General features: G+C 45.5%; 57 protein-coding genes (1 of these 57 running past the window's edge). 10 read left to right on the top strand and 47 right to left on the bottom strand.

What is annotated here, in order from left to right; genetic code table 11:
* The 16 genes from spoVM to BUB28_RS12545 all read right to left on the bottom strand — a co-directional run.
* Positions 1 to 10, bottom strand: partial view of a stage V sporulation protein SpoVM gene (gene spoVM, locus BUB28_RS17655; protein ID WP_367271389.1) — the beginning only. It extends 74 nt beyond the left edge of the window; 10 of the gene's 84 nt are visible here — the first part of the coding sequence; the start codon lies at positions 8 to 10; its stop codon lies off the left edge, out of view.
* 55 nt (positions 11 to 65) lie between these two features.
* Positions 66 to 707 carry a thiamine diphosphokinase gene (locus BUB28_RS12630; RefSeq protein ID WP_072951907.1) on the bottom strand — a complete coding sequence of 214 codons (642 nt, stop codon included), beginning with the start codon at positions 705 to 707 and terminating at the stop codon, positions 66 to 68.
* Positions 704 to 1,591: a ribosome small subunit-dependent GTPase A gene (rsgA, locus tag BUB28_RS12625; RefSeq protein ID WP_242939991.1), complete on the bottom strand. Its 888-nt coding sequence runs from the start codon at positions 1,589 to 1,591 to the stop codon at positions 704 to 706. Before rsgA ends, BUB28_RS12630 begins: the two co-directional genes overlap by 4 nt.
* Positions 1,573 to 3,990, bottom strand: a complete 2,418-nt coding sequence (gene pknB / locus BUB28_RS16555) for a Stk1 family PASTA domain-containing Ser/Thr kinase (RefSeq protein WP_081373512.1) — start codon at positions 3,988 to 3,990, stop codon at positions 1,573 to 1,575. Before pknB ends, rsgA begins: the two co-directional genes overlap by 19 nt.
* 16 nt (positions 3,991 to 4,006) lie before the next feature.
* Positions 4,007 to 4,732 (bottom strand): Stp1/IreP family PP2C-type Ser/Thr phosphatase, encoded by a 726-nt coding sequence (locus tag BUB28_RS12600; RefSeq protein ID WP_072951905.1) that lies wholly within the window; start codon positions 4,730 to 4,732, stop codon positions 4,007 to 4,009.
* Entirely contained in the window at positions 4,729 to 5,787 is a 1,059-nt protein-coding gene (rlmN, locus tag BUB28_RS12595) for a dual-specificity RNA methyltransferase RlmN (protein WP_072951904.1), read from the bottom strand. The genes BUB28_RS12600 and rlmN overlap by 4 nt, the downstream gene beginning before the upstream one ends.
* 9 nt (positions 5,788 to 5,796) lie before the next feature.
* A complete protein-coding gene (rsmB, locus tag BUB28_RS12590) occupies positions 5,797 to 7,089 on the bottom strand; it encodes a 16S rRNA (cytosine(967)-C(5))-methyltransferase RsmB (RefSeq protein ID WP_072951903.1) in 1,293 nt (430 codons plus the stop codon).
* Positions 7,089 to 7,763: a zinc metallopeptidase gene (locus BUB28_RS12585; RefSeq protein ID WP_072951902.1), complete on the bottom strand. Its 675-nt coding sequence runs from the start codon at positions 7,761 to 7,763 to the stop codon at positions 7,089 to 7,091. The genes rsmB and BUB28_RS12585 overlap by 1 nt, the downstream gene beginning before the upstream one ends.
* Positions 7,764 to 7,773: 10 nt before the next feature.
* A complete protein-coding gene (gene fmt / locus BUB28_RS12580) occupies positions 7,774 to 8,703 on the bottom strand; it encodes a methionyl-tRNA formyltransferase (RefSeq protein WP_072951901.1) in 930 nt (309 codons plus the stop codon).
* Entirely contained in the window at positions 8,700 to 9,170 is a 471-nt protein-coding gene (gene def / locus BUB28_RS12575; RefSeq protein ID WP_072951900.1) for a peptide deformylase, read from the bottom strand. Before def ends, fmt begins: the two co-directional genes overlap by 4 nt.
* A 19-nt stretch (positions 9,171 to 9,189) precedes the next feature.
* Positions 9,190 to 11,640 (bottom strand): replication restart helicase PriA, encoded by a 2,451-nt coding sequence (gene priA, locus BUB28_RS12570; RefSeq protein ID WP_072951899.1) that lies wholly within the window; start codon positions 11,638 to 11,640, stop codon positions 9,190 to 9,192.
* Complete coding sequence (gene rpoZ, locus BUB28_RS12565; protein ID WP_072951898.1) at positions 11,640 to 11,849, bottom strand: DNA-directed RNA polymerase subunit omega; 210 nt, start codon at positions 11,847 to 11,849, stop codon at positions 11,640 to 11,642. Before rpoZ ends, priA begins: the two co-directional genes overlap by 1 nt.
* A complete protein-coding gene (gene gmk, locus BUB28_RS12560; protein WP_072951897.1) occupies positions 11,842 to 12,447 on the bottom strand; it encodes a guanylate kinase in 606 nt (201 codons plus the stop codon). The genes rpoZ and gmk overlap by 8 nt, the downstream gene beginning before the upstream one ends.
* Positions 12,440 to 12,697, bottom strand: coding sequence for a DUF370 domain-containing protein (locus tag BUB28_RS12555; RefSeq protein WP_072951896.1), 258 nt, complete (start codon positions 12,695 to 12,697; stop codon positions 12,440 to 12,442). Before BUB28_RS12555 ends, gmk begins: the two co-directional genes overlap by 8 nt.
* Before the next feature lie 4 nt (positions 12,698 to 12,701).
* A complete protein-coding gene (locus BUB28_RS12550) occupies positions 12,702 to 13,580 on the bottom strand; it encodes a YicC/YloC family endoribonuclease (protein ID WP_072951895.1) in 879 nt (292 codons plus the stop codon).
* A gap of 181 nt (positions 13,581 to 13,761) precedes the next feature.
* On the bottom strand, positions 13,762 to 16,350 hold the full coding sequence (locus BUB28_RS12545; RefSeq protein ID WP_072951894.1) for a glycoside hydrolase family 48 protein: 2,589 nt from the start codon (positions 16,348 to 16,350) through the stop codon (positions 13,762 to 13,764).
* A gap of 581 nt (positions 16,351 to 16,931) precedes the next feature.
* Here BUB28_RS12545 and BUB28_RS12540 point away from each other — a divergent pair.
* From BUB28_RS12540 to BUB28_RS12525, 4 genes are read left to right on the top strand one after another with little or no spacing between them, the layout of a single operon-like run.
* Positions 16,932 to 17,969, top strand: a complete 1,038-nt coding sequence (locus tag BUB28_RS12540) for an ABC transporter ATP-binding protein (protein WP_072951893.1) — start codon at positions 16,932 to 16,934, stop codon at positions 17,967 to 17,969.
* Between the two features lies 1 nt (position 17,970).
* Positions 17,971 to 18,705 carry an ABC transporter permease gene (locus BUB28_RS12535; RefSeq protein ID WP_072951892.1) on the top strand — a complete coding sequence of 245 codons (735 nt, stop codon included), beginning with the start codon at positions 17,971 to 17,973 and terminating at the stop codon, positions 18,703 to 18,705.
* Positions 18,706 to 18,711: 6 nt separating this feature from the next.
* Positions 18,712 to 20,217, top strand: a complete 1,506-nt coding sequence (locus BUB28_RS12530) for a GldG family protein (RefSeq protein ID WP_072951891.1) — start codon at positions 18,712 to 18,714, stop codon at positions 20,215 to 20,217.
* Complete coding sequence (locus BUB28_RS12525) at positions 20,217 to 21,587, top strand: DUF4340 domain-containing protein (RefSeq protein ID WP_072951890.1); 1,371 nt, start codon at positions 20,217 to 20,219, stop codon at positions 21,585 to 21,587. The genes BUB28_RS12530 and BUB28_RS12525 overlap by 1 nt, the downstream gene beginning before the upstream one ends.
* 33 nt (positions 21,588 to 21,620) lie before the next feature.
* On the opposite strand, the gene BUB28_RS12520 is transcribed toward BUB28_RS12525, so the two are convergent.
* Entirely contained in the window at positions 21,621 to 21,899 is a 279-nt protein-coding gene (locus tag BUB28_RS12520; RefSeq protein WP_072951889.1) for a sporulation transcriptional regulator SpoIIID, read from the bottom strand.
* Between the two features lie 157 nt (positions 21,900 to 22,056).
* Here BUB28_RS12520 and BUB28_RS12515 point away from each other — a divergent pair, with 157 nt between their 5' ends.
* Together BUB28_RS12515 and nifJ are read left to right on the top strand one after the other, a co-directional pair.
* The gene (locus tag BUB28_RS12515; RefSeq protein WP_072951888.1) at positions 22,057 to 22,497 is read left to right on the top strand and encodes a SpoVA/SpoVAEb family sporulation membrane protein; all 441 of its coding nucleotides are present in this window, start codon (positions 22,057 to 22,059) and stop codon (positions 22,495 to 22,497) included.
* A 695-nt stretch (positions 22,498 to 23,192) separates the two neighbouring features.
* Positions 23,193 to 26,720, top strand: a complete 3,528-nt coding sequence (gene nifJ / locus BUB28_RS12510) for a pyruvate:ferredoxin (flavodoxin) oxidoreductase (protein WP_072951944.1) — start codon at positions 23,193 to 23,195, stop codon at positions 26,718 to 26,720.
* Between the two features lie 309 nt (positions 26,721 to 27,029).
* On the opposite strand, the gene BUB28_RS12505 is transcribed toward nifJ, so the two are convergent.
* The 6 genes from BUB28_RS12505 to malQ all read right to left on the bottom strand — a co-directional run bounded on the left by BUB28_RS12505 (position 27,030) and on the right by malQ (position 30,885).
* A complete protein-coding gene (locus BUB28_RS12505) occupies positions 27,030 to 27,455 on the bottom strand; it encodes a DUF2178 domain-containing protein (protein ID WP_072951887.1) in 426 nt (141 codons plus the stop codon).
* Between the two features lie 11 nt (positions 27,456 to 27,466).
* Positions 27,467 to 27,673, bottom strand: a complete 207-nt coding sequence (locus BUB28_RS12500; RefSeq protein ID WP_028516074.1) for a helix-turn-helix transcriptional regulator — start codon at positions 27,671 to 27,673, stop codon at positions 27,467 to 27,469.
* Positions 27,663 to 27,785, bottom strand: a complete 123-nt coding sequence (locus tag BUB28_RS17505; RefSeq protein WP_278291193.1) for a hypothetical protein — start codon at positions 27,783 to 27,785, stop codon at positions 27,663 to 27,665. Before BUB28_RS17505 ends, BUB28_RS12500 begins: the two co-directional genes overlap by 11 nt.
* Before the next feature lie 223 nt (positions 27,786 to 28,008).
* Positions 28,009 to 28,395 carry a hypothetical protein gene (locus tag BUB28_RS12495; RefSeq protein WP_072951886.1) on the bottom strand — a complete coding sequence of 129 codons (387 nt, stop codon included), beginning with the start codon at positions 28,393 to 28,395 and terminating at the stop codon, positions 28,009 to 28,011.
* 304 nt (positions 28,396 to 28,699) lie between these two features.
* Positions 28,700 to 29,194 carry a hypothetical protein gene (locus BUB28_RS12490; RefSeq protein WP_072951885.1) on the bottom strand — a complete coding sequence of 165 codons (495 nt, stop codon included), beginning with the start codon at positions 29,192 to 29,194 and terminating at the stop codon, positions 28,700 to 28,702.
* Between the two features lie 218 nt (positions 29,195 to 29,412).
* Entirely contained in the window at positions 29,413 to 30,885 is a 1,473-nt protein-coding gene (gene malQ, locus BUB28_RS12485) for a 4-alpha-glucanotransferase (RefSeq protein ID WP_072951943.1), read from the bottom strand.
* Positions 30,886 to 30,957: 72 nt separating this feature from the next.
* Here malQ and BUB28_RS12480 point away from each other — a divergent pair, with 72 nt between their 5' ends.
* Entirely contained in the window at positions 30,958 to 31,371 is a 414-nt protein-coding gene (locus BUB28_RS12480; protein ID WP_072951884.1) for a putative ABC transporter permease, read from the top strand.
* Here BUB28_RS12480 and BUB28_RS12475 read toward each other — a convergent pair whose 3' ends face one another.
* The 23 genes from BUB28_RS12475 to BUB28_RS12355 form a co-directional block, all read right to left on the bottom strand.
* On the bottom strand, positions 31,372 to 31,806 hold the full coding sequence (locus tag BUB28_RS12475) for a zinc ribbon domain-containing protein (protein WP_072951883.1): 435 nt from the start codon (positions 31,804 to 31,806) through the stop codon (positions 31,372 to 31,374).
* A 124-nt stretch (positions 31,807 to 31,930) separates the two neighbouring features.
* Positions 31,931 to 32,365 carry an amino acid-binding protein gene (locus tag BUB28_RS12470; protein ID WP_072951882.1) on the bottom strand — a complete coding sequence of 145 codons (435 nt, stop codon included), beginning with the start codon at positions 32,363 to 32,365 and terminating at the stop codon, positions 31,931 to 31,933.
* A 52-nt stretch (positions 32,366 to 32,417) separates the two neighbouring features.
* On the bottom strand, positions 32,418 to 32,642 hold the full coding sequence (locus BUB28_RS12465) for a hypothetical protein (RefSeq protein ID WP_072951881.1): 225 nt from the start codon (positions 32,640 to 32,642) through the stop codon (positions 32,418 to 32,420).
* A 67-nt stretch (positions 32,643 to 32,709) separates the two neighbouring features.
* On the bottom strand, positions 32,710 to 34,017 hold the full coding sequence (locus BUB28_RS12460) for a phenylacetate--CoA ligase family protein (RefSeq protein ID WP_072951880.1): 1,308 nt from the start codon (positions 34,015 to 34,017) through the stop codon (positions 32,710 to 32,712).
* A gap of 143 nt (positions 34,018 to 34,160) precedes the next feature.
* Positions 34,161 to 34,736: an indolepyruvate oxidoreductase subunit beta gene (locus BUB28_RS12455; RefSeq protein ID WP_072951879.1), complete on the bottom strand. Its 576-nt coding sequence runs from the start codon at positions 34,734 to 34,736 to the stop codon at positions 34,161 to 34,163.
* Between the two features lie 29 nt (positions 34,737 to 34,765).
* On the bottom strand, positions 34,766 to 35,464 hold the full coding sequence (locus tag BUB28_RS12450) for a hypothetical protein (protein ID WP_072951878.1): 699 nt from the start codon (positions 35,462 to 35,464) through the stop codon (positions 34,766 to 34,768).
* 29 nt (positions 35,465 to 35,493) lie between these two features.
* Positions 35,494 to 36,363 carry a hypothetical protein gene (locus BUB28_RS12445; RefSeq protein ID WP_072951877.1) on the bottom strand — a complete coding sequence of 290 codons (870 nt, stop codon included), beginning with the start codon at positions 36,361 to 36,363 and terminating at the stop codon, positions 35,494 to 35,496.
* Between the two features lie 28 nt (positions 36,364 to 36,391).
* Entirely contained in the window at positions 36,392 to 36,787 is a 396-nt protein-coding gene (locus BUB28_RS12440; protein ID WP_081373511.1) for a hypothetical protein, read from the bottom strand.
* 1 nt (position 36,788) lies between these two features.
* Entirely contained in the window at positions 36,789 to 36,992 is a 204-nt protein-coding gene (locus BUB28_RS12435) for a hypothetical protein (protein WP_072951876.1), read from the bottom strand.
* A 241-nt stretch (positions 36,993 to 37,233) separates the two neighbouring features.
* Positions 37,234 to 38,964 carry an indolepyruvate ferredoxin oxidoreductase subunit alpha gene (gene iorA / locus BUB28_RS12430; RefSeq protein ID WP_072951875.1) on the bottom strand — a complete coding sequence of 577 codons (1,731 nt, stop codon included), beginning with the start codon at positions 38,962 to 38,964 and terminating at the stop codon, positions 37,234 to 37,236.
* 164 nt (positions 38,965 to 39,128) lie between these two features.
* A complete protein-coding gene (locus tag BUB28_RS12425) occupies positions 39,129 to 39,953 on the bottom strand; it encodes a Cof-type HAD-IIB family hydrolase (protein ID WP_072951874.1) in 825 nt (274 codons plus the stop codon).
* 354 nt (positions 39,954 to 40,307) lie between these two features.
* Positions 40,308 to 40,733: an Hsp20/alpha crystallin family protein gene (locus BUB28_RS12420; protein ID WP_072951873.1), complete on the bottom strand. Its 426-nt coding sequence runs from the start codon at positions 40,731 to 40,733 to the stop codon at positions 40,308 to 40,310.
* Between the two features lie 227 nt (positions 40,734 to 40,960).
* A complete protein-coding gene (locus BUB28_RS12415) occupies positions 40,961 to 41,488 on the bottom strand; it encodes a hypothetical protein (RefSeq protein ID WP_072951872.1) in 528 nt (175 codons plus the stop codon).
* A 131-nt stretch (positions 41,489 to 41,619) separates the two neighbouring features.
* Entirely contained in the window at positions 41,620 to 43,404 is a 1,785-nt protein-coding gene (locus BUB28_RS12410) for a sensor domain-containing diguanylate cyclase (protein ID WP_072951871.1), read from the bottom strand.
* Between the two features lie 34 nt (positions 43,405 to 43,438).
* Positions 43,439 to 43,915 (bottom strand): Cys-tRNA(Pro) deacylase, encoded by a 477-nt coding sequence (gene ybaK, locus BUB28_RS12405; RefSeq protein WP_072951870.1) that lies wholly within the window; start codon positions 43,913 to 43,915, stop codon positions 43,439 to 43,441.
* Between the two features lie 427 nt (positions 43,916 to 44,342).
* Positions 44,343 to 44,807: a GNAT family N-acetyltransferase gene (locus BUB28_RS12395; protein ID WP_072951868.1), complete on the bottom strand. Its 465-nt coding sequence runs from the start codon at positions 44,805 to 44,807 to the stop codon at positions 44,343 to 44,345.
* A 181-nt stretch (positions 44,808 to 44,988) separates the two neighbouring features.
* A complete protein-coding gene (locus BUB28_RS12390; RefSeq protein WP_072951867.1) occupies positions 44,989 to 45,600 on the bottom strand; it encodes an epoxyqueuosine reductase QueH in 612 nt (203 codons plus the stop codon).
* Entirely contained in the window at positions 45,600 to 46,466 is an 867-nt protein-coding gene (locus BUB28_RS12385) for a PSP1 domain-containing protein (RefSeq protein WP_072951866.1), read from the bottom strand. Before BUB28_RS12385 ends, BUB28_RS12390 begins: the two co-directional genes overlap by 1 nt.
* Positions 46,467 to 46,486: 20 nt before the next feature.
* Positions 46,487 to 47,470, bottom strand: a complete 984-nt coding sequence (locus tag BUB28_RS12380) for a DNA polymerase III subunit (RefSeq protein ID WP_072951865.1) — start codon at positions 47,468 to 47,470, stop codon at positions 46,487 to 46,489.
* A complete protein-coding gene (locus tag BUB28_RS12375) occupies positions 47,467 to 48,390 on the bottom strand; it encodes a diacylglycerol/lipid kinase family protein (protein ID WP_072951864.1) in 924 nt (307 codons plus the stop codon). Before BUB28_RS12375 ends, BUB28_RS12380 begins: the two co-directional genes overlap by 4 nt.
* A gap of 56 nt (positions 48,391 to 48,446) precedes the next feature.
* Positions 48,447 to 50,096: a GDSL-type esterase/lipase family protein gene (locus BUB28_RS17430; RefSeq protein ID WP_081373509.1), complete on the bottom strand. Its 1,650-nt coding sequence runs from the start codon at positions 50,094 to 50,096 to the stop codon at positions 48,447 to 48,449.
* A 121-nt stretch (positions 50,097 to 50,217) separates the two neighbouring features.
* Positions 50,218 to 51,345: a hypothetical protein gene (locus BUB28_RS12360; protein WP_072951863.1), complete on the bottom strand. Its 1,128-nt coding sequence runs from the start codon at positions 51,343 to 51,345 to the stop codon at positions 50,218 to 50,220.
* 91 nt (positions 51,346 to 51,436) lie between these two features.
* Complete coding sequence (locus tag BUB28_RS12355) at positions 51,437 to 53,506, bottom strand: cellulase family glycosylhydrolase (protein ID WP_072951862.1); 2,070 nt, start codon at positions 53,504 to 53,506, stop codon at positions 51,437 to 51,439.
* Positions 53,507 to 53,950: 444 nt separating this feature from the next.
* Between BUB28_RS12355 and BUB28_RS12350 the strand changes: the two genes are divergently transcribed.
* A complete protein-coding gene (locus tag BUB28_RS12350) occupies positions 53,951 to 54,823 on the top strand; it encodes a hypothetical protein (protein ID WP_072951861.1) in 873 nt (290 codons plus the stop codon).
* A gap of 257 nt (positions 54,824 to 55,080) precedes the next feature.
* On the top strand, positions 55,081 to 56,007 hold the full coding sequence (gene cysK / locus BUB28_RS12345; RefSeq protein WP_072951860.1) for a cysteine synthase A: 927 nt from the start codon (positions 55,081 to 55,083) through the stop codon (positions 56,005 to 56,007).
* Positions 56,008 to 56,127: 120 nt separating this feature from the next.
* Here the strand turns inward: cysK and BUB28_RS12340 are convergent, their stop codons facing one another.
* Positions 56,128 to 56,562 (bottom strand): RrF2 family transcriptional regulator, encoded by a 435-nt coding sequence (locus BUB28_RS12340; protein WP_072951859.1) that lies wholly within the window; start codon positions 56,560 to 56,562, stop codon positions 56,128 to 56,130.
* Positions 56,563 to 56,771: 209 nt separating this feature from the next.
* Between BUB28_RS12340 and BUB28_RS12335 the strand changes: the two genes are divergently transcribed.
* Complete coding sequence (locus tag BUB28_RS12335) at positions 56,772 to 57,398, top strand: hypothetical protein (RefSeq protein ID WP_072951858.1); 627 nt, start codon at positions 56,772 to 56,774, stop codon at positions 57,396 to 57,398.
* The last annotated feature ends 273 nt before the right edge of the window (positions 57,399 to 57,671 follow it).

Genomic DNA, 57,671 nt, shown 5'->3' with positions numbered 1-57,671 from the left:
CTATCTTCAAGATGTTATCCCTCCTTTGATGATATACTATATTATATTCATCAAAGGCATTTTTGTTACTTGTTCGTGATGATTATAAGTGCAAGGCCGTTATTTATGCGGAGCTTCGCTGTTTCGCCTGTTATCTCGTTGCTTACGCCTATGGGGAAGGACTGCACCATGCAGTAATCCTCAAGAGGGTACTTTACTCCGCGGAGATAATCTATACCAACGCTTTCGCTTAGTGCGAATACTGACATATATACGCCTTTTCCTCTGTTGCGGTATATAACATCACCGTCATCTGCGCCCTGTATCATAAGGTCGCTGTCGCCGTACATATTAAGTGTACAGCCCTGCTGATAGGCGTATATCATTGTCTGGATATTGGCAAAGCTGTGCTCAAATCTTGTGCCGCCTATGCCGCCGTAAAGGTCTATATTTGAATATCCAAGCTCTATTGCGTGCTTTACAGCCATAAGAGTATCCGTATCGTCCTTATCGGGGACGCTCTGCAATATCTCTATACCCGAGGGGAGCTCATCTGTGTAAGAATCAAAATCGCCTACGATTATATTCGGCACTATTCCAAGCCTTTTGGCGTGATTGTAGCCACAGTCCGCACATATGATAAGGTCTGTCTCGTCCAGCATTCTAAGAAGCCACTCGGTATTTCTTTCAGGCACATCTCCGCCTGCAAATATTGCGCATTTTTTCATTTCAATTCCCACTCCTTCAGCTGTTTTGCCTCTTCATACATAGTCTTATAGCTTTCATGGCGGCTTCTGTGTATATCACCGTTCTCAACCGCTTCTACTACCGCACAGCCCTTTTCACATATATGTGCGCAGTCTCTGAAACGGCATTTGTCCGTAAGTCCCTCAAATTCGCGGAAGCAGCCTGCAAGCTCCTCCTTGCGAATTATATCGTATCTGTTTGTCTCGAATGTGGAGAACCCCGGTGTATCTGCTATATAACCGCCGCCTGCAAGCTTATAGAGCTCCGCATGGCGGGTAGTATGTCTGCCTCTGCCCAGCTTTTTGCTTATCTCTCCTGTTGCGATATTCAGCGTAGGGTCTACTGCATTGAGCAGTGTGGACTTTCCTGCACCCGAATTGCCCGTAAAGGCGCTTATCTTCCCTGTAAGGAGCTGCCTTACAGCTTCTACAGAGGCTTCGTCGCCGTACTTTACCTCCACTACGTCTATGCCGATGCCGCCGTATATCTCATGTATGGGACTGCTGTCACCAAGGTCTGTCTTTGTGATGACCATGACAGGAGTTATGCCCTTGTACTCCGCAATCGCTATGAACTTGTCGAGTATGAGATAATTCGGGGCAGGCTCACAGGTGGAGACTATGAATATAAGCTGGTCAAGGTTTGCAAGAGGAGGTCTTATGATACAGTTTTTTCGGTCGGCTATCTCGGTTATTACCCCGTCCTCTACGGTAACTCTGTCGCCAACACAGGGACTGATACCCCTGTTGCGGAAAACGCCTCTCGCCTTGCACTCATATATACCGTCAGGGGACTCTACACTGTAGAGTCCCCCTAAGCATTTTATAATTATTCCGTTAGTACCCATCAGCTGTTCCAATGCCATATATTAGGACCACTGTCATTGGTCTCCCAGTAGCCGTTAACACCCGGCTGATATAACGTCCATACGCCGTTTACCCATTCGCCGAGTACATGGTCAGCCTTGTCATAGTACCACCATGTTCCGTCAGGAAGAGTAAATCCGTTAACACCCTCCTGATGATCGTTCTGCTGCTCTGTAGGCTGCTGCTGATGTTCAGTTGGCTTAGGAGCTTCCGTCGGAGGCTCTGTCTCGGCTGGCTTGAAGCCGCCTACTGAATTGAATGCGCCCCATACGTCCTCTGATACTGTCGAATAGGAATTAGTCGAGAAGTCGAATTTGTAGGTTCCGAGAGGTGCCTTCTGCTGAGTTGTCATATTGTAAAGGAATGCTCTTACCTCTACGCCCTTGCCTGAACCGTCGATAGATGCAGACGCTGTTGACATACCTGGACAGATGATAAGACCTGTTGTCTCAGCCTTTGAGTGTCCCTTTTCATCTGTGAGGATAAAGTCGATGCTGAATCTTCCCTCTGCGTCGGAAGGAAGTCCGATATCAATAGTTACCTTACCGTCAGGGATAGTACCGTCGCTGACATAGAGAGTAATTGTAGAACCGCCCTCTACCTTTGTGCCCTTTTCAGGCTCCTGCTTGAATACTATATCCTTTTTCTCGTAGGAAGGCTCTGAGATAGTCTCTACCTTGAGATTCTTGTAGCCTGCCTTGATAACAGCGTCATCAATGCTCATGTGTGTGTAGTCCTCAAGCTCGAACTGCTCTGCATTTGCGCCCATACTTACGTAGAGAACAACTGTTGAGCCCTTATATACCTCCGTGCCCTCTTCCGGCTCGGATTTGATTACATAGTTTGGATTTACTTTTCCGTCCGAACGCTTGATTATCTTACATTCGAGACCTCTGTCCTTGAGCTGGAGCTTTGCAAGGTCAGCATTTATTCCTGCAACGTGAGGAACGTCTACTGTCTCCATACCCTTACTGATAGTTACCTTGCAGACATCGCCCTTCTTGAATACTGAGCCTGCTTCGATACTCTGCTTGATGATGCAGTTTTCGTCTGCTTCGTTGTACTCAGAGTCCTCGATCTGGAACTTGATGCTGTTGCCCCATTTCTGCTCTGCCTGATAGTAGTCCATACCGTAGAGCTCAGGCATCTTGTTGCCGCCCTTCAGGGAGTTGCCCTTGAGAAGGTTGCCGAGCATTGTAACTACGAAGAATACCGCAACGATGATAACTACGACTACTACAGCTGTAAGAACAGGAACTACCAGTGAAGAACGCTCTTCCTCCTCGTCGTCGTCCTCATCATCGTCATAGCCGCCGTTATTGTTATAGTTATTGGTGTATGCGTCATTATATCTCTGTGAAACGGAAGTACCGCTTCCGCCGCCTGCTGACATTGCAGCAGCTGCTCCCGCATAGGCAGGTGCTCCTGCTGATGAAGATGCAGTCTTTGCAGCGTAGGCACTTGCTACCTCCTGTCTGCTCTCTGTCTGGATATCATTCTCAACAGAGTTATCGAGAATATCCTGTTCGCCTTCATCACCCTCCTCGGTGTAATAGCCGAAGGTGATGTGAGGATCTGCCTTGAATGCTTCGATATCGCTTATCATCTCGGCAGTTGTCTGGTATCTGTCATCAGGAGCCTTTTCCATAGCTCTGAGGACGATCTCCTCAAGACCATCTGGGATATCGGGATTTATCTGTCTCGGACGCTCAGGGATATCGTGCATATGCATAACTGCGATAGCAACAGGGTTATCGCTGTCGAATGGCTTTCTGCCTGTGAGCATCTCGTACATCATTGCGCCTACAGAGTAGATATCGCTCTTAGCGTCTGTAACGTTTCCGCTTGCCTGCTCGGGGCTGATGTAGTGAACGCTTCCGATAGCCTGATCGGTTGCTGTCTTGCCCTCTTCACGGGCAAACTTTGCAATACCGAAGTCCATGACCTTTATAGTGCCGTCTGTGAACATCATAATGTTCTGAGGCTTGATATCGCGGTGGACTATACCCTTGTCGTGAGCGTGCTGGAGAGCACGGAGTATCTGTATAACGAAATGAACAGTATCCTTCCATGAAAGGACTCTTTCCTCCTCGATATACTCTTTAAGTGTGATACCGTCGATATACTCCATTACGATATACTGTATCTTTTCAGAAAAGCCTACATCGTATATCTTTACGATGTTAGGGTGAGAAAGGACTGCTATCGCTTTAGATTCGTTTCTGAAGCGGCGCAGGAATTCCTCATTCTCTGCAAATTCCTTTTTCAGTATCTTTATTGCTACCGTTTTGTTGTCGATAACATCAACGCCCTTGTATACCTCAGCCATACCTCCGACGCCGATAAGCTCGGTTATCTCGTATCTTCCGTCGAGCTTTTTGCCAATGTTTTTATCCATTTCCTTTCCTCCTGCGTTAGTCAGAAATTACCGCAACTGTTACGTTATCGCGGCCGCCCTTTGCGAGAGCTAATTTAATAAGTTCGTCTGCAACATCATCAAAATCAGAGTTTAGTATGACGCTGTATATCTCATCGTCGCTGCAATATCCCGAAAGTCCGTCCGAGCAAAGCAGCAGGCTGATCTTATCCTCATAATCAAGCATGAAGGTATCGGTCAGCACTGTCTTTTCTACGCCGACCGCTCTTACAAGCATATGCTTCTGAGGGTGTACCTCCATTTCCTCCTCGGTGATCTTTCCCTGTTCAAAAAGGAGAGCGGCTACGTTATGATCTGTTGTGACCCTTACGAGCCCCGTATCCGTTATAAGATACGCTCTGCTGTCACCGACGTTGGCTATGAAGGCTGTTTTCTTGTTGACAAAGGCAGCCACACAGGTCGTTCCCATGCCGAAATTCTTGAAATCGAACCGTGCCCGTGTATATATCACGGAATTTGCTGCCGAGATCGAGGAGATAAGGAGCTTGCGGATCTCTTCATCACTCAGACTCTCTTTGTAATCTGCCGAAAAACGCTGGAAGAATTCTTCTATTGCAAGCTCGCTGGCTTCCTTGCCTGCTCGCTCGCCTCCCATACCGTCACATACCACGGCAAGAACATTATGGCCGAAATATTCGCATCTCACAGCGTCCTGATTTTCCTCGCGCATGAGACCGATATCCGTGCCAAAGCGAAATCTCAAGTATCCGCACCCCCATTCTTTGTATTCTGCTGTGCAGCGTCACGCCTGAGCTGACCGCACGCTGCTTCGATATCGCTGCCGAGAGTTCTTCTTACGGTAGCGTTTATCCCCCGCCTGCCAAGCTGCTTTGCGAATTCCGCAACGCCTGAGCGGGCTGTATGATAATTTCGTTCCCTTACCTTATTGACGGGAATAAGGTTTACATGGCAGTTCATTCCTCTCAGCAGCTTTGCCAGCTTGTCGGCATCTGCGGGCGAGGAATTAACGTCGTCGATAACGGCATACTCAAATGTGACACGCCGTCCCGTCTTGTCGATATAATATCTGCAAGCCTCAATAAGGCTCGGAAGATCGTACTTTCTGTTGACGGGCATTATCTCGCTTCGCCCCTCGTTATCCGCACAGTGAAGGGATACCGAAAGAGTAAGCTGAAGCTTCATATCCGCCAGCTCATATATCCGCGGCACTATGCCGCAGGTAGAAAGTGAAACGTGACGAAGGCTCATATCATTGCCGTCCTTATGGGACAGCAGACGCAGGAACTTCATAACGTTGTCGAAGTTGTCAAGGGGTTCGCCGATGCCCATGAGCACCACTCCCGAGACACGCTTGCCTGAATCACGTTCAGCCTCGTAGATCTGCATTAAAATCTCCGAGGCAGTAAGACTTCTGACATAGCCTGCTATAGTCGAAGCGCAGAAGTTGCACCCCATTTTACAGCCCACCTGAGTTGACACGCAGATACTGTAACCATAGCTGTATTCCATGAGAACAGTCTCGACAAAATTGCCGTCAGAAAGCCTATAAAGATATTTTACCGTATTATCTATAGCAGATTCAAGCCTTTTCTGCACAAATAGTCCATTTATACAAAAAATTTCGTTCAAGCTGCGGCGTAATTGGACAGATATATCAGTCATTTTGTCGAAATCAAGGACTCTTTTCACGTGCAGCCACTGAAATATCTGCTTCGCACGGAATTTCTTCTCGCCGATACTTGTCAGTATTTCCGCAAGCTCGTCAAGATCAAGACTGAGAATATCGATTTTTTCCAATTTATCACCTTACTTTTTTCTGAATTTTGCTATAAAGAAGCCGCTGCCGAATTTCGGCGGCATAAGTGTTGCCATAGTGCCGAAACTCTCTCCCATAAGCTCGGGAAGCTCAACTGCTTCAAGCTCGGGGTGTTCGCGGAGAAGTCTTTCGCAGACCTCCTCGTTTTCGGCTCTGCGCACCGTACAGGTGGAGTAGACGAGAGTACCGCCCTTCTCCAGATAGTTGAGCGCATTGCACACTATTTTATATTGTATATCGGGGAGCCCCGCAAAGTCTGAGATATCCTTGTACTTTATCTCGGGCTTGCTGCCGATGACTCCCAGTCCCGAACACGGGACATCGCAGAGTATCTTAGTGAATTTCGGCAGGTCGGAGTTGAATACAGTTGCGTCCCCTGCTGCCGCTTTGATATTGGTGAGTCGGAGTCTTTCCGCGCCCTTGCGTATGAGCTCGGCACGTTTTTCGTGAAGGTCAAAGGCGTATATCTCGCCCTTGCCGTTCATAAGCTCCGCCATTGTAAAGGTCTTGCCGCCCGGAGCTGCGCATATATCAAGGACTCTGTCCTGCTCGTCAGGAGCAAGTGTTTCGCAGCAAAGCTGTGAGGCAAGTCCCTGAACATGGAAATATCCCTTTTTAAAAGCCTCTGTAGCGGTAAGGTCGCCGTTTTCAGCCGTGTAACAATATTCTCTCAGCCTTTCGGCTTTAATATTGCCGAGTGCTCCGTGAAATTCTTCCTCATTACATAATAACGCATTTCTGCGCAGATATGTGACACTCTTTTCAAGAGAATTTGCAAGAAATTTCTCCGCCCTATCTGCACCGTAGTCATCTGTGAGACTTTTCACCAGCGGTACAGGTGCGGAATACTTCACGGACATGGCTTCAATAGCTTTTTTCGGAAGCTTTATCTCCTTGCCGCCCCTTATAAAATTGCGCAGAACAGCGTTTACCATGCCCGAAGCACTTGTCTTGCGGAATTTCTTCGCAAGTGCTACGCTTTCGTTTACGGCTGCGTTATCGGGAACGCTGTCCATATACATTATCTGATAGATACCGCAGCGCAGTATATTGAGGATAATGCTGTCAAGCTTTGCAACGGGACGTGAACTGAGTCCGCCGATGATATGGTCAAGAGTCAGCTTGCGCTCTATGACTCCATAATAGATAGCAGAGCAAAGCTTCTTTCCCCTGTCGTCAAGGTCAGAGGCTTTAAGACCGCTGTCAAGCTGGAGGTTTGAATAGCTTCCGCCCGAAAAGGTCTTGTCAAGGAGCTTTACCGCAAGGTATCTGGGGTCTGTCATTATCTTCTTCTGACAGATGCAAGGAGTCTGAGAAGCTGAATGATAGATGATACGAGAGCTGCAACATATGTGAGAGCTGCTGCTGTGAGCACCTTCTTAGCCTGAGGTACCTCCTGCATCTCAAGGATATTATCCTGTTCAAGTGTCTTTAATGCTCTGTTGCTTGCGTCGAACTCACATGGAAGAGTTACTATCTGGAAAAGTACAACTGCTGCAAACATAGCGATAGATACATATATAAGAGTTGTACCGATAGTCATCTGTGCGAGTAAGCAGCCGATAATAAGCACAAAATACCATAAACGTGAGCAGATATTTGTTAAAGGAACTATCTTGCTTCTTATTACGATAGGAGTGTAGTTCTCAGCGTGCTGACAGGCATGACCGCACTCGTGTGCAGCTACGCCGATAGCAGCAACAGAAGTCTTGCCGTAGCAAGAGTCTGAAAGTCTTACTACGTTTGCTCTCGGGTCGTAGTGGTCGCTGAGCTCGCCGCTGATATGCTCGATACTTACATGAGAAAGACCGTTTGCATCGAGTATTTTTCTTGCAACTTCATCAGCAGTAAGACCTCTTGAATTTCCGACCTTGCTGTACTTGTTGAATGTGAGCTTAACGTTTATCTGCGCGATGATAGGCAGCAGAATCATTATTAAAATCAATAAGATATCCATAATTTCCTCCTTATCCGAGAAGCTCTCCCTCTGTAAGCTTTTTGCCTCTGAGGAAGTCTTCTGTGTTCATACGTTTTTTGCCCTCAGGCTGGACCTCGCGGAATATTACCGCACCGCCGTCGCCGCACTTTACTGCAAAGCTCTTTGTGTCGACGATAGCACCGTTTTCAGCATTGGGGTACTTTTTATCGGAAAGCTCTGATCTGAATACCTTCAGACGCTTGCCTTCAAGCATTGCAAATCCCGTAACACCGCGGATAGTATTGTGTATATCCGCAGCAGGCTTTGAAAAGTCAAGCGCACTCATTTCCTTGCGTATCATAGGCGAATAGCAGCTAAGGCTATCGTCCTGCACCTCGGGGTGAAGGTCGCCGCTTTCGATAGCTTTTAAAGTTTCTGCAAGGACCTCGCCGCCCATGTCGGAAAGTCTTGCGTAAAGCTCCTCATAGGTCTCGTTTGCGCCTATCTCGGTGCTTTTCTTGATGAGCATATCGCCTGTATCAAGCCCCTCGCTCATCTGCATGGAAGTAACACCTGTTTCCTTCTCGCCGTTGAGTATTACCCAGTTGATAGGAGCTGCGCCCCTGTATTTCGGCAGAAGTGAAGCGTGTATATTCACACAGCCATGCTTCGGGAGTTCCAGTACCTCCTTCGGAAGTATCTGTCCGTAGGCGGTAACTACTATAAGCTCGGGAGCTATCTCACGTAATGTCTTCATAGCCTCCTCTGCGTCCTCGCCCTTTCTCAGTGAAAGCGGCTGGTATACAGGTATATCGTACTCCTGTGCAGCAGCCTTTACAGGCGTAGGTATGAGCTTATATCCTCTTCCCTTAGGTTTATCAGGCTGAGTGAACACTGCTGCTATCTCGTGTCCGCTCTCTGCAAGAGTACGCAGGCACGGCACAGCAAAATCAGGTGTTCCCATAAATACTATTTTCATTTTTTCGGCTCCTCTGGTACAAAGAATTCTTCGACTATTTCTGTAAATATATGACCGTCAAGATGGTCGTTCTCATGGCAGGTACACTGTGCGCCAAGCTCTGTGAAATCACGCTCGAACCAGTTTCCGTTCCTGTCCTGAGCTTTAAGGTGGCAGCTCATGGGTCTTGTTACATAGCCCCATACATTCGGGCAGGAAAGGCAGCCCTCCTGCACACGCTGCTTGCCTTCTTTTTTGGTGACCTCGGGATTGATAGCCTCCACGATGTCGTTTTCATCAAGATGCATGATGAATATTCTGCGGCATAAGCCTATCTGCGGAGCAGCCAGACCAACGCCCTCGGCTTTGTTGAGAGTCTCGTGCATATCATCGAGAAGCTGTGCAAGCTTTTCGTCAAACTTCTCCACAGGCTTGCATACCTTGTGGAGCACTTCGTCCTTATCGGTTAAAATTCTTCTAAGTGCCATTTTATCCTATCCTTTTCTCTCATACGCCCACATCGCCGTTCATATCGGCGTAAAGGGCTATACCTTTCATCTCTTTCAGCTTTGCCGACTCTGTAAGGATATCACTGATATATCCCCTCATTTCGGCGTTGTTCTTGCATTTCATTATTATCCTGTAGCGGTACTTGCCGTTTATCCTGCCATATGAGCATCTTACGGGTCCAAGCACACGCACGGGTGTTTTCGGCTGAAGCTCCCTGAGCTTATGGTTCATAAGTCTCAGAACAGCGTCTGCACCGACTTTTACTGTAAAGTCCTCTCCGCCTGCAAAGCAGAAAATGCACATATCGCACAGCGGCGGAAATATCATTGCGCGGCGTATGGCTATTTCTTCATTGTAGAAGCCCTTATAGTCCTGCGCAGCCGCAAGATTCATAATGTAGTGCTCGGGAATGAAGGTCTGCAATATGGCTCTGCCCTTTCGCTCGCCGCGTCCGCCTCGTCCCACCACCTGAGTGATAAGGGAGAAGGTACGCTCATAGCTTCGGAAATCCCCTGCATAGAGAGCCTTATCCACCGAAAGTACACCTACTAGCGTAACATCGGGAAAATCCAGTCCCTTGCCTATCATCTGAGTACCTATCATTATGTCGTATTTACCCTCGCGGAAGTCCTTGAAGCTCTTCTCATAGGAATACCTCGAAAACGTGGTATCAGCGTCCATACGAAGGATACGGGCACTCGGGAAGAATGTGGAAAGCTCCTCTTCAAGCTTCTGCGTACCGAAGCCCATGTTTTTAAGATGCTTCGAGCCGCAGGAAGGACACTCCTCAACAGGGTCGCTGACATAGCCGCAGTAGTGGCACATCAGCTTGTTGTTTTTCTTGTGGTAGGTCAGCGGCACCGAGCAATTCGGGCAATACAGCGGCTGATAGCAGTCGCAGCAGCTTATGATAGTGTGATAGCCGCGCCTGTTCAGAAGCAGTATGGACTGCTCGCCGTTTTTAAGGTTAAGGCTTATCTCCTCCGCAAGTCTGCGGCTGAATTCCGTGCGGTTGCCTGCCTCGCGCTCAAGGTTCATATCAATTATACTCACCTCGGGAAGCGGTGCATTGCCGTACCTTTCCTTCATTTCAAGAAGCCTGTACGCTCCCCTTTCGGCGAGGTAATAGCTCTCGATAGAAGGCGTAGCCGAAGCAAGCAGAAGTACACAGTTATGATATGCACATCGCTGCTTGGCGATATCATGTGTCATATATCTGGGAGAGCTGTCCGATTTATAGGAGCGCTCGCCCTCCTCATCTGTTATAATGAGTCCGATATTATTCAGCGGAGCAAAAACCGCGCTTCTCGTACCAATTACGATATCCGCGTCGCCCCTTTTTATTCTCTTGTACTCGTCAAGTCTCTGACCAAGTGAAAGTCCGCTGTGTATAACAGCTACTCTCTCACCGAAAAGCGACCGAAATCGCTTCAGTATCTGCGGCGTAAGACCTATTTCGGGAATGAGCAGCATTGCCTGCCTTCCCATTTTTACAGTGTCGTCTATGAGCTTTTCAAAGACCGATGTCTTACCGCTTCCCGTTACGCCGTGAAGCAGGAACACCGCAGGTTTTCTCTCGAAAAGCTGAGCAAGCACAGCATCGTGTGCTCTCTGCTGTTCGTCTGAAAGGACGATATCCTGCGGACTTCTTTTCTCCTCCGCATCGCCCTCGACCCTTCTCAGCACTTCTGCTTCGTACTCCTCGGCTGCTCCGTTTGCGCAAAGACGCTTCACTACCGCTTCGGTGACTCCGCACATATACGCAGCCTCTCTTACCGCAGCAGATCCGAATTCACTGAGGAAATCCGCAACCTTTTTCTGCTTTGGCGTAAGCTCAAAGCTCTCGGGAGCACTCATATACTTTTCTGACAGACGCACCATTCTCACAGCCGCGTCCCCTACAGCCTGCCTGAAAACGTTGTCCGAGTCCAGAGCACCTGCATCGCAAAGCTCGTCGGGAAGATGTCTGCCCTTATCTATTATATGCTTCTCTATCAGTTCATTCAGCTCTTTACTGCCTGCCGTACCCGAAAGTATTTCCAGCAGATTTGCAGCCTCGGGACTGAGAGAAGATATATCCGTGAAATTCTTAACAAGCCTGAACGTTTCTTTCGCGCTCACGCTCATTGCAGGCGGGAGCATAGCTTTTACCGCATCAAAATAGGTGCAGAATGTATGCTCTCTCACATACAGGGCAAGTCTGAGAAGCTCCTCCGAGATAACAGGCTCATCGTCCACAAGTGACACAAGGGATTTAAGCCCCTTTTTTTCGCCCTCGGTAAGCTTCATCACCACTCCTATCCTGCGTTTGTTCCCCTTGCCGAAAGGCACAAGCACCCTGCATCCGCAGGCGATGCTCTCTCTCAGCTTATCGGGAACAGCATAGCTGAACAGCATATCAAAGGAATAGGCTGTTCCGCTGACTGCGGTCTCCGCAATAAGGGGCATTACTCGTTGTTCTGAGGAATAGTGCTTACTATCTTGCACTTTCCGCTTGCAAGCTCCTCAACAGCTGTCTTTACAGGCTTCTCCTCAAGAGTCTCGCCGTTCTCGTAAAGCTCCTCCGAGATCTGTCTTGCACGCTTTGCAACAGCGATAACGAGCGAATAACAGCTCTCATTCTTTGTGATGATCTGATTTACTGCCGGTCTAAGCATTTTTAAGCACCTCTTCTATAATATCGCCCGAAAACTCCTTTTTAAGCTGTTCTCCGCGTATGACCGCAAAGAAGTCGCTTACAGCGTCCTCAAGGGCGTCGTTGACAATGATGTAATCGTATTTTTCAGCCTGTGAGATCTCCCACGCAGCCTTTGAAATACGTTCCTCTATGACCTCATCGGTCTCTGTGCCGCGCTTTTTCAGACGGCGGCGAAGCTCCCCTATTGAAGGCGGAACTATGAATATAAACAGTGCGTCGGGACGCTTTTCGCGTATCTTCATTGCGCCCTGAGGCTCTATTTCGAGAATAACATTGAGTCCCTTTTCGAGTCTGCCGTCAACCTCGCTGGAAAGAGTTCCGTAAAGGTTCTGACAATACTCGGCGTGTTCGATGAACTTTCCGTCAGCAATACGCTGTTCAAAGTCCTCACGGGTAAGGAAGTGATAATTCACACCGTCCTTTTCACCCTCTCGCGGAGCTCTTGTAGTCGCCGAAACAGATACTGCGAAACGCTCGTCCTTCAGTATCTCCTCCAGCATTGTACCCTTTCCGCAGCCCGAGGGAGCGGAAAATACAATAAGTCTGCCTTTATTCATCGTCGTCAGTTCCTCCTGAACCGTTTATTCTTGCAGCAAGAGTTTCAGTAATGAGTGATGAAAGGATAATATGACCGCTGTCCATTATCATTACGGCTCTTGTTTTTCTTCCGTAGGTCGCGTCAACAGCTCTGCCGTCGTCGCGTGCCTCCTGTATAAGGCGTTTTATGGGGGCTGACTCGGGACTTACGATAGTAACTATCCTGTCAGCTGACACCATATTTCCATAACCTATATTTATAAGCTTCATGGTATTACTCTACATTCTGGATCTGCTCGCGTATCTTCTCGATCTCAGCCTTCATATCGACTACGACCTTTGTGATATTAAGATCCTGAGCCTTGGAACCGATAGTATTTACCTCGCGGTTCATTTCCTGCACGATGAAATCAAGCTTTCTGCCCACTGCGTCATCGCCCGACACCATATTCTCAAGCTGTGAGATATGGCTGCGGAGTCTTACAGTTTCTTCGTCAACGGCTATCTTCTCAGCGAAAACAGCTGCTTCCGTAAGGACTCTCTGTTCATCTATGTCCTTGCCTTCAAGGACTTCGCTGAGCTTCTTGTAAAGTCTGTTTCTGTAATTTTCAACAGTCTGCGGTGAAAGCTCCTCCACCTTTGAGACCATTTTAAGTATGCCCTCAGCCTTTTCGATAATATCGGCTTTAAGGCGTTCGCCCTCAGTCTGGCGCATTTCTACGAATTTGCCTATAGCCTCTGAGGCTACCTTTGAAACATCTCCCCATACCTGTTCCTCGTCGTCGGGAGTTTTCTGTATATTGAATATATCAGGGAGCTTAATAAGCTTTGAGAGTGTGATATCGTCCTCTACGCCAAGCTCATCTGCAATGCTTCTGAGTGCGTTGACATAGCCCTCAGCCGCGCCCTTGTTTATAGCGATCTCGGTATCTTTGCCTTCGATATTGTTGATAGTTACGGATACTTCAACCTTGCCGCGTGAAATGCTTGTTTTGAGCAGAGCCTTCAGCTTTTCATCTATATAGCTGTAGGTTCTGGGAACTCTTGACGAATATTCATAATATCTATGGTTAACTGAACGGATCTCCACAAGGATATCGCGTCCATTAAGTATCTGCTGCGCTCTTCCGTAGCCTGTCATACTTCTAAGCACCCTATCGCCTGCTTTCTTAGGAATATTTTTTCGCATAAAAATGCTATTATAATATTATATCATTATTTACAGTAAAATGCAAGCTTTTTTCGGAAAATATTGGGAGAGCAGAATAGTATCCGAAAATAAAAAGCTGCACGGAAAACCGTGCAGCTTTAAACATCTTATCTCTAAGTAATAATTACTTAGTAGGATCAAGTGATGTGATCTTGTTGAGGAGGAAGTTCTGAATACGAACTGCATCCTGAGTTGTGATACCCTTGCTTGATGTATCAACGTCAGCGTTAGCCTTACCCTGTGCTGTGATAGCAGACTTGTCTGAGCCGCCCTCACCGTACTTGTTCGGGTTAGCAAGGCTCTGCATGATAAGAACGATATCGGACATATCTACATCGCCGTCGCAGTTAGCGTCACCCCAAACTGTTACAGTAGGTGTAACATTAGGAGCTGTAGTTACAACTGATGTAGTTGTAACAGTTGTTGTTGTAGTTGTTGTCTCAACAGGCTGTGTAGTTGAAACAAGTGGCTTAACCTCAGGATAGAGAAGTGCCATTGTACCGTAAGCAACTACAGCGTCACCAGCGTGCCAGAATCTGTGATACCGGAACTGGTAGTCGCCACAATCAACTGTGCCGTCGCCATTGTTATCTTCGCCTTCGCCATCGTAGTACTTCTTGCACTCCTGCCACATCTTATCCTTCTCGTAGCTCTTACGGATTGATGAGAATGTAGCGTTTGGCTCAAGCTTAGAACCATCAGGCATTGTTCCCTTGTAGTAATCAGGAATATATACCTTCTCTTCGTATACTCTCTTGAGGCTTGGGTTAGAGTCAGTAAATGTGATACCGATCTCGTCACGGCCTTCCTGATACTGAGCTGTAAGGAGTCTGTTAGCAAGATAGAGAGCCTTCTGCTCAACAGTTGTACCTTCCTTTGATGCATACTCAGGATCAACATTCTTAGCCTTAGCATAGTACATAAGTGTGTTACAGAGTGAGGATACGCATCCCACGTCTCCCTGACCGTAACCGCCGATCTTACAAGTAAGCTTCTGGTTACCGTTCTCATCGTATGTACCTGTCCATGTATCAGGTGTGCAAGAATAGTCTGTATCCTTTGAACCCCAGTCAAGAGTTGATGGGATAGCATATGTATGAGTATTGCCGGCATCGTCTACATAGTCGAACTGTGTATTCTTCTCGAACCAGCCAACCCATCTTGTGAGGAGCTTGTCGAGAGCTGTCTCGAGGTCAAGACCACCGTATGTCTGGTTGGACTTGTCGCCGTTTGTTACTACATAGTAGTAAAGCTCGGCAAGACGCTGTGTTGACCATACCTGGTTACCGATCCAGTGGTTTGAACCTGGGTCAGCGTATACAGGATGTGGAACGTAAGCCATCTTATAGAATGTAGCATGGCCTGAAGGATATTCCTCGTAACGACCTCTCCAGCTGTTTGTACAACCACCAGCGAAAGGACCGTCAACAGACTGGAGCCACTGATACATTTCGATCTGTCTCTTGAGAGACTCTGTATAGTCATCTGTAGCGCCCTTAGCCTTCATACCACTGTTGATAGATGAATCATAGAGAAGACCATAAGCAGCAAGTGGGTTCTGATAGAACTGATGTGAGTGTGAGCAGCCGATCTGCCAAGCCCAGCCGTAGTTGCCGTAGCTTGCCTTGAGAGCTCCGCCCCAAGCAGTATACCAGCCCATGAGGTAGTGCTGACCGCCGTTGCCAGACTCAGCTGAGCTTGTGAGTCTTGTCTTTTCGTCGATCTTCTTGTAGTACTTATCAAACATATCGTTACGGCACTGGTCACCCATCTTACCTGCGAGAGCAGATACAGAAGAATCACCTGCGTTGTACTGGTTTGCAAAGTATACAGCGTGGATACAACGATCCTCAGCGTCAGGAGCGTTTGTGAATGAGTACTGTGAAGGAACCTTGTCCTTACCATTGAAGATAGCCTTGATACCGTTACCGTTATCCTTATCCTTGCTTTCCATACCCCAAAGGAGTTCTTCAAGACAAGGAGCAGGAACTGTCTCGAAACAAGACTCCTGTTCGCCTCTCTGGAATGTATTGATAAATGTGAACTTGCCCTCGCCGTCTGTGCCCTTGCTGAATCCATACCAGTCATCAACGTCAGCGAGCCAGTTCATGAGGTAGTAACCTTCGTCACTGCTGTAAGCAGACTTGAATGTCTCATAAAGTGGGTTAGCAGCCTTACCGCCTTCCTGCTTTGCAGGGTAGTCACTTGGCTGATCGCACTCTTCTGATGAGTCAGCCTCTACCTTTGTCTGCTCCCAGAATGAACCGTAATCGATATCAGATCTGCCGTGAGCCTTTGACCAACCAGGGATCATAGCCTCCATTGTGTTCCAAGCCTTCTTCAGGTCGCCCTTAGAACCGCTGATAACATTCTTTTCAGCAAGAACATCGTGCATAGCAGCCATCCATACGATGTATGACATAGCTTCTGATGTTGTCTCGTGACCGTAGTCAGGAGCCTCAACGATGAATGTTTCTACTGAATGATAAGGAATACCGAATCCAGAACCATTTGTCTGTTTGCTAAGGTAGCCGTTCTCTATACCGTTTGTTACAACGTCTTCATAAAGTGACGAGAACATCTCAGCATAAGTAGTTTCCTTTGCATAGCTTGAAATCTCAGCAGCTGAAGCAATTGAAGGAAGAACTGCTGTTGCGGACATTGCAGCTGCAAGAATGCCAGCTGCGAGAGCCTTATTCTTTTTGCTTATCATTTGTTTTTACCCCTCTCGTAATAATATAGTGGTTAAAAATGGATTTTACCCCCCTAAGGTTCGCACTTTCGGGGGTGCATACGAAAATACTTCGTACACTGTGTGTATTTTCACGCAGACTACACACAATTCTCAAACTATTTTCAAGATAATTATATTCTACAATTTAGTTTGTGTCAACAGTTTACATCGTTTTCACATTTGAGCAAAGTCATTTTTGGTGCAATGCACACAAAGCTAAAAGCTTTTTTGTACAATTTGTCTACCGCTGAAAAGAGCTAAAAATCGGATATGCTAACTAATTATTAATAAATCATATTTTAAAACAATCTCTTTCAACATTCATCTTACCCACAATAAACTCTCACAAAATCCTCACACTTTCGCTATAAGATTTACCTGTCACTTTACTTGCAGAGCAACCGCGCAAATACGTAACAGCGCCTTGAATTAACATTTTATTCATATTTTATTCATCTTGTGTTAATATTATTCTGCGATAATATAGCAGTATGCTATGATGAGATAATAGCACCTGTTTTTTTGATAAAATTGATTTATTGATCGGAAAGGAGCAGCTCATGATTAATATTGAAAATCTTACGAAGTATTACGGCAGCAACCGTGCTGTAAATCATATAAGCTTTACAATAAATGATAATGAGATCCTCGGTTTTCTCGGACCCAACGGCGCGGGAAAATCAACAACCATGAACATGATCGCAGGTTATCTGCCCATGTCGGACGGAACCGTGACTATCTATGGTGCAGACATAACCAAAGATCCCGTAAAGGCAAAGCGGAATATCGGATATCTCCCCGAGATACCTCCTGTTTACCCCGATATGAAGGTAAAAGAGTATCTCTCCTTCTGTGCAGGTCTGAAAAGAGTCCCCCGCGGTGAGCGCAAGAGCGAGATCGAGCGCGTTATGGGACTTCTTAAAATCAAGGACGTTTCGGGAAAGCTTATCCGCAACCTTTCAAAGGGTTATAAGCAGCGCGTGGGATTTGCTCAGGCACTTCTCGGCAATCCCAAGTTTCTTATCCTTGACGAGCCTACCGTTGGTCTCGACCCTAATCAGGTGGCAGAGGTGCGTGCCATAATCAAGGACCTGAAAAAAGAGCACTCCGTCATTTTCAGCTCACATATCCTCAGCGAGGTAAGTGCTGTATGTGACAGGGTAATAATCATCAATAAGGGTGACATAAGAGCTATCGACACCATTGAAAACCTTGAGAAGTCATTCGCTACATCTCTTGTTCTCCACATCAAAGTCAAGGGCGACAAGGATCTGGCTGCTTCTATAATAGGTATGACCAAGGGCGTAAAGGAAATAAAAAAGATCGAGGACGAGGGCAGCAGCATCTTCTCCTTCACTGTTGATCTTGAAGGTGACTCCGACGCTGTCAGAGACGCTATCATGTCCGACTGTCTCAAAAACGGCATAAGCATACTTGAAATGTTTACGGACAAGCCTAATCTCGAAAACGTATTCATCGAGCTTATCAACCGCCCCGCAAAGAAAAACGGACTTCAGGAGCTTCTCGACGAGATGCCCGACGAGTCTGAAAAAACTGCTGAAACTACTGAAACTACTGAAACAAAGGAGGAAGAGTAAGATGTTTCCTATTTATAAGAAGGAGCTGCAATCATTCTTCTACACTCCTTTCGCTTACGCTTTTGCAGCACTCTTCATGCTGCTGTTCTCTCTCAGCTTTTCGATCGGTATATCCAATCTGGAGGGAACCAACACATGGGCATTCTCTTTCACGGAGATGTTCTATTCCGTAATCATCTATTTCATATTCCTTATACCTATCCTGACTATCAGGACCTTTGCCGAGGAACGCAAGAACGGTACAGAGGTACTGCTGATGACATCACCTGTCAGCGTATTTAAAATAGTAATGGCAAAGTTCTTCGCAAACGTTACCGTTTACATTTTCATGCTTCTCGGAACAGCCTTCTTCCCTATCCTCACAGCAATGAAGGGAGAGGTCATCGTAAGCCAGCTCATTTGTGCATACATAGGTATCTTCTTCTGGGGAACCATGTATATCGCAGTCGGTATGTTCATATCATCGCTTACCGAGTCTCTCCTGCTGGCATTCATCATTGACGAGATCATAATGTTCGTGCTTCTCTTCGTTGACGACTTTTCAAACACACCTTTTATCGCACAGTACCCAAAGATACAGTCGGTAATATACGCATTCGCAGCACAGCCAAGATTTGCATACTTCTCTGAGGGCTTCATTCGTCTTTCCGACATGGTATTCTTCGGCTCTGTAATAATAGTTTTCCTCGCATGGACATACATCTCCATCGAGAAAAGACGTTGGAACAGGGGGTAAGCTGATATGAAGAAGAAAAAGAACTTTACCAATACCATAGCCTTCATAATGGCAATACTTGTACTTGTTGTATTCATACCGATAAACCTTATCGTAAGCTTTTACGACAAAGGCTATGATATGACACCTTCAAAGAAGTACACCCTCAGCGACAAGACAAAGCAGCTCATCGCTGACAATTCCGACAAGCATATAGATATCTACTATCTCTCAAAGCTTGCATACTTCCATGAAGCCGAAGCCTCGGAATTTCTTCCCCTTTATCATACTCTCACTCAGCTTGACGAGTATGACAATATCAAACTCACCTGCTTCGACCCAAATGAAAATGCTTCACTCGCAAGCAGCCTTGACCCCGAGGGCAATCTCGGTACAAAGGAATGTGATATCTTTGTAAAGTGCAACAACGTTACAAAGAAGATAAGCGCCTCAAAGGTATTCCAGAAGTCCTCAAAGGGCGAAAAGCAGTACGCAGGCGAAGAGCTCCTTGCAGCAGCTATCTCCATTTGCTCAAGCGGTTCTCTCCCTACAATATATTTCCTTACAGGTCACGGAGAAAAGTCTATAAACGACAACTTCTCAATATACGCAAACCAGCTCAAATCCAAGGACTACGATGTTCAGGAGCTTGACCTCGACAAGGCAGGCGTTATCCCAGACAACGCAAAGATAATCTATCTTGCAGGTCCTCAGAAGGATATCACAGACAAGGAAAAGGATCTCCTCAACGAGTACGCAGACAACGGCGGTTCACTTTCCTTCCTCATCGACCCATGCGACACAAAGGGACGCTTCTACAACATAGAGAACGTAATGGAAAAATTCGGACTTATCCTCGATTACAACTACGTTACCGAGTCTCTGCCAGCTAATATGCTCCACGACAGAGACGATAAGCAGGTCGAGAATTACTTCCGTGTTGAGTACCCCGCAGGTTCAAGATACAACGACGAATTCACTCAGGACATTACCTCTGACCTTAACGAGCTTATCAGTCAGGGTGCATATGTCGCAGGTATCGCAAATACACGAAGCCTTACCGAGATCCCCGAGGACAGCTTCCCCGGCGCTGCTTACACAGAGCGTTCATCTATTGTAAAGAACGTATCGGATGCAGGCAACTACACAACAGTCAGCAAGGCAATGGGCGGCGACAACATCACCGCACAGCAGGCAAATGATCTCCTCAGCGGAATGGACCTTGACTTCGGCTACTATTCATACAATAAGACTACAGGCGGCAAAATGATCGTATTCGGTACAACATCTATAATCGACAGCGATGTTATCGCGCCTTCCATAAGCGGTACCAATATGCTTGCTACCTTCAGCAACACATGGCTCTACGACAGCGATATACAGTTCGGTATAGGAAACAAGTTCAACTCCTACGACCACATTGCCTTTAAGGATAACAAGGAAGCAACAACTGTTATCGCCTTGGTTTACGTTATCCCGGCTCTCCTCGCTATCATCGGTGTAGCTGTATGGCTTAAAAGGAGACATTCCTGATGAAAAAAATAATTATCGCGCTTATCGCCCTTGTTCTCATGGCAGGTGCTTCCATCGGATTTTACCTTGCCGCAAAAGATCACAAGGACAAGACAAAACAGCAGGCAAAGGAAGAGCTTGCAGAAAATGTGCTCTTCAATTTTGACCCCTACAGCCCTACAAAGATAGTTTTCTCAAAGGGCAGCGAGTCATATACCGCCGAAAAGACCGACGATGTATGGACTCTCAGCAATAACGAGTTTGCTCTTGACCAGGACTACTGCCAGCTCGTATGCACTTATCTTTCAGACCTCAAAGCCGCTACCAATTACGGTGCTGTAACAGATGAAAAGCTCGCAATGTACGGTCTTGACGCTCCCGATAAGATAGAGTTGACAAATCCTTCGGGCACACACACCATATGCATAGGCAGCGAGAGCCCCACAGGCGAATATTACTACGTCACCGTTGACGGCAAGAAGAATGTCTATGCCGTTGACGCAAAGCACGGAAGTGTGCTGAAGCTTGACAGGCTTCTCCTCAAGGACAAGATGATCGTCCCCTATTCGCTTTACGATATCAAGCAGATAACCACCTATAAGGACGGCAAGGTGCTCTGCGACCTTACACTTGATACAGACACTCAGATGTGGTCACTCCCTAAGGAGTACTCCGATATTGAACTTGACCAGACTGCCGTAACAGCCGCTCTCAACAACCTCGTTCGTCTCGAAGCAGAGGAAATGCTTGACGAAAAGCTTGACGACCTTTCAAAATACGGCTTTGACAAGCCATACGGCGATGTAGTCGTTAAGGGAAAAGACGGCAGCGAGCATCACATTCTTATCAGTGCAAACGAAGACGATCCCACATACTGCTTCGTGCTTATAGACGATGAACAGGTCGAGCTTTATTACAAGGATGACCTTGACATCGCACAGGCTCTCCCGTATAATTACATCGTACGCAATTATGTTTCGGCAAGTTCGACCAACGTAAACAGTTTCAAGTTCAGCTATATGGGCAACACCGACACCTGCGAGGTCGATATCTCGAATATGAAGTGCAAGTACAACGGCAAGGACGTTGACTTTGGTCCCACAGAGAACTACGTTGCTTTCAACAACTTCTTCACTGCATTATCAGTACTGAAATTCACAGGCACAGACGTTAACGCAAAGCCTGAGCTCAAAGATCCGTTCATGACAGCCGAATACAGCTTCAATGACGGCAAGACCATGAAGATAGACCTTGTCAAGGGCGAGGATACAAATTATTATGTATTCCGCGACGGCAAGTACATCGGCGCTTACGTTGACGAAACTTCACTGACAGGAAGAAACTCAGTCAGCGAGTTCTATATCAAGTTCAAAAAACTTGCAGGCATATAAGTAATAAAGCAGCATCGAAAGATGCTGCTTTTTCTATCTGTATATATTATTCTTCCTGTGACAGGCTATTTCGGCATATTTCCGCTTGGTAGCCAGACCTCCGCGGATATGTCTTTCCTTCTTGTTTATTTCGAGTATGTCCTTCACTTTTTCGTACAGCTCAGGATCCTCCTGCTTCAGCCTTTCGCTTACATCTTTATGTACTGTGCTTTTTGAGATGCCGAAGTTCTTAGCAGCACCGCGTACAGTAGTCCTGTTTTCGATAATATACCTTCCGAGCATGACCGCACGCCCTTCTGGCTGTGTTTTCAAACATATCACCTCTTTCTCTTTCGTTTATTAATGTATATGCCGAAGAGAGAAATGATATGAAACTAAAAGCGCTGTAAACAACGCACCAAACGGCTTTGAACACAGTTATGAATATTACATGGTCATCAACACATAATAAAGCAAAGGAGTTGATACTATGAAAATAACACCCGAGCTTTACAGCGATATGACGCGGCAGGCTTCGCCAAAGTCCAATTCTAAAATAAATATCCCCTTTGCATTTATCGTGGGCGGAGCCATATGTGCTCTCGGTGAGATAATACTCTCATTGCTGCAAGCCTACGGACTCGACCGCACAGAAGCAGGCACATGGACCTCCATAATACTTGTGGGACTCAGCTCTGTGTGCACAGGTCTCGGCTGGTACGAAAAGCTTGCAAAGCACGCAGGCGCAGGAACTCTCGTACCTATCACAGGCTTTTCAAACGCAATAAGCTCCTGCGCTGTCGAGGCGAGATCAGAAGGTCCCATACTTGGCGTAGGAGCAAAAATATTCACTATTGCAGGTCCCGTAATACTTTTCGGCTGCTCAGCCGCAACGCTGTACGGGCTCATATATTACTTCGTAACCCTGTAGGGGCTGGCGTCCTCGACAGCCCGTCATTAAATAGTGATTACTGAATAGAGAGCAGCGAGTAGTAGGGGCGGATATTATCCGCCCGCAAGCCGTTATCCCTTAGCCGCCCGCCAATAAAAGTGCCGTAAGGTGAAGTACAATTAACTGCTTTGAAAAGAGTGAGCGAGTTTACGAGCGACAACGTGGCAAGCGCTCAAGCCGGCTCAGTTTGCGCTGACAAAAAAATAAGCAAGGTAAAAACCTTGCTTGTTTTAGATAAACAGATGAAAATAAATATGTGTAGAACAAAAGAAAGGAGACAACAAAACGAGTGTTAATAATTAAAGATTATTTAACACTGTAGTTATTATACCTTATTTCCGACTTTCCGTCAAGTATAATCGCCAACTTTTGTTATTATGCACAAGTTTACCCCAAACTTATACAACAATTTTTACAATACTTATTTTTTTATCCTGACACTTGTACAAATTAGCATTTTCCCAATTGCCAAAAGTTTGTCAAATTCATTGGAATATAGGCAAATTGCGCAAAATACGCTTGATAACTTTGTATCACAGAGCAAAAAAAGGTGTTTACAAAAAATATGTTTTGTGATATAATAGATACCGTAGTTATACATGGTTAACGCTCGTCCCGTTAAACATTCCTATAACCTAAATTTAATACTATTTTAGGAGGTCATTCCTATGGCAATCAAAAGAAAAATGAAAACAATGGACGGTAATAATGCCGCTGCATATGTTTCTTATGCCTTCACGGAAGTTGCCGGTATCTATCCGATCACACCTTCCAGCCCGATGGCAGACTATGTTGATCAGTGGTCTGCTCAGGGTGTCAAGAACATTTTCGGCACTACCGTTAAGGTTGAGGAGATGCAGTCAGAAGCCGGTGCAGCAGGTACTGTTCACGGTTCTCTGAACGCTGGTGCTCTTACCACAACTTATACTGCTTCACAGGGTCTTCTCCTCATGATCCCGAATATGTACAAGATCGCCGGTGAGCTGCTTCCTTGCGTATTCCATGTTTCTGCACGTTGCGTCGCTTCTCACGCACTGAACATTTTCGGTGACCACTCCGACGTTTACGCTTGCCGTCAGACTGGTTTTGCAATGCTCGCTGAGACAAACCCACAGGAAGTTATGGATCTCGCTGCTGTTGCTCATCTCGCATCGATCAAGAGCCGTGTTCCTTTCATCAACTTCTTCGACGGTTTCCGTACATCTCACGAGATCCAGAAGATCGCCGTATGGGATTACGAGGATCTGAAGGAAATGTGCGATATGGACGCTGTAAAGGCATTCCGTGATCGTGCTCTTAATCCTGAAAATCCAACAATGCGTGGTTCTCACGAAAACGGAGATATCTTCTTCCAGCACCGTGAGGCTTGCAACTCCTACTACAATGCTGTTCCTGCTATCGTTGAGGAATACATGGGCAAGGTAAATGCAAAGCTCGGCACAGACTACAAGCTCTTCAATTACTACGGTGCTCCTGATGCAGAGCGCGTTATCGTTGCAATGGGTTCTATCTGCGACGTTGCTGAGGAAGTTATCGACTACCTTAACAAGAAGGGTGAGAAGGTCGGTATCGTTAAGGTTCGCCTGTTCCGTCCATTCTCAGCTGAAAAGCTCGTTGAGGCAATCCCTGCAACAGCTAAGACAATCGCTGTACTCGACAGAACTAAGGAGCCAGGCTCTCTTGGTGAGCCACTTTACCTCGATGTAGTTGCTGCTCTCAATACTACAGGCAGAACTGGTATCAAGGTAATCGGCGGTCGTTACGGTCTCGGTTCCAAGGATACTCCTCCTGCATCTGTATTCGCTGTTTATGCAGAGCTCGCTAAGGCTGATCCTAAGCCACAGTTCACACTCGGTATCGTTGACGATGTTACAAACCTCTCACTCGCTGAGGAAGATGCTCCTAACACAGCAGCAGAAGGCACTATCGAGTGCAAGTTCTGGGGTCTCGGCGGCGACGGTACTGTTGGTGCAAACAAGGACTCTATCAAGATCATCGGTGACCACACTGACAAGTACGTTCAGGCATACTTCCAGTATGACTCAAAGAAGACAGGCGGTATCACTATCTCACACCTTCGTTTTGGTGACAAGCCTATCAAGAGCCCTTACTACATAAACAAGGCTGACTTTGTTGCCTGTCATAACCCATCATACATCCTCAAGGGTTACAAGATGGTCAACGACGTAAAGCCGGGCGGTGTATTCCTTATCAACTGCCAGTGGAAGCCTGAGGAGCTAGATCAGCACCTCACAGCTGATACAAAGCAGTATATCGCTAAGAACAATATCCAGCTCTATCTGGTTAACGCTATAGACCTTGCACAGGAGATCGGTCTTGGCAAGCGTACAAATACAATTCTCCAGTCTGCATTCTTCTCACTTTCAAAGGTTCTTCCTGAGGCTGAGGCAATCGGCTACATGAAGGAGAAGGCTCAGAAGTTCATGAAGAAGGGTATCGAGATCGTTCAGATGAACGAGAAGGCTATCGACGCAGGCGCAAATGCTTACGTTAAGGTAGACGTTCCTGCTGAGTGGGCAAATGCTGTTGATAATTCCGCACCTGCTAAGCTCGAGGGCCCAGAGAAGCTCGTCAAGATGGTTGACGGCATCATGAACCCTGTAGGCAAGATGCTCGGTGATACTCTCCCTGTTTCTGCATTCACAGATCACGTTGACGGTACATTCGAGCAGGGTGCTTCTGCATACGAGAAGCGTGGCGTAGCTGTTATGGTTCCTGAGTGGAATCAGGATACTTGTGCAAAGTGTAACAAGTGTTCATTTGTCTGCCCACACGCAACAATCCGTCCATTCGCTCTTACTGACGCTGAGGTTGCTGCTGCTCCTGAGAACATCAAGATCGCTCCTAAGCCGATCGTAAAGACAGAGTACAAGTACACACTTGCTGTTTCTGCTATGGACTGTATGGGTTGCGGCGTATGTATCGGTGTCTGCCCAACTAAGTCACTCAAGATGGTTCCAAGAGAGTCACAGGAGCCACAGCAGGCAGTATTCGATTACTGTGTTGCTAAGGTTACAGAGAAGACAGATGTAGCAACAGACGCTACTGTTATCTCCAGCCAGTACAAGAAGCCTCTCCTTGAATTCTCAGGTTCATGCGCAGGCTGTGCTGAGACTTCTTATGCAAGACTCATCACACAGCTCTTTGGTTCAAGAATGTACATCTCCAACGCAACAGGATGTTCTTCAATCTGGGGCGGTCCTGCTGCTACTTCACCATACACTGTTGATGCAAACGGCCACGGTCCTGCATGGGCTAACTCACTGTTCGAGGACAACGCTGAGCACGGTCTCGGTATGTATCTCGGTCAGAAGGCAATCCGTGAAAGACTCATTGAGGAAGTAAAGGAAATCGCTGCAAGCGATAAGGCATCTGCTGAGATCAAGGCAGCTGCTGATGAGTACCTCGCAACAGTTAACGACGGCGCAAAGAATACAGCTGCAACAGCTGCACTCGTTGCTGAGCTCGAAAAGTGCGACTGCAAGTGCGATAAGAAGGCAGATATCCTTGAGAACAAGAACTACCTCTCCAAGAAGTCCGTATGGATCTTCGGCGGCGACGGTTGGGCTTACGATATCGGATTCGGCGGTCTTGACCACGTTCTCGCTACAGGCGAAGATGTAAACATCATGGTATTCGATACCGAGGTTTACTCAAATACAGGCGGACAGGCTTCCAAGTCCTCTAACATCGGTCAGGTTGCACAGTTCGCAGCAGCAGGTAAGGCAATCGCAAAGAAGCGTCTTGCTGATATCGCTATGAGCTACGGTTACATCTATGTTGCACAGATCGCTATGGGTGCTGATATGAACCAGACACTCAAGGCAATCAAGGAAGCTGAGGCTTATCCGGGCCCATCACTCATCATCGGCTATGCACCTTGTGAGATGCACTCTATCAAGGGCGGTATGACTAACTGTCAGTCTGAGATGGAGAAGGCTGTTAAGTGCGGCTACTGGAACAACTTCCGTTATGATCCTCGTCTTGCTGCTGAGGGCAAGAACCCATTCCAGCTCGACTCTAAGGCTCCAACAGAGTCTTATCAGGACTTCATCATGAACGAGGCTCGTTACAGCGCACTCACACGTTCATTCCCAGACCGTGCTAAGGAGCTCTTCGAGAAGGCAGAAAAGACTGCTGCTAACCGTTACGAGTACCTCACAAAGCTCGCTGAGAAGTAATTCTTCGCAGAGAAGCTTTACGGTGAAGACTGATTTAAGCGGAATATTTCCACTTTATAATTAACGTGCACATACGAATATAAAATTACTCCCCGATACGAACAGGTATCGGGGAGTTTTTATATCATAGCAAAGTATATTGCTTTCAGTTTCGCTCTCTGAAAAAGTGCTCACAGCTGATTAATGTGTAATATGCTCAGACGAACATAAAAAACACCCGAAGTTCCGCTTCGGGTGTTTCTTTTGGCATAAATATGTTCTCTTAATTTCACCGAAATTATACATCAGATTTTGCCAATTTGTTTTGATTCACATTTTACTGTTATAATACGCACTTAAAGCACCATTGACCACGAAAATGAACGCAAGACATACCGAAAGTGTGCAGCTCACAGTTACGCTTATGAAGTTAGCTATTACGGTTGCTAACGCGATACCGATTATAATGGCATGAAATGAAGCATTTGCCGCTTCTTTGGTAATTTGGATGTTTCTTTCATCAGTATTCCTTATATATATCTGCTTTAGCATCTCATCATTTTTGAGTGCCTTTCTGATTTTTATTATATTGCAGAAAGAAATAGCAAACAACGCCCCCAATAAACCGCTTGTTGCATTAAATCCGTCATTTGCTTTGCCGAATATGGTCAGCAGCAGCACTCCCGCTGCGCAGATTCCCGAAAACAAGTAATATACCCTTATTTTCTTCTGTAATGTTATCTTGAACTCCTCCATAACTTTCCTCCTTAGAGATTTTCCTCGCCCTCGAATATGAACAGCTCCTCGATAGTAACGCCGAAGAACTGCGCCGCCTTGTGAGCGAGAGTGAGGGACGCATTGTATTTTCCGTTTTCCAGTGATATTATAGTCTGCCGCGTGACGCTGAGCGCGTCGGCAAGCTCCTGCTGCGTGACCTTTCGGGCTTTTCGCAGCTCCTGAATCTTATTCTTCATGTTTATTCTCCTTTTCAGCCCTGTCTCTGCAAACACTGAAAACTGCAATGGCTGTAGCTATTGTTATCCACGGCAAAGCCGCCTCTATAAAATTGTGTATATTTTCAATCATGATGACTCCTCCTTTTGATATAAAGCGAGCTTTACTTTTTCTGTGATTATAGTATAGCACACTTTACATTTTTTGTCAAGTCAGCTTTACATATTTTTATAATTTAACATAATAAGCCCCCGATATAAATATCGGGGGCTTTGTTCTAATATCAATGATAATACCTTCATTGTTTTTGCAGCGCCGCATCACATAATGCCGCAGCACTGAACCAAAGTCTGTTTTAAGCTTTGATCTTTTTCTTCTTTCTTGAATGTGCATAAGTCTTGAAAAGGAAATATGCTATCCAGTCATAGATAAACACCACAAACAGACCTATTCCCGTATAAAGGACAAACCATATACCTGCCCATAACATAATAAGAGCAGCAATTACAAAGAGTCCTAAAGCAAAAGCGCTTACCTCAAAACGTTTTCCGAGGTGGGTGTGGCCGTTATCAGCGACGAGATCATTCCAGAAACCTGCTGCCTTAACAGTGCAGCCAACAATAACATTGCTCAGAATAAGTATTACATTACAATGTTTTTCATTCAACAGAACAATTGAAATGATAAAGATAATATCCAGAATTGTAGCTAATAAAGCTTCTTTCATAATTTTTTTATTCATACGCTCACTCCCTAAAATAAATCATATCCATAATGTTTCAATATGATGCAAGCATCATCCCCTACATTGAAACACCTTATAAAAATATTATTTTCACCTCCGTATTTCAGATTTTGTCCATCTCTCTTAATGTTTATGCGTAAAAGTACAACTAAGATCAAACATAAAAATCATGAATGAAAAAAGCTGATACGACAATTATACACTATAAATATGAACATTTAAAGGCTTTTTTGTTATTTTGATAGTGACATTTGTCACTAATTTTCTGAAAAACATACTATAACAATACTTTTTCGGCAAATCAAATATGATTTTCCTGCTTTACTTTCCTGTTTCTCACCCATTTAACGATAAAGAGTATCTGCCAGAAAAGACAGAACGGCAATACAGGGACAATACAGAATACCGCACCCATTACAAGAAATGCATTGTAAAAGCCTTCCCAGCCGTAGGTAGTAGTAAAGAAATCAAAGCCGTACTTGCTGCAATAAAGGCAGTATGCGAGCAGAAGCACATACGGGATATATGACAGGATAAAGGATATCTTATAGCCCATAGATATAGGCTTTAAGCCTGTAGCTTTACGCTTGCCTATGCGCTTTGAGACCGCAAGACCAATGAGTCCGAGCAGTGAAAGCATGAGCACTGCTCCGAAAGCCGAAGCATAGCCCAGTCCGAGATAATCCCAGAGCGGCGCATGGAGACCGTCCTCAGCCGCAATAGTAATGCAGCGCATGAGATACACACCTATACCGCCGAAGCATACCCACTTGATATTATCGCTCTTTTTAGTCATAAAGCTCCCCTCCTTTTCTGATATTATAATACCACAGAAAAGGGACTTTTGTAAGATGTCATTTGTCATTTTCACAGTGACACTTGTCACTATTTTTATACCGTCCCACACAATAAAAAAGAGGGCAAAAACTTGCCCTCAAAAAAATTTTTCTGATAATCAATGGTTTTCCGTTGAAAAAACCGCGTTTTTTGCCCTATTATAGAAGGGCTTTTTCATCACCTGTTATAAAGCCTGTTGAGCTTGCGTATCTTTTTCGCCAACTCAGGCGTAAAATCGGACTTTCTTGTGCGGAACTGCCAGTTGCCGCCGAGAGTTGAGGGAGTATTCATTCTGCCCTCTTTAGGACTGTCGAGGAAGTCCTGTATCTGCGCAGCCGCTACCTCAGCCACACTTCCCCATGCAGCGCGGATAACTGCCATAGGTATCTCCTTTTTCTTCTTTACATTAAGGTACTGCTTGGCAAATTTCAGCGACTTCTTATCAAGGGTATCCACCCAGCCGATAAGAGTCTCGTTATCGTGAGTACCTGTATATGCAAAGTAGTTGGTACTGCTGTAATTATGTGGCAAATACTCGTTCTCGCCGTCGCTGAATCCGAATTGCAGCACCTTCATGCCGGGATAGCCGCATTTGTCCAGCATTTCTCTTACCTCAGGAGTAATAAAGCCCAAGTCCTCGGCAATGATATTCAGCTTGCCCAGCTTTTCCTCAGCCAGCCTGAAAAGCTCGTAATTCGGACCCTTCTCCCATTCGCCCACGGTAGCGTCCTCGTTGCCGAAGGGTATGCTGTAATAGCTTTCAAAGCCGCGGAAATGGTCTATCCTTACGATGTCATAAAGCTCAGATGCAGCCTTTATACGGTCTATCCACCATGCGTAGCCTGTCTTTTTGTGATAGTCCCAGTTATACAGCGGATTGCCCCAGAGCTGACCCAGAGGCGAGAAATCATCGGGCGGACAGCCTGCCACAGCAACAGGTCTGCGCTTTCTGTCAAACTGGAAAAGCTTAGGTGTCGCCCACGCCTCAACGCTGTCCAGAGCGCAGTAGATCGGGATATCACCTATTATCTCGATACCGCTGTCATTAGCGTATTTCTTCAGCTCGCTCCACTGTCTGTGGAACTCATACTGTATGAATTTATAGAAGCCGATATCCTTTTTCAGTTCCTTTTTTGCAGCCGCAACAGCCTTTGTCTTATGCATGGATATATCGCTGTCCCACTCATACCAGGGCTTGCCGTCATAGCGGAATTTCAAAGCCATGAACAGAGCATACTCGTCCAGCCATTTCTTGTTCTCATCGCAGAACTCCTTATAACCCTGAGCTTTTGCAGGTCTGAACCTGTTGAATGCTATCCTCAGCACATCATAGCAATGGTCATACAAAAGGCTGTAATCCACCTTCTCGGGGTCGTTTCCCCATTCAAAGGAAGCAAACTCGTGATGCTCAAGAAGTCCGTCACATTCAAGCACATCAAAGTCTATGAAATAAGGATTTCCAGCCTTTACCGAAAAGGACTGATATGGCGAGTCACCATAGCTTGTAGGCGAAAGGGGCAGTATCTGCCAGCACTTCACCTCAGCCGATTTGAGAAAATCCACAAACTCAAATGCAGCCTTTCCCATTTTTCCGATGCCGTATTCAGACGGCAGACTTGATATATGCATAAGTATACAGCTTTTTCTCATATTCATTCAACTCTCTTTCCTGTATAAAGCCCTGAAAAAACGCCATACTAAAACCAAAAGGAGTTGATACGTATGAAGCTTTCACAGCTTTTATTCTCATTTCTTATGGGCTATTTCTGCTACAGTCTCATAGAAATAGTCATGCGCGGATATACCCACTGGACCATGTCCCTGACGGGCGGTGCTGTACTTACCATACTCTATGCCATAAACAGCCGTCCCATGACGCTTATACGAAGCTGTATCATCGGCACCTTTCTTATAACAGCCATAGAGCTTACCGTTGGGATATTCGACAATGTTATTATGCACTGGAATGTATGGGATTACTCGGATATGCCCTTTAATTTCCTGGGACAGATATGTATCCCCTTCTCCCTTTTCTGGTTCGTGCTGTGTATCCCCGCAAACAGGCTATGCAAGCGCATACGCCGCCAGTTCGGTAACAAAAAGGCTGTTCCGATAATCTCAGAACAGCCCATGTGATCAATAGTTCTTATTAGAATCAGCATCAAAGAAATTGTTGCTGCTTTCTGTATAGTAGTCGTTTGGTTCAAGAGACATGAAATCGTCATCGTCGATATCAGGAAGTCTTGCACCGCATCGTCCACAGAACTGAAAACGCTCATTTACCTCAGCATCACACTTAGGACATATCTTATATCCTCTGATGCCGTTAAGCTCATATCTCATCTTCTTGATCCTTCTGCGTCTTGTATCTATATCGTCACAAAGCACTTTGAGAGCTGCAGGATCTTCACCCTGATTTTTGTAATACTTCTTTCCGATATCAGTAAAGATCTCAACGATGCGCTCCTCCTCATAAAGGATTTTTCTCTTGAGGTTGCTGGCTTCTGAGATATTTTTAGCCTTTTCAGATACACCCCTGCTTGCATCATTAAATTTATCGAGAATTCCCATCTTAAATCACTCCTGTTCAATATTTTCTCGTTAAATATTGCATTTTTATTATACATCAACAAGAGGAATTATGTCAAGTGTTTTCATAATAAATTTAAGTACAGGTTTACTTTTTGTGCAATACTCACATTTCAGCTATATCATTTTCGGTAAGCTGAATAATTCCTGCTCTGTTAAGAGCTTCAGAAGCCTGTGTATTGTCATCGACACGGATAACGAAGGATACAGCCCTGTCTGAGGTACCAAGGAACGAGTACATATACTCAACATTTACATTGTCCTGACCCAATACGTCCAGCACACGACTGAGCTGACCGGGAGAATCAGGTATGGATATTGCCAGCACCTCTGTTACATTTACTGCATACGAAGCCGCTCTCAGTATATCCACTGTCTTTTCGGTATCATTGGCAATGAGTCTGATTATGCCGAAATCAGCAGTATCAGCAAGGCTAAGAGCTCTGAGATTTACTCCGCTCTCCTTTATCATTCGCATGACACCTGCCGCCTGATTAGGCTTATTATCTACAAAAACCGAGATCTGTCTTACGTTTGACATATGATCTCCCTCCTTTGTGGTTGATATTTTACTGCGTCAGCAAGAGGAAGCATTATGCTTTTGGAAGATCCTCATACATTACGAGAACGGAATGTTCGTCGATATACTCATTTACATGGGTCTGTGCATCGTGGCAAAGTCCCGATGATGAACAAAACTTCATGTCTATTACCTTTACTGTAGAGATAAACTGATTAAGCTCATTCTCAAAAGCAGCAAATCGCTGATACTTCTCCTGCTCCGGCATATAATTTGTGGAAAAAATTTTGATTTTCATAAATGAAACCTCCTTAAAATAGTTGGAAATTTATATCACAGGAACGCTGTGCCCCTGCTCTAAACAATCAATCATGAAGCTTGCGCTTATCAATAACTCTTACAGCCTTGCCTTCACTTCTTGTAATAGACTTTGGTGAAACAAGATGTACCTTAGGATTGATACCCAGCATTGTCTTTATGGCAACTGCTAAGTCGCGCTCCTGCTTCTGCATATCCTTAACCTTATCTGAGAACTGATCGGGATTCATCTCTACGCTGATATCGAGAGTATCCGTATTGTTTACACGGTCTACTTCTATAAGGTAGTTTGGTGAATAGCCCTGTTCGATGAGAACTGTTTCTATCTGTGACGGGAATACATTTACTCCGCGAATTATCATCATATCATCGCTTCTGCCCATAGGCTTAGCCATTTTTATGAGAGTACGTCCGCATGAACACTTTGCTCTGCTGAGCTTGCAGAGGTCGCGTGTACGATAACGGAGAAGCGGGAATGCTTCCTTTGTGATGCTTGTGAAAACAAGCTCGCCAACCTCTCCCTCGGGGAGTACTTCTCCCGTATCAGGGTCGATTATCTCAGGTATGAAGTTGTCCTCATTTATGTGCATACCGCTCTGCTCGGAACATTCAAACGCAACACCAGGACCGCTTGACTCTGTAAGACCGAAGATATCAAAAGCCTTTATACCCAGTGATTTTTCGATACTGCGGCGCATTTCCTCAGTCCACGGCTCTGCACCGAAGATACCAGCCTTGAGCTTCAGATCCTCGGGCTTTATGCCCATTTCAGCGACAGTTTCGCCGATATAAGCCGCATAGGAAGGCGTACAGCAAAGTATCGTCGCACCCAGATCCTGCATGAACTGTATCTGTCTTTCGGTATTGCCCGAGCTCATAGGAAGAGTGAGACAGCCGACCTTGTGTGAACCGCCGTGAAGTCCCATACCGCCTGTGAAAAGTCCGTAGCCGTAAGCTACCTGAACCACGTCCTCATTTGTACCGCCTGCTGCTGTGATAGCTCTTGCACAGCAGTCCTCCCACATATCCACATCATTCTGAGTGTAGAAAGCAACTACTCTTTTACCTGTAGTGCCGCTTGTGGAATGTATCCTTACACAGTCGCTGAGCGGCTTTGCAAGGAGTCCGTAAGGATAAGCTTCTCTGAGGTCTGCCTTACTCAGGAACGGCAGCTTGTGAAGATCCTCCGTTCCCTTGATGTCCTCAGGCTTTACGCCTTTTTTGTCCATGAGATCACGGTAATACTTCACGTTTTCATATACGTGCTTAACCTGTGCAACGAGTCTTTCGTCCTGAAGCTTTTTCATTTCTTCCCGCGATGCACACTCGATCTCTTTGTTCCAATATTTTTCCATTGGACTTCTACTCCTTATTTATGGATTTATTATGTTATAATATGATGTTCTTTTGTAGTTATCTGTGGGACGGCGTCCCCTACAATCGGTCATTTATAATTATTTCATCGTCTGCGGGCGGATAATATCCGCCCCTACATAGTTTATTTAGCTGCTTTGCCAAGCTCGAAAGCCTTCTTGTTGAGTTCAAGGAACTTAGGCGGTACGCACTGTTCAAGTGCCTTCTGCCAGAGCTCGTCGGGGTAGTCCATACGTGAAGCAAGAACGCCCATGAGAACAACATTTGAAGCCTTTGCAGTACCTGCCTGCTCAGCAAGTGAAAGAGCGTCTACAGCTACAAGCTCTGCGCCTGCTGCCTTCAGCTTTTCAACGAGATTTTCGGGATACTGTGCAGCACCTGTGATAACGGGCATAGGGTCTATCTGCTGTGTTGAGGTTATGAGCTTGCCGCCCTTTTTGAGGTATGGCAGACATCTTGCAGCCTCAAGAAGCTCGAAGGAAATAACAGCATCAGCCTCGCCCTTTTCTATTACAGGGGAATAGACCTTATCACCATACTTTACGTATGTTACGACCGAGCCGCCTCTCTGCGACATTCCGTGTACCTCGCTAACCTTTACGTCATAGCCCTGTGCAAGAAGCACATTTCCTAAAAGTCTTGAAGCGAGCAGCGAACCCTGTCCGCCGACACCTACGATCATAATAGATTTTGTTTCCATTTTATATTACTCCTTATGATAATAAATTCTTAATAGCTCTTTTTTCCGAACTTTGAAAATATCCAGACTCCACCTATCGCACTGAATATGTAATTCTCTGCGAGAGATGCCATAAACAATCCCTTCTTTCCAAGTGTCGAAAGAAGATCACCGAAGCAATCCGAACAATTTGAATAGGTCGGCTTTTCATAGCCCAGCACCAGCCTTGATACATCGTTCATGCCAGATTTATAACCGTCTTCATAACTGCTGCTTTTTCCCAGATATGCGGACGTCAGGCTTTTCATCTCCAACAGTGTATCCTTCAGCTCATACACCCATGATGTGCGCACAGCCAGATATACTGCTATTATCATTACGATGATACAGGTTATGCCGCCTGCTTTGAGATTGAAGCCGCTTTTGTGGGTAGCAAGGTAATATCCGAAGAATACTCCTGCCGCCAGCAGTGCTCCGCATATGGAAGCAATGAGACCAAATCTTGCAATGATCGCTATCATAAAAAAGCCCGGTATCGCACCGATCATAGCGCCCAAAGCGCCTTTGACCAGCAGCATGAACTCTGTATCCGAGCTTGCATTGCGCTCGTTGTACATAGCATAGAAATCAGGTGCAGGCTTATAGCCTGTGTCCTTCTTCTGTCCGTAGCCTTCCGCTGCATTTCCCTGACCCGTGAAGCTGTTCTTCTGCGGATCGTAGTTATCCGAGCCTTTTATAAAATCGTCCATTTTATATTGCTCCTTAAAAGATCGTTGATTTATATTTTTACATTACCCATATTACCGAATTTAGCAAAGGTTCCGAAGCCGCCCAGTGCAGCAAAAGCAATGTTTTCAAGCAGCGTCTTGATAAACTCGCCCTTGAAATCGCATTTTTCCAGCAATGAACTGAATTCAGACGATATCTCAGAGAATGAAACATCTCTTATACCTATCAGTTCATACAGCAAATTACTTTGCTCCGTACTAAGACTGCCCGATTTTATGCCGATCTCGTTTTGCAGGTAGGACGATATTTCCAGACACCATGATGTGCGGACTGCAAAATAAATAGCAAAAATCATTACACACGCACATATTATCAGACCTGTTTTTTCGTCCAGATGGGTATTTTTTGTCATCAGGTTGTATCCGAAGAAGATACATACCGCCATAACAGCTCCGCAGATAGAAGCTATAAAACCCAGCTTTGCAACAAGTATAATGAGTATAACTCCCGGTATCGCGCCTATTACAGCACCAAGCACACCTTTGAGTATCGGCACCAGCTTCGACTCATCTGCTCCGAAATCGCTGTATACCGTATCAGATGCGGGATAACCGCTTCTTGTGTCATAGCTGTTGTAGTTTGCGGACTGCTGTCCGTAGCTGTTCTGTGCATTGCTGTAGCCTGCGGACTGCTGTCCGTAGCTGTTCTGTGCATTGCTGTAGCCTGCGGACTGCTGTCCGTAGCCATTCTGCGCATTGCTGTAGCCTGCGGACTGCTGTCCGTAGCCGCTCTGCGCATTATTGCCTGCCTGCATTGCAGCCTGTTTAGCTTCCTGCTCAGCCTGCTGTGCAAGCGCGTTCATATTACTTATATCGTCCATTCCGTCAGGACTTCCGATACCACCCATTAAATCATCCATTTTTCATATCCTCCTAATTTTAAACAACTCAGGATAACAATTCAAGTTCGCCGTCAACAAAACCTATGGCAACGCCCTTAGCCCCTTTTATTATCTCCGAGTACTTACCGTTTTTCAGGTATTCTTCAGCCATTTCCTTAAACAGCTCAAGTGCATGGCTCCAGCCCGTATCGTCCTCATCTGAGGTATCAACCGTGAAGATATTTTCCTCACTGCTCCATACCTCCTCGCAAGCCCAATCGCCGTCCTTGTCATCGGGGTCAAACTCCCCTGCGGCTATGAGCTGTGCTCCGTAGATATGTTCCTCATCGGACTCCTCATAGAGATTGAAGCAGAAAGCCTTAGTCTCCTCAGGCATATCGTTATTTTCGAGAAGGTCGTCCAGCCAACGTGCGAACTCCTCATATATTGGTAACTGTAACATTTTATTTCCTCTTTGTTTTCTTAAATCTGAACAATTCAAGCTTTCCGCACTGTGGACATTCGTAAATGCTCACAGTCATAGCTCCCGATAATATATTGCTGAGATTTTCGGTAAAAAAGCCTGATTTTCCGAGCTGCATACGCTCCGTGCCCATGTACTCCATTAAGATATTGCAGTACGGACAATAAATAGTTCTTATTTTCATGGTATTATTACTCCGATTTAATGGTAAGACTAATGGTTTGATGATATATACTTGCTTCTCTTATAGACGCACAATGTGCGCATTTATTACAGGAGAGCGGAGCTTTCAATAAAAGCCGTCCCCTACATTGCTGTCATGACATACGGGAGCCCGAGGGCGGGCTTCCCTACTAACCACTGAATAGTCATATCGGGACATCGAGGACGCCGTCCCCTACTTAGTTCTTAGCTCTTAGTTCTAATCACTGAATAGCGTTAAGTTTGCACTGTTCCTGACATATGCCGCAGCCTACGCAGAGAGTGTGGTCAACTACAGCCTTGCCGTCGCGCATTGAGATAGCAGGACATCCAAGCTTCATACACTGCTTACAGCCTACGCACTTGTCATGGTCTACCTTTACAGGCGGATTGTGCTTAACGTATTTCAGAAGTGCGCATGGACGGCGGGAAATAATTACCGAAGCCTCGTCAGCAGCAAGCTCCTCCTTGATAGCAGCCTCAGTCTCGGCAAGCTTGTATGGGTCTGTAACACGTACACGCTTGATACCGATAGCCTTGCAAAGCTCTTCAAGATTAACAGCAGCAGCAGGGTCGCCCTTGAGGTTCTTACCTGTTGTCGGGTTCTGCTGATGACCTGTCATACCTGTGATAGAGTTATCGAGAATGATAACAGTTGAATTTGAATTATTGTAAGCGATATTTACAAGACCTGTCATACCGCTGTGCATGAATGTTGAGTCACCGATAACAGCAACAGTCTTGTGCTCGGACTCTGCTCCTCTTGCCTTGTTGAAGCCGTGGAGTCCTGAGATAGAAGCACCCATGCATATAGTTGTATCAATAGCGTTGAGCGGTGCAGCAGCTCCGAGAGTGTAGCAGCCGATATCGCCAGATACTGTAACGCCCAGCTTCTTTAAGCAGTAGAACAGACCTCTGTGAGGACATCCTGCGCACATTACAGGAGGACGTACAGGGATATTCTCGTCAAGAGCAACGAAGTCCTTCTTCTCGCCGAGAAGCTTCTCTGCGATAACAGACTGCGGAAGCTCGCCGATATAGCCGAATATCTCCTTGCCCTTTACGTTGTTTACGCCGATATTGCGGCAGTGCTCCTCAATAATGCCGTCAAGCTCCTCGATAACGTAAACCTGCTCGTACTTCTTAGCGAAGTCCTGAATAAGCTTTTCAGGGAGAGGATTTACCATACCAAGCTTGAGTACGGAAGCTTTGTCGCCCAGAGCTTCCTTAACGTACTGATAAGCAGCACCGTTTGTAATAACGCCGAATTCAGCCTTGTCTGATATCTCAACTCTGTTGAGAGGAGTAGTCTCAGCGTACTCGATAAGCTTCTTTGTACGCTCCTCAACAAATACGTGTCTGCCCTTTGCGTAAGCAGGCATCATAACGAACTTGCTTGGTGTCTTTTCGTATTCCTTGAGAGGAAGGTCATTGCGCTCCTCCATTTCAACGATGCTCTGTGAGTGAGCAACTCTTGTGGACATTCTTACTATGAATGGTGCGTCAAACTGCTCAGAAAGCTCGAAAGCAAGCTTAACGAACTCCTTACATTCTGTAGAGTCGGAAGGTTCAAGCATAGGCACCTTTGAAGCGATAGCGTGATGACGGCTGTCCTGCTCATTCTGTGATGAATGCATACCCTGATCGTCTGCTACTGCGATGACCATGCCTGCGTTAACGCCTGTATAACCTGCTGTATAGAGCGGATCGGCAGCAACGTTGAGACCAACGTGCTTCATTCCGCAGAAGCTTCTTGCACCTGCTATAGAAGCTCCCAAAGCTGTCTCCATAGCGACCTTTTCATTAGGTGCCCATTCTGCGTATACCTCGTCGTACTTTGCCACCTCCTCGGTTATCTCCGTGGAAGGAGTACCGGGATAGCTTGATACTACGCGACATCCTGCCTCATATAAGCCTCTTGCGAAGGCTTCGTTTCCAAGCATTAATTTCTTCATTTTATGTATTTTCCTTTCATGTTAAAGATTATCTATTGATAAAGCCCTTAGCCTTTAGCGTTTCTTGTAGGGGGCGATGCCCACATCGCCCCATTGGTTTCATCGTTATATCGCAGGCGGATTATATCCGCCCCTACAATAAGCTAACGGCTAATGGCAAATGGCTAACGGCTAAGTTCATCAACCAGCCACCGTGCAACTCCGTCCTCATCGTTGGTACCGATGACATAGTCTGCGGCAGCCTTTATCTCTTCCCTTGCATTGCCTACAGCGATCCTTATATCAGCCTGTGCGAACATGGGAAGATCGTTAAGATTATCCCCGAAAGCCACTACCTCGTCAAAGCCGTAGCTTTCACGGAGATACCGCAGTCCGTTTGACTTTGAAGCGGCTGCCGAAAACACCTCTAAGAACCATTTTCCTGTGTAAGTATCCTCATAAAATGCGCAGTCCACACCATCTATGCCGTCAACGGCAAGCTTTACGGGCAAAAGTCTTTCATACTCTGCCAGAGCGGTATAATAAACCGTCCTTTCATTTGCAGCGTCCATAAGGTCTGCACACTGTATATACGGCTTGTTATAGCGGTTTTTGCGCACTTCCGCAAAGCTCTGCATTACCCGCGTAGTCACTCGGGTATAGTAGCAGGTCAGTACCTCCTCATTGAAGCGGTACAGAAAAACCTCCGCTTTCTCGCGCTTAAAAGCCTCAATGACTTTTTCGGAAGCCTCCGTGGATATGTACTGATTAGCAATATATCCGTCTGCTTTAAGGTCATAGATGCTCACGCCGTTCATAAGTATGCACGGCACATTGATGCCTAAAGCCGCAGTCAAAGGCTTAGCCGAGTACACCGACCTTGCAGTTGCAAAGGTGAAGTACATTCCCGACTGAGTGAGCTTGTTGATGATATCAGCAGTTTTCACCGATATACTGCCGTCAGAGCTGAGAAGCGTACCGTCAAGGTCTGTGATAAAGAGCCTTTTCAATTGCGCAGTCACCTCCGATAGATACTCATAATAGTATTATAACATATTTCAACTTAAAAGTGAAGTTTTATTTCTGTTTATTATCAGATTTGTACATTCCGACGGAATTAAGCCCCCCCGAATGTTAATCCTGCATAATCTCCCTGCCTGTATGGGACAACGTCCCGCCAAACATTGACCTGTAGGGGACGGTGACTCCCTGTAGTACAGGGAGATGTCCGAAGGACAGAGGGTCGCGGCTTCTGTTGGAAGTCCTCGACGTCCCACCAGCCTGATAACAAAAAAAGGAGCCACGAAGAGGTTATGGCTCTTCATGGCTCAATGAGGGTGTATTTTATTATGGCAGGCTTGCCATTACTTTATTTCAAGACGCTTTGCAACAGGAGCTTCTGGAGCTTTCTTAGGCAGCTCAATTGTGAGTATGCCGTTCTTGTACTCCGCGCTTACAGCATCTGTATTTACATCTCCGATGTCGAAGCTTCTCCTGTACGAGCCGAATGTGCGCTCGCGGCGGATATAGTTGCCCTTATCGTCCTTTTCATCATTGTTTGTACTGTGCTCAGCAGCTATAGTAAGCTGCGAGCCGTTGATATCAAGCTTGATATCCTCCTTCTCGAAGCCCGGGAGCTCCGACTGCATAACGTACTTGTCTCCGTCATCGCGGATATCTGTACGACAGTTGTTTACCGGCATATTACTGCCGAAAAAGTTTTTGTCAAAGTCATTGAATGCGTCCCACAGACCAAAGCCTGTGCCGCCGAAAGGTGTAAGTCCATACATAAGTCATGCCTCCAAATAATTATTTCGCTTATCACTATGACAAGCTATCATATTTATCCTATGCAGTTTTCTTCATAATATGCACTACCCATCGGTATCGCTTCCTTTCGTTTCATTGTCTATATGATACAGCCGTATTTTGAAAGGAATATCAAGGTTTTGTGACAATATAATGAAAATTAGCACTCTCAATGTGAGAGTGCTAATCATCTGTTTTCACATTCACTTCAAAGCTTATCGGAAAGCCAGTCATAAACATCATTTATGTCGTTATTTCCCGAATATACGTCAGTCATGCACTTATTCTCGTGTATGCATACCTTCTCAAGCTTATCATTTTCATTACTGCATATACCGTACCATGCCATAGACGGAGCTTCCACAGCAGGCACCTCTGTAGGCTGGATAAGTCCGATATTATCCTGCTTTGAAGCAGCATCGAACTTTGTATAAGCCTTTTCGACCTCGTCCCTGTCGCCGCTCTTTATGAGCTTTATATCCTTTCCGAGCCTGCCCTGTGCGAAACTGCGGTTAAGCTCATTTATATCCATATTCTTTACGTCCTTGGATATTATGGCGTAACAGTTGCCGTTTTTGTCGCAGAATTTGCTTACAAACGAGTCCTCCGAGCTCTGACAGTACATAAAGACTATATCGGGCATCTTTGATTTTGTTATGGTTTTGTTCCTGCCGCAGCCCGTGCAGCAGCCTATGAGAAGAATAATTGCTGAGAATGCTGTTAATGTACGTTCCATAAGATCACCCCAATAAAATAGTTTTCTACTATATAAGTCGCTTCAGAAAGCCATTTCGTTGCACTTTTGAAAAAATTTCGTATGTCTACACAAATACAGCGTTCTGTTTTAGTAAGTAATCCCCAATAAAATCATATATATGCCTGTTTTTTGAGAAGTGCGGATATAGCCCTTCCTATAACGGCAAAATAATTTATATCTGCCACAGACCATTTCTTGAACCTTCCTATATAACAGAAAGATATCATGCCCTTTATCATGCTGTCCTCGGTTATGAGGTACTGTACCGCGCCCCCTATATTCTGCTCGGTAAGCTTCGCAAAGGCATTGTCATCGCGTCCTTCAAGCTCGTTTACGTTGTCGATGACGAATATACCGTCCCCCGAAAAACGGTCGGTATAGTTATTTTCGAGAAGATATGATGCATTTTTTGATGCGGCATTTCCGCAGCTTAGCATAAGTCCCATATCGCCGCCCGAAAATACGCATATATCGTCTATGCCGAACTGTGAGCGTACCTGCTCGATAAGCACCGATATATCGGGTATCCTGCCCAGAACGAGATTTTCCGCAAGTCCGCTGACAAAGCTAAGCTTTTTCGACGCTTCGCCCTTTCCGCTGAGGAAGGCTATCTTGTTCTCCATGTCCTTTTCAACAGGACCGTGCTTGTCCACGTCGTAGATAACATAGCGGTTCTGACCCTTTTCCTTAGCGATATACAGGGCTTTGTCCGCCTGCATGAAAAGCTCGTCATAGCTTTCGCTGTCAACAGGATATGTAGCCACGCCCATTGAACAGGTCAGGTGTATCTTGTCCGACCTGTCCGCAAATGCGAACTCCGTATTCGTCCTTATAGCTCGGAGAATTCCTCGCAAGTCCTCCTCGTCACGGGTATTTTCAAGGACTATGAGGAAGCCGCTTCCGCTTATTCTTCCTGCAATACCGCGCGAACCTATTGCCGACCTTATCACAGAAGCCACCTTGTATATGACCTCATCGCCGAAAAGATGTCCATAGCCTCCGTTTATATCAGTGAAATTGTCGATATCCAGTATCACAAGATTTACTTTATAGGCAGGCTTTTCCGCAAGTATCTCCTGCGTAAAGGCAGTTACCGCACGCTTGTTGAGAAGTCCCGAAAGAGAGTCCTTGTTTGCTTCAAGCGCAAGGTTTACGTCCTTTGTCCTGCTGCGCGAATTCACCACGGAAATAATACCGCTGACCCTTTTCACATCAGGCATATCATAACGCGTCATTCCCCTGAAAAGACAGGTCTCACGGGTCTTGCCCTCTGTGAACATCGACGTTTCAAGCTCATGATCAAAGCGGTAGACTCCGCTTGTGATATCCCTGCAAAGAGCGGTGAAGGTCTCGATGTATCTTGTGAGGACATAGCCTGCTTCCACAGCGTTTCTGCGCCATTTTTCAAGCTCCTCGTCCATGAGGACTATCTCGCGGAAGCAATCGAACATATATATCCGTATGCGCTTAGTCTCAAAGCTGTACTCAAAGGCAAGATCGGAAATAAGGCTGAGTACGCTGCGGTATTCGCAAGCCTTGCTCTCGCGGCTGTACGCAAGGGACTCTAGCGACAGCACATCACTGAAGGTTATAGAGTAAAGGGGCTCGCTCTCACCTGCGCCGAAAAACCTTACCGCCGCAAGTATCCAGCGGTATTCACCGCTTACGCCCTTCATGCGTATCACAGTCCTGCGCACCTCTCCTGCCGCCGTATTCTCTATACATTCGACCAGCCGCGGAAAGTCCTCATCGTCTATGGTACGCCTTATGGAATATGTAACATCATTTCCGAAAAATGTAAAAAAAGCTTCATCTCCGCTCTGGGTATGGAAGCTTTTGTCTACGACTACTCTGCCGACACTGTATGATCTTTCGCTTATGAGATCACTGCTCATATTCCGCCTCCCTTCAGAGCAACATCACATAGGATCAGAGGATAATATCCTCGAATTTACCGCGTATAGCCTTCACCAGCTCCTGCGGTGAAAGATGTATCTGTACGCCTATGCGTCCACCGCTGATGAAGAAAAGAGGCAGGCTCTCCGCACTGTTATGCACCACCGTCATAAACTGCTTCTTCATGCCGATAGGAGTGCAGCCGCCGCGGACATAGCCTGTTATTTTCGTTATGTCCTTTACGTGGATAAGCTCCACGGACTTCTCTCCTACGCTCTTTGCAGCCTTTTTCATATCAAGCTCCAGTGCTACAGGTATAAGGAAGCAGAAATAGTTTCCGCTCTTACCCTGTGCAACTAAGGTCTTGAAGGTCTCCTCCAAAGGCTGTCCCAGCTTTTCGGCGGTGTGTATACCGTCTATGAACTCGTCGCACTCATAGGTCTGCACCGTATATTCTATCTTGCTTTTATCAAGAAAACGCATAGCGTTTGTTTTTAGTTCTTTTCCCATTATCTTCACTCCTGAAACTTTATTAATCCGGTCCGCCCCATTTAGTCAGCTCAATACCGAGCCACACAAAAAAAGAATGAATTATCAGCCATGAAACGATAAAACATATCCTTAATCTTTTTAGATCGGGTTCTTCATTGTTTTCCTCTGCTCTTCGGATATGCGCTTTCGCACAAAGGAAATATATCCCAAACCATATTATTATGTAACCTATACCGCAAAGAATAATCTGAAAAGTAAATTTATCCATCATCTGTTCACCTCTTATACAGGTGGATACTATCCGCCCTCAATAGTCAACAAATATGTGTTCTGTTTTTTGTTCAAAACATAGAATTCAAAATTAATTTTTCCAATATTCAATGTTTTTCCGTTGAAAAACAGCTCATTTCAGCCCTTTTACAAAAAGCATAATGCACGTCAGACTTTAACGGCTTATAAGCTCCTTGTTTTTTATCACAAAGCCGTTATGCGTGTATAATTCAACCGCTCTTTTATTCCATTCAGCCACATGGAGCGTTATAGGCTCGCCGGTATATTCTCTGATATGCCCTATCGCCCATATGAGCAGCTGCTTACCGTATCCCCTGCCATGATACTTCCTATTCACTATCAGGTCATCAATTTCCGCACCGAAGCAGCCTACGCTGCCGATGATAGTTTCGCCCTCCATGAGCAGAAAGATATTTTCCTTCTTTCCGTTCATCTGTCTGATATCGGAATAGAAATCATATGGCTCGATATCCAGAGCTTTCCGCATATCGTAAAAGCACTCATTGTACACTTGCTCATACTGACTGTAATAATCATCGTAAAAGGGCAGCATTTCAAGCTCGTCTGTCTCGAAACTGCTGCCTGTGTATTCCATTTCGTATATGAAAAAGCTGTTCATAATATGTACCTGTTTAATTCGGAATTCGTAATTAGGAATTGATGTATCGCCTCACGGCGATGGATTTTAAGAATATCATTTCAATTTATCGGCGAAGCCGACACCATTAATTCCGAATTCCGAATTCCTAATTCCGAATTAAAATGCTCGCCCATACACGGGACGTCGAGGACGCCGTCCCCTACTTTTTACTAAAAACGCAGCCGCAGTAATTCTGCCGATACAGATTATACTGCCTTGACAGCTCTATCGAATGTTTATAGCCCTCATGCTTCTTGAAATCGGAGAAGAGATACGGTACTCCGCACTCCTCCTGCAAACGGGCTCCGCACTCGTTGATAAAGGCGCAGTCCTTATGGGGGCTGATAGTAAGGGTAGTTGTAAAAAAGTCGCAGCCAAGCTCCTTAGCCTTTGCTCCTGCCTTGCGGAGTCGGTACTCTATGCACCTCTGACAGCGCTCACCGCGCTCGGGAAGGTCTTCAAGCCCCTTTGCAAGCTCATAAAAGGGAGTCGGGTCATAGGGCTCTTCAATGATAGGTATATCAAGCCCCATTTCCCCCACCAGCCTTTTAAGCTCCTCATACCTGAATGTGAACTCCTCCTCGGGAGCTATGTTGGGATTGCAGAAATACAGCGTTATACGAAAGTATTTCTCCAATACTGTAAGTGTATGGCTGCTGCAAGGCGCACAGCAGGCATGGAGCAGCAAAAGCGGTCTCTCGCCGCTCTTTTCGAGCTCTGCAAGCTTCTTATCCAGAAGCAGACCGTAATTGGTCTTAGGCTGTGCGTTCATTATTTATCCTCAAGGCTTTTCAGTGCCTTCATTTCCTCACGGTTTATCTTTATCTCAGCGTCCTTCAGGAGCTTTACCTCGCTCCTGTCAAGAGTTACGGGCACTTCCGATTTGTCGGTCTTTACGCGGAGCTTTCCTGTGATAAGGTTTACGTCCTCGACTCTGCCCTTGTCGCCGTCGGGAGTAACTACGATAGCGCCTATCTTAGGAGTTATCTTCAGAAGCTCCTCATAAGCGTTCTGCTCGTTTTTGAGACAGCACATAAGCCTTCCGCAGGTACCTGAAATCTTTGTAGGATTGAGGGAAAGTCCCTGCTCCTTAGCCATTTTGATAGATACAGGCTGGAAATCGCCCATATAGCCCTTACAGCAGAATTCTCTGCCGCAGATGCCCAGACCGCCAAGTATCTTGGCTTCATCTCTCACGCCTATCTGACGTAGCTCTATTCTTGTTCTGAATACAGCCGCAAGGTCCTTTACCAGTTCACGGAAGTCAACACGGTTCTCGGCTGTAAAGTAAAAGAGGAGCTTATTGTTATCGAATGTACACTCAACATCTACAAGCTTCATACTGAGCTTGCGGAATGCAATTTTCTCCTCGCATATCTTGAAAGCGTCCTTTTCACGCTGCTTGTTTTTTTCAACTATTTTCATATCGTTGCTGTCTGCAAGCCTTATAATAGGCTTCAGCGGCGACGATATCATTTCGTCCTCTATCTGACGATTAGCAATAACTACCTCTCCGCACTCAACTCCGCGGACTGTCTCGACTATTGCATGGTCTCCCACCTGTGCCTGTATATCTCCGGGTGAGAAATAATATATTTTTCCAACACTTTTAAAGCGTACTCCGACTATTTCCTTCATAGAAAGCTCCTAACTATGGTCTATCCTGCGATATCCATTATCTCAGCGCACAGTGCTGTCAGCACCAGCGGTATACTTACATTGCTCTCGACTGCGCCCCACGCCTTTTCAATGCATGAATGTATCTTTGCAGACTGACCTGCGGTGAGAAGCTCCGAAAGTCTTGCTGCGGTCTCACGGTTACAGCCTATAGTCTGGCCGTTTGCGTCCTTTCCAAGCACTGCTGCATCACGCATAAGCTTGTCGAGCATAGAAAGCACCTCTCTTACGTCATCTCGTTCCCGTCCGAGGGAGAATAATCCCACGCTGAGAGCGTACTCATCTTTTTTTATTATACTATCTGCGAGTGCTTTTGTCAAATCCACACGCTTTCTCAGTTCCTCATCTGTTATATAATGCTCACACATACCTATACAGCCGTGAAAACATTCCACAGCCCTGCGTATGTCATCGGGCTCATAGCCGCTTTCGGCAAGTGCCTGCGCAGCCTCCTCCTCAGTGCATGGCGAGGTATTGAAGCACACGCATCGGGAAATGATAGTGGGCAGGAATTCCGACTTTGAACCGCAGGTAAATATGAAATATGCGTAATCAGGCGGTTCTTCTATAAGCTTCAGCAGAGAGTTCTGAGTTCTTGTGTCAACGTTGTGGCAGTCCTCGAAAATATACACCTTGCAGCCGCTGCTGTTATTGGGCTTTACGTATGCATCTGCTATTACATCTCTTGCGGTTTCGACCTTGAAATTATTGAGCTTGCCTGATTTTTCAGGAAAGATCACATCGGGGTGTATCCCCTTTTCTATATTCATGCAGGCATTGCATACTCCGCAGGGCTTTCCGTCTACAGGAGAGCTGCACATAAGCGACTGCGTATAGTACCGCGCCATAAGCTTCCTGCCGCTGCCCTTTTCTCCGCATATAAGCAGAGAATGTGCAGTCCTGCCGCTTGAAGCCATTCCTGCAAGAGTATCAAGGAGCTGCTTGTTTCCATAGATTTTTTTCATACCAATTCCTTTTCAAAGGGAAGTTTTTCTTTATCTGCCACCACGAACGGCACTGCTTTTTTATGGCAGCAGAAACTGTTCACTATTTCTTCGCCGCCGTATTCGCCGTCCCTTGTCCATGAGAACGGCTCGTCGGAAAGATTGGTTATAGTCACCTTGTTCGTGCGGAAAAAGATAATGTTCTTATCCGTCATATCATTCTTCAAAAGTGAAAGAGCAGTCTTTCCAAGCTCCGCAGGATTTCGCGGCTTTCTTATGAGAGTCACCTCGAAAATACCGTCATCGAGCAGGAAATCCTTCATTTTTATCATTCCCGCAACGGAAGAGGTATTTGTGACCATGCCGTATACGAAATCCCCCTCTATGACCATATCCTCGTATTCTATGCGCATAGGCTTTGCCTTTATGTGACCAAGCTCCTTTGCGCCGTCTGCGATATACGCAGCGTGTCCGAACACATTCTTGACTTTCTGAGAGGTCTCGTAGGTTATATTTGTAAAAGCTCCGAAGGCAGCCACATACGAGAAGTATCTGTCATTGAAGCCGCCTACGTCGCAAAATACAGGCTCTCCCTGAGCAGCGACCACTGCTGCTTTCAGCTGGTCGGAGGGTATACCCAGACTCTTTGCAAAATCATTTGTAGAGCCCGCAGGTACATAGCCTATAGGTATCCTTCTGTTACTGCCCATTACCCCTTGAAGGCACTGACTTAATGTTCCGTCGCCGCCTGCCACTACAAGCTTGTCAAAGCCGTTCTCACAGGCGTAAACAGCCTGCTCCACGGCATCATCACCGCTCTGCGTGGTATGCACGGTAACTTCATATCCGTTTTTTACGAATTCGTCGATTATTTTCCCCAGCTTCTTGCTGATGACAGCCTTGCCTGCAACAAGATTTACTATAAAATAAATTTTCTTCATTTATATTCTCCCTATATGACGATGCGGACAGTTTTGCCTGTCCGCTGTCGTTGTATTCACTTTTTACGAGTTTTTATGAACTCCTCAATTGACTTTGCATCTGTTGTGTTTGAAATGTAAGCATAGTAAGCAAGTACCCTTGAAGCGTCAACAGAGTCTATAAGACCGTTCTTGTCAACATCGGCAGCCTTCTGCTGAGTTTCGCTGAACTTGCCCTTTGCATTGTTTGATGAAAGTCTTGCGTACTCGGCAAGGATACCTGAAGCATCTACGGAATCAACAAATCCGTCGTTGTTTATATCGCCCAGCTTTATATTAGCAGGCTGTGTTGTTGTAGTTGTAGTAACAGGCTTTGTTGTTGTAGTAGAAGTTGTTGTCTTTTTTGTAGTTGTTGTAGTCTTTGATGTTGTGGTAGTAGTTGGCTTTGAAGTAGTAGTTGTGGTCTTAGATGTAGTAGTTGTTGTTGTAGGCTTAGATGTTGTAGTAGTTGTCTTTGAAGTCGTTGTTGTAGTTGTTGGCTTCTTTGTTGTAGTCGATGTAGTTGTGGTGGTAGTAGTAGTTTTTGATGTAGTAGTTGTTGTAGGTGTCGGCTTTTCACCTGCTACCTTCTTATATGTTGCATAAGCTATTGCAGGATACTTGTCCTTGTCGCTGATACCGTTGTATACTTCTGTGAGAAGGCCGTCATCAACGTGGAGCTTGCCTATCTTATTGAGAATAGCTGCCGCAATAGCGAGATGTCCCTTCTGGTTCGGGTGAACGTCCATAGTGGAGAGTCCGCCTGTCTGAACATCTACAAAGTAGTTTGCATTACCCGGAGTATCTGTCGAAAGATCGCCCTCATAAGCTGTGAACTCTGTCTTTACATCAACGACATCAATGCCGTCAACAGCATTTATCTGATCTGAATAGCTTCCCATTACAGTTTCCATCTGAGATCTTAAAAGGCTGATAAAGGTCGCATTGTTAGACTTCTTGCCGTATGTCTTCTCGATATATGTGGGCTCAAACTGGATAGGCTGATAAATAGTCTGAACCATTATCTTTGCATCTGGATTTACAGCCTTTATCTTATCCGCAGCAGTTTCTATATTAGGGATAATATGGGTTTCGATATATCCCTCGTAGGTCTTATTTTTAAAGCTGAGATTGCTTCCGATATTGCCGAAAAGTGTAGAGAGCTCTATCTGCGCTCTGATACCGCTGTTTGCGTATGAAAGGATACTGTTTATATTCAGTACCTTTGTAAGTGTGGACATAGTAGGATTTTTCGGGATATCTGCTGCTGTATAGCCTTCATTGAAAAAGTTATTATCAGTCTTTGATAACGCAAAATCCACAAGTGCCTTTGCGATATACTGCATGATATCATTTCCGCCTATGGAAATAACAACATATTCCGCATCGGAAATATTCTTTTTCTGCTCAGCTGAAAGCTTGTCTATGCGTCCGAGCATATCATCTGTAGTATCGCCTACTACTGCGTAGTTTGACACCTTGCAGCCAAGATAATCGCCGCATATCTCGCCATAGTTGTGAGCTACATTTCCCTTCATTGTATAGCCTGTTGCAATGCTGTCGCCAAAAATCACCATTCCCGACTTGTCCGACGCAGCTGTTATCTTTTCAGCCGCACTGCATGGTACGCAAGCTATGGCTGAAACGGTCATAGCCGCCGAGAGTAATGTTGATAAAAACTTTTTCATAGGTTCCTCCTCTGTTTGAATATGGATTTTATTGCTGCATTTTTGCTGACAGAAAAATACCGCAGCTAAATGTAGTATATAATATTATCTTTTTTCTGTCAAGCGGCAAATTTAACTAATTTTACATCAAACTCACATAAACAGCGAAATTTCTTCTGATTTTTTCGTTGAAATATACTCTTACCCGTTCGTTTGTCCCGAACTGTTCATAGTACTTCCTTTCAGTCTCAAGAGACTGGATATACTGCTGAGAATCGGGAAATATCATAGTAAAAAAGCATCTTCCCGCCTCATCGTTCTTGTCTATTATTATACCGTCGGCATAGGTGGTAAAGCCTTCTGCAAGGGGCTTTCTGAACGCTGCGCCCCATGTCATAAGGAGCATTATCCCCGAAACGAACATAACGCCGAAAATAATAATAGCCTTTTCGATATTGCCCTCCTGCTTGCAATTGTATATACCTATTAAGCAAATAAGCGTGATGACAAGGGAGATGAGCCATGTAATACTGGTAAGTCCGCGTCCTAAGGGTCTGCACGAGCGCATATCCTCGGGCAAAGCCTTATATTCATCATCTGAAGCAGTATACTTGGTAAGCTGATAAAAATCTATCTTTTCATAGTACTGATAATCGGGGATCTCTGCATTTACCGCTTTAAACTCCTCAGCAACGCTGCCGACCTTGTCATGCTCAGCCGCATCTGCGGATATAGGCACAAGGAAAGCATCTGTTGCTTTTCTTACGATGAGCACAGTCTGTCCCGTATAATAAAGCTTGCGGTATTTTATACTTACAAGCTGCTCTGTGCCGTGTATTGCAACAGTATGAACAGTATAGGCTTTACTATTGGTTTTGCCGCTCCGTACCACGTCTGTTTTCACAACTACTCCCGGAATTACCATTGATTCGGTAGTTATGCGCTCTCTGAGTTCCAGATCAGCAGCTAAATAAGTCAAAACACCAACAAAAAGGTCAAGAGGAACGAACACCATAAGCCGCATATAAAGTGCGGTATCTTTTTCAGTGAAAAGATAGTATATTGAGCCTAAAATGAACGCTATACAAAGCAAAATGCCTAATCCTAATGGTGATACCAGCTTTTTTGCGAGACTTGTGTATTTTTTCGGAAGTGCCGCTAATTCTCCGTTTGTTATTTTTCTGTAGCATAGCCTGTTCTTATCAGTCATCGTATATGAACTCAACAGGTCAGGATCGCTCATTTTTTCCTTTTTTCTGAAAATATCCATGGTGTTCCACCCCTATATCATGTTAATTCGGTAATTGTATCATATTAAGATTACTGCCTGTTCAGAAAATGAACAGGCAGATGATGATTACTTATTTTGCGCCTTCCATGATAGCTCCAAGAAGTCCGCCGTCCCATGTAAGTGCTCCTCTGTTGAAGATGCCGAAGCTTGATTCTCCGCTCATCTTTCCGTTATCCCATACAAAGCACTTTATACCGTTAGCCTTTGCGCTGCTGACGTAATACTTGTAGTAATCGCAGCGTACAGCCGAACTTGCCGCATTTACACAGCCGAATTCATCTATTATCACAGGTGTTCCCTTGTCGATGAACTTCTTTTTAAGCTCTGCAAACTTCGCACTTACTTCGTCTCTTCCGCTGTCGGTAAAGGCTGTTTCAGAGCCCTCGGCAAACTTCCACGGTGCGTAGTAATGCACGGAAAGAATTATATTTCCGCCTGTTGGCACTCTGAAATCATTGAGCGCTATACTGTCGGCAGAAGCCGCATATGTGGTTACGATAAGTGTTCTTGCAGCATTGTTTCCGCCACTCTTGCGGACTGCCTCCACAAAGTCCTTAGCGTAATCGTTTATTACTGTACGCTCCTCCTTTGTGCCGCCCATCCATTCCATTGTTGAACCGACCGTTCTCGGCTCGTTCATACCTTCAAATATGAGTCTGTCATCATAATCCGCAAAGCGCTGGCATATCTGCTCCCATATAGTCTTGAGCCTGAAGCTGTCGCCGTTATATGATGACTTCTGCGGCTCGAACCAGATATAGTCGTCGTGGTGCATATTGATTATAACGAACATACCCTCGTCATAAGCGTAATCTACGACCTCCTGTACGCGGTCCATCCATTCATCGCTGATAGTGTCGCCGTCCATGTGCTCAGCCCACGTTACAGGTATTCTTATAGCATTGAAGCCTGCCGCCTTGACAGACTGTATCATTTCCTTTGTAGTTCTGGCATTGCCCCATGAAGTTTCGGTATCAAGGCCTTTCTTATCGGTCTTGTAGCTGTCAAGGGTATTGCCGAGGTTCCAGCCCACCTTTATCTCCGAAACTATCTCATCTGCTGTACGGAAGCCGCGTTCAGCCGCAGCAACTGTTGCAGTCTGTATAGTAACGTTTTCTGTAGGCGCAGCTGTAGTGGTCTTAACAGGGAATTCTCCTGTAAAGCCCTCGCCCTGACTGTACTTTACGGATACAGAATCAAGGGTAACGGAAGGCTGCTCGCTCCACCAGTATCCCAGCACAAGCTCGTTGTTCTGAGCAATACACTCCTTAGCCTTGTCAGGCACGAACCATACCAGCTCTATGCTTGAATCATTGGTAAATACAGCCGTGTCTCCCGACTGATACTTCCCCTTGGTGGAATTTATGCCGAATGCTCCCGTGAATTTTCCGAAGCCTCCTGCCGCACTCACCTTGAAGGTGACCACCTGAGGTATTACCTTATCGGGAATAAAATCAAGAGGTACATGGATAGTATTGTCGGTGTCTGAATAATTAACGCTCAATCCGACATCTGCCGTTCCCATACCGTCAACAGGGACCTCTCTCGTTCTTTCGTATGTACATACAACGTTCTCTATTCTGATACTCTCACAATTGCCCCACCAGTATCCGAACAGGACCTCTCCGCCTGCGTGTATGTAGTCTTTCAGCTCCTCGGGTACTTCCCATGTTATCTCACCATAGCTTCCCTGAGTAGGTGCTGAAAAGTCAGGGCTCTGGTACCAGCCCTTGTTTGTCGCAGAAGGACAATCAGTATCAACAGCTATACCGCAGCCGCCCTTAAAGCCCCCGATGTCACTGCCGTCTGTTGAATAGATAGTGAAGGTAAACGACTTTACTCTGTCGCCGTCCTCGATAAGGTCAGCAAGAGGGAACTTGATAGTATTGCTTCCCTCAGCTCGTCCGATAGTCCTGTTAACTGTTATCTGCGAATTAAGTGTTGCGGAAACGGTCTCAACTGGGCTTATATGCTCGGTCGCCATCTCTGTAGTTTCCTCCTCGGTAATAACGGTAGTAATTTTCTCCTGTGTTTCCTTCTCTTTCTCAGAAACCTCAGAAGCCCCCTTTTTCTTTGCGCAGCCGACTGCTGCTACAGCTAATACCGCAGCCATTGTCAGTGCGATCTTCCTTATCCTCATTTCAATTTTCCTCTCCTCATCAAAGATGATAACGAAAACTCAAACATCGCCGATACCCCATATCTCTGCCGATTGCTGCTTGTCATGAGTTAAAATAGTGTATCTTACAGCAACGGCATATCAAATATCGGTTTTAAGAACACTTACTATAATTATAACATGATATCGTCTGTTTTGCAATATCCGTTTTAAACTAATATACATTAAATTGGTATGATTTTATTTATTAAACTGCCTATAACTTAATCATTTTCTGACATTCAAGTAAAAAATGACAGAACGATGAAATATCCGTGGTGATTATGCAAAGAATTGATTACAATTTGTTATTCGGCTTGACAAATACCAAACGCGCGTGTATAATTAGATTAAGATAAGCGGAGAGCACTGCTTCGCATTTTTGATCGTATAAAACTCTTATATGAAATGAAAGGATACAAAACTATGAGTGATTTAAGAAAAAGAATGATCGCTGCTGCAACTGTTGCCTGTGTTATGCTTACGTCAGCAGTTTCATGTATGAACTCAAACAAGAAGGAAACAGGCAATGATTCAAACAGCCCGACTTCCGCAACAGAAGATAAAACTTCTCCTACCCTCGAACATCTAGATAATGAAAAGGGCGCTGTTATCGTAACACCTTTCCAGTCAGGTTCACCTGCCGATCTCGGACTTGCAGAAGCTCCTGATGCTGCTACTCCTCTTGACGCTGCTGATCCTACACAGCCTGCTACAGAGATAGTTGAGGTAACTGAGGCAAACGGCGAAAAGGCTACAGACGCTCAGGGTCAGGTAGTTACACAGATCGTTACAAAGGCTGCCGAAGATGCAACTTCTGCTTCTCCAAGCAACTATGTGAGCAAGATCGACAGCAGATACTGTCTCTGGATGGATATCTCAAAGGATAAGGACTTTGTATTCAACGACGACTTCATCGAGGTATACTTCAAGCTCAAGGAAAATATCCCCGAGAAGGATTACGGTATAAGATTCAACCCTGATTTCTCAACTATCGGCGGCGATTCACTCAAGCCCGATAAGATCATTCAGGGTAATATCAGAGTCGGCGGAGATATCGAGGCTCAGGACGTTTCATCAGAGTCAGGCTTCGTAGCTTACGGCGACAACGTTTCCGCTAAGCCCGGCGAAGAGGTATGCTACCGCATAAACCTCAAGAACAACCCGGGTATGGCTGCTATGCTGGTATGGATCTACTACGATTCAAATGCTATGGAGGTCGAGGACGTTATCCCGTCAGGTGAATTCGGTAAATTCGCTTCATCTGCTTCCACAGGCGAAAAGCCAAAGTCAAACTAAAAGTTCAAAAGCTCCCGATATTTCGGGAGCTTTATTTTTTACACAAAAAAATTGAAAAAAATTCTTAAAAAGGGGTTGACAAATGTAAATATTGCTGTTATAATAAAATCATACCAAACATATAGGAAATATAGTAGAATGTGATGAGGTGAGATGAATGTACAGTATTCCTTCAAAACGATGTTGAATATCTGTTGTAGAAAAGCTTTTAATAACACGCAAATTTAATTATATTTATATAAAAGGAGATATTATTTATGAAAACTTATAAGAAGATAACTGACCTTATCGGCGGAACCCCTCTTCTCGAACTCACAAACCTCGAAAAGAACAACGAGCTTGAAGCTACTATCCTCGCTAAGCTTGAATACTTCAACCCGGCAGGAAGCGTTAAGGACAGGATCGCAAAGGCTATGATCGACGATGCCGAGGCTAAGGGACTTCTCCACGAGGGTAGCGTTATCATCGAGCCTACCAGCGGTAATACAGGTATCGGTCTTGCTTCCGTTGCTGCTTCAAGAGGCTACAGACTTATCATCACAATGCCTGAGACAATGAGTATCGAAAGACGCAACCTTATGAAGGCTTACGGTGCAGAGCTCGTTCTCACAGAGGGTGCAAAGGGCATGAAGGGTGCCATCGCAAAGGCTGAGGAGCTTGCTTCCGAGATCAAGGGCAGCTTTATCCCTTCACAGTTCACTAACCCTGCTAACCCTGCTATCCACGAAAAGACAACAGGTGTTGAGATCTGGGACGATACTGACGGAAAGGTAGATATCTTCGTTGCAGGTGTTGGTACAGGCGGTACCGTAAGCGGTACAGGTGCTTACCTCAAGTCAAAGAACCCAAATGTAAAGGTAGTTGCTGTAGAGCCTAAGAGTTCACCTGTTCTCTCAGAGGGCACAGCAGGTCCTCACAAGATTCAGGGTATCGGCGCAGGCTTCGTTCCTGAGACACTTAATACAAGCATTTATGATGAGGTCATCGCAGTTACAAATGAGGACGCTTTTGAAACAGGCAGAAGCATTGCAAGAAATGACGGCGTACTCGTTGGTATTTCTTCAGGTGCTGCTGTATGGGCTGCTATACAGCTTGCTAAGCGCCCCGAGAACAAGGGCAAGACTATCGTAGCACTCCTTCCTGATACAGGCGAGCGTTACCTTTCAACTCCTATGTTTGAATAATTCTTATATGCCATTATACAGCAAAATCGGAGCTTTACAGCTCCGATTTTTGTTTTCTCGTTCATTTAAACAAGCGCACAGCTGCGCCGATTTCCTGACAGCTGATGTTCAGGGTCTGATCTATATACAATAGTCTCCGCCCCTAACATTGCCACGGTCTATTATGGTCTGTAGGGATATGCCGTCAAGATATTCGTTTATAGCTTTATAAAGCCCGTCCCAGACAAAAAGTGTTGAACATTCATTGACTCTCGGACATTCATTGGGTTCAAATTCAAGACAGGCTACCGGAGCAAGACTTCCCTCTGTAGCTCTCAATACATCACCCACAGAGATCTCACTTGCTTTGCCTGAGAGCATATAGCCGCCCCTGTTTCCGCGATTAGTTCTGAGAAGTCCTGTTTTATTAAGAAGGGGAACTATCTGTTCGAGATATTTTTTGGATATACCTTGTCTGTCGGCAATATCCTTCAGCGATACATACCCTTCCTCCTGATGAACAGCAAGATCATACAACATTCTGAGTGCGTATCTGCCTTTTGTAGATATTTTCATAGGTACGCTCCTTTCAAGCAGTTTGCAAATATAATTATACCATAGGTTTACTATGTTTTGCAAGTGTTATTTTTCTTTTTTACGATCTTTTATTATTTTTCGCTTATCCTAATAAATCTTGACATTCCGCTGTAAAATGTGATATACTATAAATGTTATAAATAAAAATACGCCGCAAAGCGGCTTTTGCAATTCGGAGGATAGAAAAAATGAAAAAGACCAAGCTTTATGCATTGCTTCTTGCAGCTGTTTTAACAGCCTCTGCTTCCGCAGGCTGTCTCGGCAAAAAGCAGTCATCAACGACAACACCTCAGCCACGCCCTACTCATGCTGCCGATGACGAAAGATCGCCTGTTGACCTTTCTTCCATAGGCGTTAATGTTATAAACGGTGAATTAGGAACTATGGTATCCGAAAACGATACCGATTTCACACTGAACGCTGTTGTTGACCCCGGTATGCGCGACGAAAAGGCAAAGTTCATCTTCTTTGATATAACTCTCCGCAACAATACCGATAAGGAATACGAACTCAGCACACTCAATAATTTCTATATCGAGCTCCCTGCCGGCACCAAGCTTTATTCCGAGGTACGCACTCAGCTATATGCAGGCAGCCACTTCAAGGACGACAAGTATTTCGTCGATCCATTCACCATTCCTTCAAACGGACAGTTCAGCGGTCTCGTAGGCGGATTTATCCTCAATGAGGACATGAACGAATTCAATGTATGTTTCTTCCCCACAGGAAAAGACCCCAACAACAAAAAGACAGTTATCAAGTATAAGATAACTGCCGATAATATCACAGCACCCGATGCTTCGGTATTAAAGTAAATATAAGCAAAACAAAAAGCCTGCTTAACCTCGATACCCATATAGCAGTTTTGTAGTATTTATTGAGAGAACCCCTTTTGAAAAAGGGGCTTCTCTCAAACTCTCTCCCTAAAACTTTCAGTTTTATTTTTTCTCAGATAGGGCACACCCTGTATTACTTGCGGGTTTTTTTTATTTTTGGTGTGCCCTATCTGAGAAAAAATCAGCTAAAAAAGTCTTTGGAAAGGGGTTCGGGGGAAAGCCTTTCTTCAGAAAGGTTTCCCCCGATAAATA

The sequence above is a fragment of the Ruminococcus flavefaciens genome (assembly GCF_900143025.1).
In the GTDB taxonomy this organism is placed as follows: domain Bacteria; phylum Bacillota; class Clostridia; order Oscillospirales; family Ruminococcaceae; genus Ruminococcus; species Ruminococcus flavefaciens_I.
The sequence above is the reverse complement of the archived record's forward strand: the minus strand, read 5'-3'. Positions and strand labels throughout refer to the sequence as shown.

Coding starts and splice junctions, on each gene's coding strand:
- BUB28_RS12630 (WP_072951907.1), bottom strand. CDS start 707: ATGAAAAAATGCGCAATATTTGCAGGCGGAGATGTGCCTGAAAGAAAT.
- rsgA (WP_242939991.1), bottom strand. CDS start 1,591: ATGGCATTGGAACAGCTGATGGGTACTAACGGAATAATTATAAAATGC.
- pknB (WP_081373512.1), bottom strand. CDS start 3,990: ATGGATAAAAACATTGGCAAAAAGCTCGACGGAAGATACGAGATAACC.
- rsmB (WP_072951903.1), bottom strand. CDS start 7,089: ATGACAGACCCCAGATACCTTGCGGTAAAGCTCCTTGACAAGACCTTT.
- BUB28_RS12585 (WP_072951902.1), bottom strand. CDS start 7,763: ATGGATATCTTATTGATTTTAATAATGATTCTGCTGCCTATCATCGCG.
- fmt (WP_072951901.1), bottom strand. CDS start 8,703: ATGAAAATAGTATTTATGGGAACACCTGATTTTGCTGTGCCGTGCCTG.
- def (WP_072951900.1), bottom strand. CDS start 9,170: ATGGCACTTAGAAGAATTTTAACCGATAAGGACGAAGTGCTCCACAAG.
- priA (WP_072951899.1), bottom strand. CDS start 11,640: ATGCCCCTTATTGCGGAGACCGCAGTCAGCGGAACAGCCTATTCCTTT.
- rpoZ (WP_072951898.1), bottom strand. CDS start 11,849: ATGCTTAGACCGGCAGTAAATCAGATCATCACAAAGAATGAGAGCTGT.
- gmk (WP_072951897.1), bottom strand. CDS start 12,447: ATGAATAAAGGCAGACTTATTGTATTTTCCGCTCCCTCGGGCTGCGGA.
- BUB28_RS12555 (WP_072951896.1), bottom strand. CDS start 12,697: ATGAAGCTTATAAATATAGGTTATGGAAATATGGTGTCAGCTGACAGG.
- BUB28_RS12545 (WP_072951894.1), bottom strand. CDS start 16,350: ATGATAAGCAAAAAGAATAAGGCTCTCGCAGCTGGCATTCTTGCAGCT.
- BUB28_RS12540 (WP_072951893.1), top strand. CDS start 16,932: ATGATTAATATTGAAAATCTTACGAAGTATTACGGCAGCAACCGTGCT.
- BUB28_RS12535 (WP_072951892.1), top strand. CDS start 17,971: ATGTTTCCTATTTATAAGAAGGAGCTGCAATCATTCTTCTACACTCCT.
- BUB28_RS12530 (WP_072951891.1), top strand. CDS start 18,712: ATGAAGAAGAAAAAGAACTTTACCAATACCATAGCCTTCATAATGGCA.
- BUB28_RS12525 (WP_072951890.1), top strand. CDS start 20,217: ATGAAAAAAATAATTATCGCGCTTATCGCCCTTGTTCTCATGGCAGGT.
- BUB28_RS12515 (WP_072951888.1), top strand. CDS start 22,057: ATGAAAATAACACCCGAGCTTTACAGCGATATGACGCGGCAGGCTTCG.
- BUB28_RS12505 (WP_072951887.1), bottom strand. CDS start 27,455: ATGGAGGAGTTCAAGATAACATTACAGAAGAAAATAAGGGTATATTAC.
- BUB28_RS12500 (WP_028516074.1), bottom strand. CDS start 27,673: ATGAAGAATAAGATTCAGGAGCTGCGAAAAGCCCGAAAGGTCACGCAG.
- BUB28_RS17505 (WP_278291193.1), bottom strand. CDS start 27,785: ATGATTGAAAATATACACAATTTTATAGAGGCGGCTTTGCCGTGGATA.
- BUB28_RS12495 (WP_072951886.1), bottom strand. CDS start 28,395: ATGAATAAAAAAATTATGAAAGAAGCTTTATTAGCTACAATTCTGGAT.
- BUB28_RS12490 (WP_072951885.1), bottom strand. CDS start 29,194: ATGACTAAAAAGAGCGATAATATCAAGTGGGTATGCTTCGGCGGTATA.
- malQ (WP_072951943.1), bottom strand. CDS start 30,885: ATGAGAAAAAGCTGTATACTTATGCATATATCAAGTCTGCCGTCTGAA.
- BUB28_RS12480 (WP_072951884.1), top strand. CDS start 30,958: ATGAAGCTTTCACAGCTTTTATTCTCATTTCTTATGGGCTATTTCTGC.
- BUB28_RS12475 (WP_072951883.1), bottom strand. CDS start 31,806: ATGGGAATTCTCGATAAATTTAATGATGCAAGCAGGGGTGTATCTGAA.
- BUB28_RS12470 (WP_072951882.1), bottom strand. CDS start 32,365: ATGTCAAACGTAAGACAGATCTCGGTTTTTGTAGATAATAAGCCTAAT.
- BUB28_RS12465 (WP_072951881.1), bottom strand. CDS start 32,642: ATGAAAATCAAAATTTTTTCCACAAATTATATGCCGGAGCAGGAGAAG.
- BUB28_RS12460 (WP_072951880.1), bottom strand. CDS start 34,017: ATGGAAAAATATTGGAACAAAGAGATCGAGTGTGCATCGCGGGAAGAA.
- BUB28_RS12455 (WP_072951879.1), bottom strand. CDS start 34,736: ATGGAAACAAAATCTATTATGATCGTAGGTGTCGGCGGACAGGGTTCG.
- BUB28_RS12450 (WP_072951878.1), bottom strand. CDS start 35,464: ATGGACGATTTTATAAAAGGCTCGGATAACTACGATCCGCAGAAGAAC.
- BUB28_RS12445 (WP_072951877.1), bottom strand. CDS start 36,363: ATGGATGATTTAATGGGTGGTATCGGAAGTCCTGACGGAATGGACGAT.
- BUB28_RS12440 (WP_081373511.1), bottom strand. CDS start 36,787: ATGTTACAGTTACCAATATATGAGGAGTTCGCACGTTGGCTGGACGAC.
- BUB28_RS12435 (WP_072951876.1), bottom strand. CDS start 36,992: ATGAAAATAAGAACTATTTATTGTCCGTACTGCAATATCTTAATGGAG.
- iorA (WP_072951875.1), bottom strand. CDS start 38,964: ATGAAGAAATTAATGCTTGGAAACGAAGCCTTCGCAAGAGGCTTATAT.
- BUB28_RS12420 (WP_072951873.1), bottom strand. CDS start 40,733: ATGTATGGACTTACACCTTTCGGCGGCACAGGCTTTGGTCTGTGGGAC.
- BUB28_RS12415 (WP_072951872.1), bottom strand. CDS start 41,488: ATGGAACGTACATTAACAGCATTCTCAGCAATTATTCTTCTCATAGGC.
- BUB28_RS12410 (WP_072951871.1), bottom strand. CDS start 43,404: ATGAGCAGTGATCTCATAAGCGAAAGATCATACAGTGTCGGCAGAGTA.
- ybaK (WP_072951870.1), bottom strand. CDS start 43,915: ATGGGAAAAGAACTAAAAACAAACGCTATGCGTTTTCTTGATAAAAGC.
- BUB28_RS12395 (WP_072951868.1), bottom strand. CDS start 44,807: ATGAACAGCTTTTTCATATACGAAATGGAATACACAGGCAGCAGTTTC.
- BUB28_RS12390 (WP_072951867.1), bottom strand. CDS start 45,600: ATGAACGCACAGCCTAAGACCAATTACGGTCTGCTTCTGGATAAGAAG.
- BUB28_RS12385 (WP_072951866.1), bottom strand. CDS start 46,466: ATGAAGGAAATAGTCGGAGTACGCTTTAAAAGTGTTGGAAAAATATAT.
- BUB28_RS12380 (WP_072951865.1), bottom strand. CDS start 47,470: ATGAAAAAAATCTATGGAAACAAGCAGCTCCTTGATACTCTTGCAGGA.
- BUB28_RS12375 (WP_072951864.1), bottom strand. CDS start 48,390: ATGAAGAAAATTTATTTTATAGTAAATCTTGTTGCAGGCAAGGCTGTC.
- BUB28_RS17430 (WP_081373509.1), bottom strand. CDS start 50,096: ATGAAAAAGTTTTTATCAACATTACTCTCGGCGGCTATGACCGTTTCA.
- BUB28_RS12360 (WP_072951863.1), bottom strand. CDS start 51,345: ATGGATATTTTCAGAAAAAAGGAAAAAATGAGCGATCCTGACCTGTTG.
- BUB28_RS12355 (WP_072951862.1), bottom strand. CDS start 53,506: ATGAGGATAAGGAAGATCGCACTGACAATGGCTGCGGTATTAGCTGTA.
- BUB28_RS12350 (WP_072951861.1), top strand. CDS start 53,951: ATGAGTGATTTAAGAAAAAGAATGATCGCTGCTGCAACTGTTGCCTGT.
- cysK (WP_072951860.1), top strand. CDS start 55,081: ATGAAAACTTATAAGAAGATAACTGACCTTATCGGCGGAACCCCTCTT.
- BUB28_RS12340 (WP_072951859.1), bottom strand. CDS start 56,562: ATGAAAATATCTACAAAAGGCAGATACGCACTCAGAATGTTGTATGAT.
- BUB28_RS12335 (WP_072951858.1), top strand. CDS start 56,772: ATGAAAAAGACCAAGCTTTATGCATTGCTTCTTGCAGCTGTTTTAACA.